We start from the raw sequence: 41865 nt of genomic DNA, 5'->3' as shown, positions 1-41865 counted from the left end.
CCGCGCCCGCGTCAGCCGCAAGGCCGTTGCTCGCCAGGTGGTCGGCCATGACCGTCTCCCACGGGACGCCGAGGGCCGTCAGGAGTGTGGCGCTCGCCCAGCCGGTGCGGTCCTTGCCGGCCGTGCAGTGGAAGACGACGGCGCGATCGTGGTCCTGTTGGACGCCCTCGAAGACCTCGGTGTACGCGGTCTTGCCGCCCGCGCCGGCGACCATGGCCTTCTCGGCGTCCCTCATGAACTGCACCGCCTCCTCGGGGGTCTTCGGCAGGACCTGGAGGGCCGACGAGCCCGCGAAGACATCGGCGACGTGGTACGCGGCGCCCGCGGGGACCTGGTCGGCGCCCTTCGTCCGCTCGCTCTCGGTGCGCAGGTCGAAGACCGTCCTCACGTGCAGGCGACGGAGCTTGGCCAGGTCGGCGGGGGTCAGCTTGTCCAGTGCGTCGGAGCGGTAGACCTCGCCCGTCTTGACCCACTGGCCGGTGGCGGTGCGGTAGCCGCCCGCGTCACGGAAGTTGACGGCTCCTTCCAGCTTGACCAGCCGGTCCGCCAGGTGCAGGCCGTGGGCGCGGTCGGGTGTGAGGTCGAACCACTGGCGGTCGGCGGCGGGCAGTCCCGTCACCACGGCCCGCCCCTCGGCGCCGCCCCGGGCGACGACCTTGCCGCCGGCCCGGATCTCGACCTTGCGCACGCCCCGGGCCTTCCACTCCACCGTGTACGAGCCGTCGGCGCCGGCGGTCACGCTCGCCTCGGTGAAGGGGACGGCCCGGCCCTGCTGGTGGCCCGACCAGGGCAGGTCCCAGCCGGAGGCGCTCGCGGCGGGGGCCGCGACCACGGAGACGGTGAGTGTGAGACGACGAGACGCCGAGGGACGGGACGGCGGCCTGTTGTGTTCGGATTCCGGCCGTTCTCCGACCACTTCTGCGCGACCTGACGCATACCGTCCGGGTTCGACCGAACCTGTCCACTACAGTGCGCGCCAAAGCCTGGGGGGAAACAGCATGGACACGAGCACAGCGACGCCTACGGCCCCGGACGCGGCGGCCCCTGCCGGCACCGGCCCGTCCGTACCCGCGGCGGCGCCGACGGCCGCCGTCACCTCCAGCGCCACCTCCACCGCGTTCTGGGGACGGACCGAACAGCAGGACTTCCGCAGCCGGGTCCGCGGCACCCTGCTCGGCTCCGCGATCGGCGACGCCCTCGGCGCGCCCGTCGCCGGCCTCTCCCTCGACGGCATCCGCGAGACGCACGGCTTGGCCGGCCTGACCGAACCGGCCCCGGCCTACGGCCGCCGGGGCACCGTCACCGCCTCGACGCAGCTCGCGCTCTTCACCGTCGACGGGCTGATCCGGGCCCACGTACGCCGCGACACCGGCGGCTGGCACCCGCCGACCGACGTCCACCGGGCCTACCTTCGTTGGGCCGCGACCCAGCACGACTGGGGCCCCGACGAGCGGCGCGAGGACAACGGCTGGCTCGCGCAGCAGGAGTGGCTCTACGCCCGCCGCGGCCCCGACCGCGCCTGCATGACCGGCTTCGCCGACGACAAGCTCGGCACGCCCGACCAGCCGAAGAACCCCACCGCCCGGGACGCCGCCGCGACCGCGCGCTCGGCCCCGTTCGGCCTGCTGGTCGGTTGGGAACCGGCCCTCGTCCTCCAACTCGCGGTCGAATGCGCGACCCAGAGCCACGGGCACCCCACCGCGTACCTGTCCGCCGGAGCCTTCGCCGTGATCGTCCACGGCCTGACCCGGGGTGATGCGCTGGACGTCGCCGTGCAGCGCGCCCTCGGCCTGCTCGGGGGCCGCCCCTCCCACCAGCCGGTCACCGACGCCCTGCGCCGCGCGGTCTCGGCCGCCACGCAGGGGGAGCCGAGCCCCAAGATGGTGGAGTCCCTCTCCCCGGGGGACGGCCGTGACGCCGACGACACGCTCGCCGTCGCCGTGTACTGCGCCCTGGTCGCCGAGGACGTCCCGCACGGGCTGCGGCTCGCCGTCAACCACGGCGGGGACTCGACCGTCACCGGCGCCCTGTGCGGGGCGCTGCTCGGCGCCCTGCACGGGGAGACGGCCCTGCCGGCCGCCTGGCTGGCCGACGTGGAGGGCCGCGCCACGATCCTGGAGCTGGCCGACGACTTCGCGCTGGAGATGACGCAGGGACCCGCCCTGCACGGCCCCTCCGCCTCCGCGCCGGGCTGGCTCTCGCGCTATCCGCGCGGCTGACGGGGTGTCGGTGGGGTGAAGTGGCTTTCCGATCATGAGCATGCCGCCTCCGCCCCCGCACTCCCCGGGTCCGTACGGACCCGCAGTACCCGAGCCCGCCCGGCGGCCGGCCCTATCCGCAACAGCAGGGGTACCCGGGCCCGCCCCACCCGCCGCAGCCGTACCCCGGCCAGGCGCCCTGGGGCCGCCGGTGGGACCGGCGCCGACGGGGCCGCTGCCGATGGGGCCGCCGCCGCGCAAGAGCCGGGCCGGGATCGTGATCGCCGTCGTCACGATCCCCCTGGGCGGGCTGTTCGTCGCGGGGTTCGTGGTGAACCGGGTCGCCCGGGCGGGAGCCGTCGTGAGCGGGGCCGGGTTCCCGGCCGCCGAGTACCGGCTGACGGTGCCGAAGACGATGCTGAGCGGCACGCACCGGCTGTCGCAGGACGCGTCCGGGACCAAGGACAAGGAGATCATCGACGGCGGCTACGACCCCAAGGTCCGCGACCCGAAGCCGGTGGTCGCCCAGTACGCCACCGCCGACTCCGCCACCGACCCCGGCGTCCTCGCCATCTCCGGCATGTACGGCCGGTTCAAGGACCCTGCGGACTCCCGGCGCAAGATGATCGCGGGCGCCCAGGAGGGCGACGGCGCCGGGCAGGCGGTCCCCCCGAGGGACATCACCCCGACCGGCTCGGACATCACCCTGACCTGCCAGGTGCTGACCTCCCTGCAGAACGGCACCAAGGTCCCCTTCCCCATGTGCGCCTGGGCGGACGCCAACACGGCCGCCACGGTCGCCGTGGTCACCGCCGCGACCGCCCTTCAAGACCCCGCCTCCATCGACCTCGACCGGATGGCCGAAACCACCCTCAAGGTCCGCGCGGAATCGCGTCAGCCGCTGCACTGATGCGGACGGGCCGCAGGCCCCGCCCCTGTCGGCGACGGGCCCGCCGGGGCGGTGCGGCGCCGGGCGGCGCGGCTCGTGCTCCGGGGTGTCGCGCGGGGGCGCGGGGGCCGTACGTTGGCCGCCCGACGTCTCGGAGGTGCCATCACCCATGCGGATCGCCACGACCATCTTCCTCACCGACCGCACCATCACCCCCACCCGCCTGGCCCGGGCCCTGGAGGAGCGCGGCTTCGCCGGCCTCTACCTCCCCGAGCACACGCACATCCCCGTCGCCCGCGACACCCCCGCGCCGATGGGCGGCGAACTGCCCGAGGAGTACGGGCGCACCCTCGACCCCTTCGTGGCGCTCGGTCAGGCCTGCGCGGTCACCGAGCGGCTGCACCTCGGCACCGGGATCACCCTGGTCGCGCAGCACGACCCGATCGTGCTCGCGAAGCAGGCCGCCACGCTGGACCACCTCTCCGGCGGCCGCCTCACCCTCGGCGTCGGCTACGGCTGGAACGTGGAGGAGGCCGCCGACCACGGTGTCGAGTGGCGGACCCGGCGCGAACTGGTCCGGGACCGCCTGGCCTTGATGCGGGCCCTGTGGTCCCCCGAACCCACCCCTTACGAGGGCGCCTTCGGCTCCGTCCGGGCCAGCCTGGCCCACCCCAAGCCGGTCCGCCCGGCCCGTGAACTGGGCCCCGGCGCTCTGCTGCACGGGCCGCGCACGCTCATCGGGGGCGCCGCCGGCCCGAAGCTCTTCGCGGCCGTCGCCGGGCAATCCGACGGCTGGCTGCCCATCGGCGGCGGCGGTCTCGGCGAGTCCCTCCCGGCGCTGCGCCGCGCGTGGGAGGAGGCGGGCCGCGACCCGAAGACCCTCCAGGTGGTCCCGTACGCCGTCCGCCCCAACCCGGGGAAGCTGGCCCACTACGCGGACCTCGGGATCGAGGAGGTCGTGCTGCAACTGCCGCCGGCCGCGGAGGCGGAGGTGCTCCGCACCCTGGACGACTTCGCCCGGTACCTCTGACGGTCCCGTCGGAGGTGACCGGCGCCCGGGCGGAAGTCAGCGGGCGGCCGGTGCCTCGCCCTGGGCGACCTCCACGTCGCGGTGCAGGAGGTCCAGCCCCACGCCGGTGGTGACGGTGGTTCCCGCCGCCAGGGCCACCAGCAGGCAGGCCGCCGCCGCTGCCGCGAGCGGTCGCGCCGTCGGGGGGTGCAGCAGTGCCCGGACGCGTTGCGGGACCGGGCCGCCGACGGCGCGGGCGGCGAAGGCCGGACGCACCGCGCCCGACGCTCCGTGCCCGGCCAGCGCGGCCCGGCCGATGGCCCGCGCGATGAGCCGGCGGTCGCCGGTTGCGGCCGCCGCGGCCTCGTCGGCGACCCGCTCCACGGTGAGGGCGATGGCGTCGCGCACGGCCCGCAGGGCGGGGTGGCAGCGCGCGGCGAGATCGGCGGCGGCGAGGAACCAGTGGTGGCGGCCGGTCAGGTGGGCGCGTTCGTGGGCGAGCAGGGCCTCGCGCTCGGGCCCGTCCAGGGCCCGGAGCATGCCGGAGGTCACCACGACGCGCCCCGGGTTCCCGGGCAGTGCGTAGGCGTCCGGGTCGGGCCGGTCCAGGATGCTGAGGTCACCGGCCTGGGTGGCCCAGCGCACCTGCTCGCGAGCGCGGCGGTAGTGGCGGAGTTGGCGGAGCACCGAGCGGGCGATCCCGTACGCGCAGAGCGACAGGGCGCCGACGGCCAGCGCGGCCGCGGGATCGGCGAGGGCGGGCGCGACGTCGAGCGGGTGGACCAGGTGGCCGAGGCGCGCTAGTGCCGACACGCCGAGCGCCCCGGTGAGCAGCAGGCCCCCGAGTGCGGCGAGCCGGCCGACCGCGAGGACGCACGCGGTGCCGGTCAGCGCCCACAGGGCGACCGACGGGCGCAGCCGGGGCGCGGCCCAGCGGGCGAGGGGCGGCGCGGCGAAGGGCAGCAGCAGGGAGGCGAGCAGGCCGGTGATCACTGCCCGCCGCCGTCCAGCAGTTCCCGTAGGACGCGCTCGTCGTCGGGGCTCAGCTCGGAGACGAACCGCGCGAGGACGGTCTCGCGGTCGCTGTCCTTGTCGAGCTCGTGGTGCATGCGCCGGGCCGTGAGGCCGTGGGCGTCCCGCACGGGGAAGTAGGCGTAGCCGCGGCCGGAGCGCTCCCGGGCGACGGTCCCCTTCTCGTGGAGGCGGGACAGGATGGTCGTCACCGTCGTGCGCGCCAGGTCCGCCGTCAGGGTCCTTTGCACCTGCGCGGCCGTCTGGGGTGCTTTCGCCGCCCACAGCGCGGCGAGGACACTCGCCTCCAGCTCCCCCGCCGGCCTGCGGTCGGCCGTCGACCCGCTCATCGCCCTCTCCCCGCCTCGCGATCGTCTACAGTGCCGTAGACCGTCTACGGGATTGTAGTCGACCGGATGTTCCCCCCGGCGCCCGGCTTCCGGCTGCGCGCATCCGTCACGAACCCAATGAGAGGCCCCCTCCATGGCCGTTGTCACCTCCTTGGCCGTCCCCGCCGCGAACGACCTCGCGGTCAACCTGCTCGACGCGCATTCCCTCCTGGCCACCTTCGGCATCGTCGGCATCGCGGTGGTGATGTTCGCGGAGACGGGGTTGCTGATCGGCTTCTTCCTGCCCGGTGACTCGCTGCTGTTCACGGCCGGTCTGTTGTGCGCCGGGAGCGCGGAGGGCGAGCCGCGCCTCTCGCTGCCCCTGGTACTGCTCGCCTCGGCGGTCGGGGCACTGGTCGGCGCCCAGGCCGGCTACCTGATCGGCCGGCGCGGCGGCGGAGCCCTCCTGGAACGCAGCCGTTCCAAGCGCCTCCACGAGGGCGCGGAGCGCGCGGAGGAGTTCCTCGCCAAGTACGGGCACGCCAAGGCGATCGTCCTGGCCCGTTTCGTGCCCGTGGTGCGTACGGTCCTCAACCCGCTCGCCGGGGCCCTGAAGGTGCCGGCCGGCGTCTTCACCCTGTGGCAGGTCGTCGGCGGTCTCGTCTGGACGGTCGGTCTGGTCCTCGCCGGGTACGCGCTCGGCTCCTCCATCCCGAACGTCGACCGGTACCTGCTGCCGATCGTCGCCCTGGTCGTCGCCGTGTCCCTGCTGCCCCTCGCCATCGAAGTGCTCCGTTCCCGGCGGGCCCGCAAGCACCAGAACGGAACCGCTTGATGACCCTCGCGTACGACGGCTCGCACATCGACGGCTCGGCCTACGTCGATGTCATCGACGCCGCCCACCGGGCGCCGGGCTGGCTCAACTCCCTGACAACCGCCTGGTCGGCCTACGGTCTCGCGCTCTTCGCCGTGCTGATGCTGGCCGGCTGGTGGCAGGCCCGCCGGGCGGGGACCCCGGCGGCGGTCACCGCCCTCGCGGTTCCCCTGATCACCCTGGCCGCCTTCGGGGTGGACGCCCTGCTCAAGCTCGCGGTCCGCGAGGACCGGCCGTGCCGGACCTTCGGGGTCGCCACCCTGGAAGCCTGTCCGGCGCCCGGCGACTGGTCGTTCCCCAGCAACCATTCCGCGCTCGCCGCCGCGGCCGCCGTGGCGCTGTTCTACGTGTCACGGCGGCTCGGCGGCGTCGCCCTGGCCGCGGCGGTCCTCATGGCCGCATCCAGGGTCTGGGTGGGCGTGCACTACCCCCACGACGTACTCGCCGGCTTCCTCGTCGGCGCCGTCGTGGCCGCCGCGGCGGCCGGCGCCGTCCGCCGCCACGCCCCGGCCCTCACCGCGCGCCTGGCCGCGGGCCCGCTCCGCCCGCTCCTGGCCGCGGCGTGACCCGCGGGCCGCACCGGGTCCCGTCGGCCTACGGGCTCGCGGGGTCGGCGTCCCCCGCCCGCGCGGCTACCGCCGCCTCCAGCAGGGTCCAGCCGTCGAGCTCCACCGGCCGGCGGTCCCCCGGCAGCCGGCCGCCGGCCGTCGCCACGTCGAGCAACGCCCGGACGGCGCCCGGCTCGTGCAGGTTCAGCGAGGCCCCCCGGACGTAGCCCACGTCCCCGGAGCCGACGTAGGCCCCACCCGGGACGAAGCGGTCCGGACCCGAGGCGAACACGATGCGCAGCGCGGCGCCCGTGCCGACCGGGTGCGGGGTCAACGTGAGGGTCTGACGGCAGCCCGCGGACCGGCCGCCGCCCGGCGCGCGGTGGCTGTGGCGGGTCCGCCACAGGTACACGCGCCCGTCGACGACCAATCGGCGGGAGTTCTTCTGCTTACGGGGCACGCGGGCGACGCTACGCGGCCGCGCGCCGGGGGGCACCTGTTATTCGGTGAGGTCCGCGACGGTGGGGGCGACCACGCCGAAGAGGTCCCCGATCGTCGTCAGCGCGGCCGTCCGGAGCGCGGCGGCGGGCACCACGGACCCGTCCGGGCCGGTCAGCGCCCGGGTGGCCGTGGCCTCGGCGACGACGGTGGGACGGTAGCCGCGGTGGAAGGCGCCCTCGGCCGTGAAGGTGACGCACATGTGCGTCATGAACCCGGCGAGCACCAGCTCCTTGCCGGCGCCCACCTCGCGCAGCGTCTTGTCCAGCCCGGTCTCGTGGAAGGCGTTGGGCACCCGCTTGACCACCACCGGCTCGCCCTCGATCGGGGCGACCTCGTCGCTGATCGCGCCGATCTCCGCGCGGATGTCGTACGGGCTGCCCTCACCGCCGTCGTTGACGACGTGCACGACGGGAATCCCGGCGGCGCGTGCCGCCCCCAAGAGCCGGGCCCCGGCGGCGAGGGCCTGCTCGGCTCCTTCGAGGGCCATCACACCGGTGCGGTAGGTGTTCTGGAAGTCGATCATCACGAGGGTGGTGTCGGCGAGGCGCGGCAGCCCGTCGTCGAGGCCGGTCAGGCCCCGAAGGCTGGTGGAAGCGGTCATGGCGAAGCTCCTTGGGTGTAGGGGTAGGCACCGGACCGGCGCGGGCGTGCCGGTCCGTCGGGAAGAGACGCGGTGGTCCGTCAGAGAGAGACGCGGAAGCGGCGGCGGTAGGCCGCCGGGGTGGCGCCGATCTGCTTGCGCAGCGCCCGGTGGAGGGTTTCCACCGAGCCCAGCCCGCTGGCGGCCGCGACCTGCTCCAGCGGCCGGTCGGTGCCCTCCAACAGGCGACGGGCGACCTCCACCCTGGCGGCCTCGACGTACGCGGCGGCGGTCGTGCCGGTCTCCTGGCGGAACACCCGCGCGAAGTGCCGCTCGCTGAGGCACATCCGTGCCGCGAGGGCCGCGGCGGACAGATCGCCGTCCACGTGTTCGGCGATGTAGGTCCGCAGTTCGTCGATGTCCCTGCGGGAGGCGGCCGGCCTGCTGAGCGGGACGGAGAACTGGCTCTGGCCGCCCTGCCGCTTGAGGTACATGACCAGTTGCCGCGCCACCGCCAGCGCCACCTCCTCCCCCAGGTCGTCGGCCACCAGGGCCAGCGCGAGATCCATGCACGCACTGATCCCGGCCCCGGTCCACACGTTCCCGCACCGCACGAAGATCGGGTCGGGGTCGACGGTCACCGCAGGGTGGTCGGCCGCCAGTTGGGCCGCGGTCGACCAGTGGGTGGTGACCGTCTTCCCGTCCAGCAGCCCTGCCGCGGCCAGCAGGTGCGCACCCACGCACACCGAGGCCACCCGCCGGGCGAGCGGCGCGACCCTCCCCAGCCACGCCACCACCTCCCGGTCGATCCGGGCGACCGGCCCGTCCGGGTGCGCGTCCACGGCGCCGGGCACCAGCAGCGTGTCCAGTGCCCCGTCCACCTCGTCGAACGCGAGGTCCGCGACCAGCCGCACCCCGGCCGACGTGGTCACCAGCCCCTCGGACGGCCCCGCGAGCTCCACCCGGTAGCCGGCCCGCCCCCCGGTCTCCCGGTTGGCGAGCGCGAACACCTCGGCCGGACCGGTGACGTCGAGGAGGTCGACATCGGGGAAGACCGCGATGACGACGCGGCGGGCGGTGGACATGACCCCATCGTCACCCGGCCCCCGGATGACGGCAATGACGCCGTTCTGTCACATCCGGCCACGCCGGCCGCCGGGGGCCGCCCCCACTCCGGCGTCCGGCCTCTAGGGCGGCGGAATGGGCCCCGGGGCGGTCACACCGACCGCTGGACGCCAAAAACGCCCGTCAGGCAAGGCCTGACGGGCGCCGAGGTAGTAGTCCGCGTCACGCTGGAAGCCGAGACCCGGGACGGCCCGACGCAGGTGGGGCCACAGGCCCGGCGCCACGCGGTACTCGCCCGCCACCATCCAGGGGTCGTCGACCGACACGAACAGGTGCCGTACCAGCAGGAACTGGTCCCGGGTCAGGGTGACGGACTCGACCATCTCCTCGTCGGCTCCGAAACCGGTCAGGTCCCAGACGAGGTTGTGCCCGTCGGCAAATGGGTAGTCGCTGCTCACCGCCTCACGCTAGGTCGCGCCGTTCGCGACCGCACCTGCTTTTAGGGCCGGCTCACGGGCTCGGGCCCGGGCCCTGGGACCCGACCGGGAGCGCCCGCCGCCTACCCGCCCGCCGGCCAGAACTGCGCCAGCGCCGCCTCCTTGTAAGGGGCCGGGCTGACGCTCAGGTCCCCCGCGAACGGCCGGTCGAGGACCATCACCAGCAGCAGGCTGAAGCCGATGAGCGCCGCCACCGCCGACACGAACAGCAGTTGCATCTTCAGGCTCCGCAGCCCGAACAGGAACGTGAGTGGCAGGATCACCAGCGCGCCCCCGTACACCAACACCTGCAACAGCGTCGGCAGTGAGGTTTCCGCCATGGTGACGCGGGCCCTGCGCTGCGCGGCGACGTCGTTGAGGCGGCTCGCGGCCTCCTGGTAGAAGGTCTCGCTGCGCGAACCGACGGGTTCGTAGGCCTGGAGCGCCGTGTACATGGCGTGCGTTTGCTCGGCGGTCGCGTCGAAGCTGGGTCTGCCGTCGCGCATCATCGGCCACTGGACGTCGACCACGGCGTGTACGTAGGCGCCGACCGCCCGGTCCACCTTGGCGCGGTCGGCCGCCGGGAACGCCTCGGCGCTGCGCACGACCAGGGCCAGGTCGGTTGCCTCGCCCGCGACCACGTTCTGGGTGTTCTCCAACTGCGTCCAGAGCGTGACGACGACGAACGCGAGGATGATTCCGTAGATCGCGCCGAACATGCCGAGGGCGACCCCGACCATCTCGTTGTGCTCACCGGCCGCCAGGTGCGGGAAGCGACGCCGGGCGGCGACGCTGCCGACCACCGCGAGGGCCGTGAAACCGCCGACGAGCAGGACGCCCAGGACGAACGTGCTGAGGTTGTTGAGTAACCAGAGGATCATGTCCGGCCCAACGACTGCGGCCGCCCGCGGCGACGGCCGCCGCGGGTGGGGCCGTCGTCTCAGCCGACCTTCGGGGGCTTCGGCAGTCCGGCCGTCAGCGCGGAGCCGGCGCCGGTGAGGGAGCTGTCGGTGGCCTTGGTCGCGCTGCCCGCCGCGGAGGCCGTGGCGCCCACCGCCGTCTTGGTGTCCTGGACCGCCTGTCCGGGGTGGTCGACGATGTCACCGAGGCGCTCGGCGACCGGGGGCGCCTGGGCGGCGGGCTCGTCGGCGTGGGCGAGGGCGGGGGTGAGGGCGAGTGCCGCGCCGCCGGTGAGGATCAGTGCGGCGAGGCCGCGCTTGATGGGGTTCATGCCCCGTCCAACGACCCCACGGCGCCGGGGGTCACCATCCGGCGTCGGGCGCGCTCTGACCGCTCAGTCCTCGACCACCAGGGCCGGCGTCGACTTCGTCAGGACCTCGCCCCGGAAGAAGGCGGGGCTGCGCCGTTCGGTTGCGAGCATGACGAGCAGGCCGAGGGCGAGCAGCCCCACGCCGATGACGAAGACGCTGCCGACGCCGAGGACGGTCGACCCGGAGCCGTAGGCCGGGTTCCACATGTCCACCAGGGTCTTGCAGAAGACGGAGGCCAGCAGCAGCCCGCCCAGGACCGGGAAGACGCCCTTGAAGAGCAGGTCGCGGGCGCAGTCGCGCAGCTCGCGCCGGAAGTACCAGGCGCAGGCGAAGGCGGTCAGCGAGTAGTAGAAGCAGATCATCAGGCCGAGCGCGAAGATCGTGTCGGTCAGGACGTTCTCGCTGACGAGGGACATCACGGTGTAGAAGACGCCGGTCGCGACGCCGGCCGTGACCGTCGCGCGGCCCGGGGTCTTGAAGCGCGGGTGGACCTTGGCGTAGGAGGCGGGGAGGGCCTCGTACGTGGACATGGCCAGGACCGTGCGGGCCACCGGGATGAAGGTGGTCTGGAGCGAGGCGGCGGCGGAGGCGAGGACGGCGACGAAGAGCAGGATGCCGAGCAGCGGGCCCATCACGGGACCGGCGAGCGCGGCGAAGACGTTGCCGGAGGTCTCGGGGTTGCCGAGGCCGAGGCCCTTGGTGCCGGAGCCGACTGCCGCCTGGGCGGCGATGCCGGTGGCCAGGTAGGAGCCGACGAGGACGACCATGGCGATCAGGGAGGCGCGGCCGGGGGTCTTGGCCGAGCCGATGGTCTCCTCGTTGGCGGTGAGGCAGGTGTCCCAGCCCCAGTACATGAAGATCGAGAGGGAGAGTCCGGCGGTGAAGGCGCCCATGGACTCGACCGCGAAGGGGTTCATCCACTGCCAGGAGAAGTGCACCCCCGTGTCGAAGGTGCCGGCGGCGGCCTTCCGGAAGGCCATCGCCACGAAGATCGCGAGGACCGCCAGTTGCAGGCCGACCAGCGTGTACTGCACGCCCTTGGTGGCGGTCATGCCGCGGTAGCTGATCGCGGTCGCGGCGGCGATGAGGGTGAGGCAGGTGGCGATGTGGACGGTCTTGTCGTGGTCCAGGGCGGCGATCGCGTCGTTGCCCGTGATCTGTCCGGCCAGGAGCCAGAAGTACGAGGTGGCGACGCCTGCCAGGTTGGAGAGCACGATGATCGTGGCGATCACCAGGCCCCAGCCGCACATCCAGCCGACGCGCGGTCCGAAGGCCTTCACGGTCCAGGTGAAGGAGGTGCCGCAGTCGGGGACGGCCTTGTTCAGCTCGCGGTACGCGAAGGCGACCAGCAGCATCGGGAGGAAGCCGGCGAGGAACACCGCCGGCATCCGGACGCCGACCTCGCCGGCCGTGGAGCCGAGCGTGGAGGTCAGGCAGTAGACGGGAGCGACGGTGGAGATGCCGATGACGGCGCTTCCGACGAGGCCGACGGACCCCTTGCCGAGCCCTTTGCCGCGGACGTCGCCGTCGGCGGCACCGCTCTCCGTCTCTGCGGCCGCCTGGGGCGGCCGAACGTCCAGCTGTGTCATGGGTCAGGACGTTAGAGGGTGCGGTTTCCACATCTGGAGGCTTCGACTCCGGATGGACCGGGGCCAAATGACCTTTGAATCCATCTCGACAAATGGAATTCGCCATGAAAATGAAAGGTTTACTCGGGCATCTATCCGTAGGTCGAGAGGGGTCGGACAAAGCCTTCCGTTATACGGAAACCGCAGTTGTGTCCGTTTTGTCGGCTCCTGAAGTTTCCCGTGTGACCCGTGCCTCACCCCGCCCACACGATCGACTGCACCTCGCTGTAGGCGTGCAGCGCGTACGAACCGACGTCCCGCCCCACCCCGGACCTCTTGAAGCCGCCGAACGGCGCCTCCATGTTCCGCCCGATGGTGTTGACGCCCACCCCGCCCGTCCGCAGCCGCCGCGCGATCCGGAACGCGCGCGCCGGGTCACCGGACCACACGTAGCTCAGCAGGCCGAAGTCGCTGTCGTTGGCCAGCGCCACCGCCTCGTCCTCACCGCCGTCGAAGGGCACGACCACCACCACCGGGCCGAAGATCTCCTCCCGCACCACCCGCATGTCGTTCGTACAGTCCACGAGCAGGGTCGGGGCCACGTAGAAACCCCGGCCCTCCCCCACCACCGGGCGCTCGCCGCCGTACGCGATCCGAGCGCCCTCCTTGCGACCCAGCTCGACGTACGACTCGACCCGGTCCCGGTGCGCCGCGGAGATCACCGGGCCGACCACCGTGCCCCGGACCGCCGGATCGCCCACCTTCATGAACGCCAGATAGCCGGTGAGCTTCTCCACCAGCGCCCCGTACACCGACCGGTGCACGATCACCCGCGTCGGGGCGGTGCAGATCTGGCCGCTGTAGAAGGAGAAGGTGGTGCCGATCCCCGACACCGCCGCGTCGAGACCGGCCTCGCCCACGTCGTCCATCACCACCGCCGCGCCCTTGCCGCCCAGCTCCATCAGCTGTCGCTTCATGGAGCGGCCGCACACCTCGGCGATCCGCTGCCCGACCCCGGTGGAGCCGGTGAACGACACCATGTCCACGTACGGGGAGTCCACCGCCGCCTCGCCGACCTCCACCGAGGCGCCCGAGACCACGTTGACGACGCCCGCCGGTACCCCCGCCTCGTCCAGCGCCTGCGCCATCTTGAACACCGACAGCGGGTCCTGCGGGGCCGGCTTGACCACCACCGTGTTCCCCATGGCCAGCGCCGGGGCCACCTTGCCCGCCGGGTTGGCCCACGGGTTGTTGTACGAGGTGATGCAGGTGACCACGCCGACGGGCTGGCGCACCTCCAGCGCGCCGAGCACGCTCGCCCCGCCCATCGGGCCGGCCTCGGTGACCTGCGGCGGCAGCCCCCGCTCCACCGGTTCCAGGGCGCCCTTCGCGTACCGGCGGAAGCGGGTCACCCCCACGCCCACCTGCATGCCGCGCGCGATGCCCGTGGGCGCGCCCGTCTCCGCCCGCGCGAGCGCCGCCCACGGCTCGTACTCCCGTTGGATGATGTCCGCGGCCCGGTCCAGGACGGCCGCGCGCGTCTCGGGGCTCGTTCGCGACCAGCTCCCGAAGGCATCGGCCGCCGCGCGGGTCGCCTCCTCCACCTGGGCGCGGGTGGCCTCGGGGGCCAGGGCGACCACCGACTCGTCGGCGGGGTTGACGACCTCGTAGTGGCCGCCCGCGGGTTCCACCCACTCGCCGCCGATGTACAGCCTCTGCGGAGCGTTCATCGAGTGCTCACCGTCCTCGTGTCGCGGCCCGATCGCAGCACGGTGCCCGGGGTCGCACCCGTCACCCGGTCGTCGCGGATCGTCTCCACGCCGTTGACGCGTACGGACACGATCCCGACCGCCCGCGCGTCCAGCCTCGGGCTGTTCCCGGGCAGGTCGTGGACGAGCGTCGCGGGGCCGGCCTCGATGCGCTCGGGGTCGAAGAGCACCAGGTCCGCGTGGAACCCCTCGGCGATCCGCCCGCGCCCGCGCAGGCCGAACAGGCGCGCCGGGTCGTCGGTGAGCATCCGTACCGCCTGCTCCAGCGGCACCAGCTTGCGGCCGCGCAGGCAGTCGCCGAGGAAGCGGGTCGTGTACGGAGCCCCGCACATCCGGTCCAGGTGGGCTCCCGCGTCGGAGCCGCCGAGCATCACGTCCTCGTGCCGCCAGGTCTCGGCGCGCAGCGCCCAGCTCGCCGGGTCGTTGTCGGTGGGCATGGGCCACAGGACGGTGCGCAGGTCGTCGTTGGCGCAGATCTCCACCAGGCAGTGGAAGGCGTCGAGGCCGCGTTCGGCGGCGATGTCGTTCACGACCCGGCCCGAGAGGCCCTCGTTCTCCTTGCTGTACGTGTCCCCTATGACGTAGCGGCCGAAGTTCGCGAGGCGGCGGAAGACCCCGGCCTCCCTGCTGTCGGCGCGGCGCAGCATCTCGGCGCGCACCTGCGGGTCGCGGAGCTTCGCGATCCGCTCGGGGACCGGCAGTCCGAGGACCTCTCCCCAGCCGGGGACGAGGTTCAGCGCGCAGAAGGTGCCGAGCGACATGTTCATGGGGGTGAGGATCGGCATGGTCAGCGCGACGATCCGGCCACCGGCCGCACGGGCCCGCTCGCTCGGCGTCAGCTGGCGCGGGACCCGCTCGGGCACGGAGGCGTCGATGGTGAGGACGTTCCAGTTCAGGGGGCGGCCGGCGGCCGCGCTCATCTCCACGAAGAGGTCGATCTCCTCGTCGGAGAACTGGTCGAGGCAGCCCGCGACGATCGCCTCCAACTGGGTGCCCTCGTGCTCGCCGACCGCCCGGGAGAGCGCGAGGAGTTCGGCCGGTCTCGCGTGCCGGGAGGCGACGGGGGCGCCGGAGCCGTCGGAGTGGGTGGAGGACTGGGTGGTCGACAGTCCCCAGGCGCCGGCCTCCATGGCGTCGTGGAGGAGTTCGAGCATCCGGCGCATCTGCCGCTCGGTGGGTTGTCCGCCGACGGCGTCCTCGCCCATGACGTACCGGCGCAGCGCGCAGTGGCCGACCATGAATCCGGCGTTGACGGCGATCCGCCCCTCCAGGGCGTCGAGGTACTCGCCGAAGGTGGACCAGCTCCAGTCGACGCCCTCTTCGAGTGCGGCGAGGGCCATCCCCTCCACCTTGCTCATCATGCGGCGCGTGTAATCGGCGTCCTCGGGGCGGTCCGGGTGGAGGGGCGCGAGGGTGAAGCCGCAGTTCCCGCCGGCGACGGTGGTCACGCCGTGGTTCATGGAAGGGGTGGCGTACGGGTCCCAGAACAACTGGGCGTCGTAGTGCGTGTGGGGGTCGATGAACCCGGGGGACAACACGAGCCCGGTGGCGTCCTCGTCGGTGCGGGCCGGCTCGGTGACGGTGCCGGGTTCGCCGATGACGACGATCCGCCCGTCCCGGATGCCGATGTCGGCGACGTACGCGGGCGCGCCCGTGCCGTCGACGACGGTCGCTCCCTTGATCAGGTGGTCGAGCATGACGCTGAGGCTCCTTCTTCCCTGACGTGGCGTTCCGGACCCGCCGGGGCGGGGCCGGGGGCGGACGGCGGGCGGGCCGTTCAGACGGCCTGGCGGAAGCGGGTCGTGCGGTGGACCGGGTCCGTGTCGATGTGCGGGATCACGTGCTCGCCGATGAGCTTGATGGTCGTCATCGTGTCCTCGTAGGACACGCCGGTCGGAAGGCCGAAGGACAACTGGTCGGCGCCGGCCTGCTCCCAGCGCTTGCACTGGGCGCGGACCTCGGACGGGTCGCCGCAGATCAGCAGTTCCTCGGCGATCAACAGCTCGATGATCTCCGCGTTGTACTCGGGCAGGGTCTCGGGCCACTGCGGGATGGCCTCGGGGCGCGGGAAGGTGTCGTGGTAGCGGAACACCAGCGACTGGAACCGGTTCATGTTCGCGTTGACGGCGATCTCGACGGCCTTGTCGTGGGTCTCGGCACAGATCGCGGTGGAGGTGACCATCACGTTGTCGTTGACGAAGGCCCCGATGGCCTTCGCCTCCCGGATCGCCGTCTTGTACTGCTCCAGCACCCACTCCATGTCGGAGACCTTCTGCACGCTGAAGCCGAGGACCCCCAGCCCCTTCCTCGCGGCCATCGCGTACGAGGACGGCGACCCGGCGGCGTACCACATGGCGGGGTGCGCCTTGCCGTACGGCTTGGGGAAGATCTTGCGCGGGGGCAGCGACCAGTGCTTGCCCTGGAACCCCTCGTACTCCTCCTGGAGGAACATCTTGGGGAACTCCGCGATGGTCTCCTCCCAGATCTCCTTGGTGTGGTTCATGTCGGTGATGCCGGGCAGGAACCCGAGGATCTCGTGGCTGCCCGCGCCGCGGCCGGTGCCGAACTCGAAGCGGCCCTTGGAGAGGTGGTCGAGCATGGCGACCTTCTCGGCCACCTTGACCGGGTGGTTCACCGGGGCGAGGGGGTTGAAGATGCCCGAGCCGAGGTGGATGCGTTCGGTGGCGTGGGCGAGGTAGGCGAGGAACACCTCGTTCGCGGAGAGGTGCGAGTACTCCTCCAGGAAGTGGTGCTCGGAGGCCCAGGCGTACTTGAAGCCGGACTTGTCGGCCTGGATGACGTACTCGGTCTCCTCGATCAGCGCCTTGTGCTCCGCCTCGGGGTCGACCCTGGACCGCGCCTCAGGCACGTATCCCTGCACGAAGAGCCCGAATTCCAAGGGGTTCACCGTCCTTAGTTTTCTGACGTTGCGTCAGATTCGATGCAGCCGACTGTTCCACCGCGCACCGGGAGCGTCAATACCTGACGCATCATCAGGAAACGTGGTTCCCGTGGTCAGAGGAGGCTCACCCCGGCCGTCCAACCGCCGTCGATGACGAACGGCTGGCCGGTGATGTACGAGGAGTCCTCGCCGGTGAGGAAGAGCGCGAGCCGCGCGACCTCGTCCGGCCGGCCCACCCGGCCCAGCGGGACCACCCGCTTGTACAGGTCCGCCATCGCCTCCCGGGCCTCGTCGGTCATCCCCGCCGGGTCCAGCAACCCCGGGTTGGCCATCGGGGTGTCCACGGCGCCCGGGCACATCGCGTTGACCCGGATGTTCTTCGCGGCCAGTTCCAGCGCGGCGACGCGGGTCAGCCCGAGGACGGCCGCCTTGGTCGCGGCGTACGCGCCCACGTACGCCATGCCCGTCAGTCCCGTATAGGAGGAGGTGTTGACGATCGTCCCGCCGCCCGCCGCCTCGATCTCGGGGGCGAGCGCCCTGATACCGAGGAAGGCGCCGACCTGGTTGACCCGCACGACCTGCTCGAACTCCTCCAGCGGGGTCGCGGTCAACTCGTTGAAGCGCAGGATGCCCGCGTTGTTGACCAAGCCGTCGATCCGCCCGAAGGCCTCCTTGGCGGCGGTGACGGCGGCGGCCCAGTCCTCCTCCCTGCGGACGTCCATCCGTACGTAGCGCGCCCGGTCCTCGCCGGTCCCCTCGCGGATCTCCTCGGCGACCGCGGCGCCCTGCTCGTCCAGCACGTCCCCGAGCAGCACACTCGCCCCCTCGGCGGCGAAGAGGCGGGCCTCCTGCTCGCCCTGGCCGCGCGCGGCGCCGGTGATGAGGACGACGCGTCCCTCCAGCTTGCCCATGCCGATGCTCCTAGTCGTTGAGGAGGGGGGCCACCTCGGCCCCGAAGGCGGCTATCTGGTCGATCAGTTCGGCGCGGTCGCGGCTGCGGAAACGCACCTGGATCTGATCCACGCCGAGGGCGGCGTACTCGCGCAGGGACGCGGCGAGCGCCTCCGCCTTGCCGGTGAGCGTGCGGCGGCCGGTGGCCCAGGCGGGCTCGCCGACGTAGAGCGCCTCGGTGATCGCACCGATCTCCGGCGGGTCCTCCACCCCGGCCGCCGCGCGCAGCTCCCTGATACGGGCGATCTGCGCGGGGAGGGCCGCGCGCGGGTCGCCCTGCGGGAGCCAGCCGTCGCCGCGCACGGCGGCCCGGCGCACGGCGGCGGGCGAGGAGCCTCCGACCCACACGGGAATCCGCGCCTGGGCGGGCCGGGGCCGCTGCCCGAGGTCCGCGAAGGGGAACCGCTCGCCCTCGAACCGTGGGTACTCGTCCGGGCCCAGGGCCGCGCGCAGGGCGTCCAGCGTCTCGTCGAGCACCGCCCCGCGGCGTGCGAAGTCGACGCCGAGCACCGCGAACTCCTCCGCCACGTGCCCGGCCCCCACCCCGAGGATCAGGCGCCCTCCCGAGAGGTGGTCGAGGGTGGCGTACTGCTTCGCGGTGACCAGCGGGTGTCGCAGTGCGACGATCGCGACGTGGCTCAGCAGCCGGACGTTCTCGGTGATCCCGGCGAGGTAGGACAGGGTCGCCACCGGGTCGTACCAGACGGTGCCCATCGCCCCGGCGAGGCGGCGCGGGACGGCCACGTGATCGCAGGTGGCGAGGTAACCGAACCCCGCCCGGTCGGCGGCCCGGGCGACCTCCGCGAGGTCGTCGGCGGTGGCCGCGGCCTCCCAGGGCTCTGCGTACAGGGTGCTCTGCGACTGGATCGGGAGCTGCATCCCGTACGCCAGCCGGCCTTCGGTGAACACGCGCGCCATATCGTGACCGCCTCGCCTTCGTGTGGGCCGTGCCGATGCGTCATACCGGCCCGACGCATCGTCGTAGCTGACGATCCGTCAGGCAAGGTGCGTGCACGAATCCCGGCGGCCCAACGGGGGCGGCGGACGCCGGCGAGGCCGGGTCTCGGGGACACCGCCCCCAAAACCCCACCCACACACAGGTACCGTCCCGACCCTTCCGACGTACCATGATCTGATGAGAACTCCCCGTCAGGCAGCGCGAATTGTCGTACTCTCCCCGACCGGATCGGTGTTCCTCTTCCGGGAGAACAACAGCGAAGTCGGCATCCACTGGCTCCCGCCCGGCGGAGGCATCGACCCCGGGGAGAGCCCCGAGGAGTGCGTGCGGCGGGAGCTGCGCGAAGAGACCGGGTGGACCGATCTGGAACCGCAGCGACTGCTCTGCACCTGGGAGCACGACTTCACCTACCGGGGCACACGGGTCCGCCAGCACGAGCACATCTACGTCACCACCGGCCCCCGCCGCGATCCCGTCCCGGAGTACCCCGAGGCCCACTGGCGCTGGCTCTCCCCGAGTGCGCTGGCCACGCTCGGGGAACCCCTGTGGCCGCCGCGACTGAACGAGCTGCTGGCCCGCGCCTCCGCCGGACCGGTCCACCTCGGCCTGATCGCCTGACCACCGGGAGCGGACGGGATCAGGCGAGGCCACACGGCGTCACCCGGGAACGGGCCGCCGCCGGCCCACCGCCCGCTCGTCCCCGCGCTCAGCCCGCCGTCGCGCGGGCGTACAGGGAAGCCGCGTACTCCCCCAGCACGGTGCTCGTGGAGACGTCGTCCGTATCGCCGCCCGTCAGGATGCCGACGATCTTCCCGTCACGGGCGATCCACGCGCTGCCGCTCGTCCCGCCCGGGAAGTCGGCGCAGTCGAAGCGCTGCTCGGTCGCCTTCTCCCGGACCGACACCGCCGTGCACGTGCGGGGCACCTTGCGGTCGGCCGGGTAGCCCGTCACCGTGACCTCTTCGCCGGTACGGCCCGACGTGTCCAGGACGGCGGCGCCCGTGAGGTCCTCGATGTCGCGGCCCGACGCGTCGGGGGCGAGGCGGGCGAAGGCGAGGTCGTAGTCGTCGTTCCCGTCGTCCGTCCAGCGCGTGTCCTCGTAGACCTCTTCGAGCTTCCACGTACCGTACGGCGCCTTCCCGTTCGCGTACGCGGGTGCGAAGACCGCGCCGCCCACGCCGTCCTTTCCCGCCACCAGGCAGTGTCCGGCGGTGACGATCAGGTTCCGGCCGGGGCTGTGCACGACGGTCGCGGTGCAGAAGTGATCACCGTCCAGACCACCCTCGAACAGCGCACCCGTGAAGGCGGACGGTCCGCCGGGACGCGGGGTCACCGGTGTCGAGCTCGGCCGCGGCGGCTTCGCCAGTTGGGGCTGCTTCGCCGATTGCGACCGCGACGGCGGCTTCGCGGAAGCCGTCCCCGAGGGTGCCGACTTCGGATGCGCCGACACCGTCCCGTCCGCGGCCGGCACCACCGTAGTCATGGCCGCGGACGCGCCCAGCGCCGCCACCCCGCACAGCACCGCGGTCACCACGGTCCGCTTGTCCACCCGAGCCACCCCTCGCCACGCTCCCCGCTTTGCTCTGGCGAAGCATGCCCTGGCACCCCCGCCGCCGCAAGGGCCGGACCCCGCCGAGACCCCGGGCTCCACCATCCCACTTCCGGGACGCGGGTGTTGCCACGAGCGGACCGTACGAACCTCACGCCCCTCCCACGGGGCGCGCCGGCTCATCCACCCGTATCCGTCACCGCCCGCACCGACCCGCCGCGACCCGACCTCACCCCGCCCACAACCCTTCCGGGGTCAGGCCGAGGAGGTCGATGGCGTTGCCCCGGACGATCCGCTCCACGACGTCGGGCGCGAGGTGCCCCATCTGCGCCTCGCCGACCTCGCGGGACTTGGGCCAGGTGGAGTCCGAGTGCGGGTAGTCCGTCTCGTAGAGGACGTTGCCCACGCCGATCGCGTCGAGGTTCCGCAGCCCGAACGCGTCGTCGAAGAAGCAGCCGAAGACGTGTTCCGCGAACAGTTCGGACGGCGGCCGGTGGACCTTGTCCGCCACGCCGCCCCAGCCGCGGTTCTCCTCCCACACCACGTCCGCGCGCTCCAGGATGTACGGGATCCACCCGATCTGGCCCTCCGCGTACATGATCCGCAGGTTCGGGAAGCGCTCGAACTTGCCGCTCATCAGCCAGTCGACCATCGAGAAGCAGCAGTTGGCGAAGGTGATGGTGGAGCCGACGGCCGGCGGGGCGTCCGCCGAGGTCGACGGCATCCGGGAGGAGGAGCCGATGTGCATGGCGATGACCGTGCCGGTCTCGTCGCAGGCCCGGAGGAAAGGGTCCCAGTCGTCGGTGTGGATGGAGGGGAGCCCCAGGTGCGGGGGTATCTCGGAGAAGGCGACGGCCCGCACCCCGCGCGCGGCGTTGCGGCGGACCTCCGCCGCGGCCAGTCCCGCGTCCCAGAGGGGCACGAGGGTGAGCGGGACGAGACGGCCCCGGGCGTCCGGGCCGCACCATTCCTCGACCATCCAGTCGTTGTACGCCCGCACGCCGAGCAGCCCCAGTTCGCGGTCGGCGGCTTCGGTGAAGGTCTGACCGCAAAAGCGCGGAAACGTCGGGAAGCAGAGGGCGGACTGGACGTGGTTGACGTCCATGTCGGCGAGTCGATCGGGAACCGAGAAGGAGCCCGGGCGCATCTGCTCGTAGGTGATGACTTCCAGTTTGATCTCGTCGCGGTCGTATCCCACGGACGTGTCGAGGCGGGTGAGCGGCCGGTGCAGGTCCTCGTACACCCACCAGTCGCCGATGGGCCCATCGTCGCCCTTGGCGCCCATGACGGGGGCGAACTTCCCGCCGAGGAAGGTCATCTCCTTCAACGGGGCGCGGACGACGCGGGGGCCGATGTCGCGGTACTTGGACGGGAGCCGGTCCTGCCAGACGTGAGGGGGCTCCACCGTGTGGTCGTCCACCGAGATGATCTTCGGGAAGGTCTCCATGACGACTACGGTAGCGTCGATCTGACGGATCGTCAGCTAGTTCCGCGTCGTCCGGGAAGGGATCACTCCGCTGCGGGCTGACGGGTGGACGCAAGACAGGGCAGACTGGCCCTTACACCGACGGAAGGCAGGGGGGACGACAGATGGACGGCATACCGGCCATCCCGCACCAGCGGAACCACCCCGAGGCGGCCCGGAACATCCCCAGCCCCGCCGGCGCACCCACCACCGCCGGCGCGCCCACGTCCGCCCCCACACCCCCCGGCGCGCCCACCGCCACCTTCCCCACCGCGGGCCCCACCGCCGAGCCCACCCCCGCCGAGCCCGTCGCCGGCAACCGCTTCGCCGTCCTCGGCACCGTCCGCGCCTGGCGCGGCTCCGAGTCACTGCCCTCCGGCAGCCCGCAGCAGCGCGCCCTGCTCGCCGCGCTGCTGCTCCGCGACGGCCGCACCGCCACCGCGCCCGAACTCATCGACGCCATCTGGGGCGAGGAGCCGCCGCAGCAGGCCCTCGCCACGATCCGTACGTACGCCTCGCGCCTGCGCAAGGTCCTCGACCCGGGGCTCCTCGTCACCGACGCCGGCGGTTACGCGATCCGCCTGCACCACGCCGCCGCCCTGGACCTCGGCGTCGCCCGCGCCCTCGCCGCCGACGCCGACAAGGCCCGCGCCGCCGGGGACCGCGTCCTCGCCCGTACGCTGCTCGCCCGCGCCCTGGACCTGTGGGACGGCGAACCCCTCGCCGGGGTCCCCGGCCCGCACGCCGACACCGAGCGCACCCGCCTCGCGGAATGGCGCCTCCAGCTCCTCGAAACCCGCCTCGACCTGGACCTGGAGGTCGGCCACCACGCCGAGGCCGTCTCCGAGCTCACCGCCCTCACCGCGGCCCACCCCCTGCGCGAACGGCTGCGCGAGCTGCTGATGCTCGCCCTGTACCGCAGCGGCCGCCAGGCCGAGGCCCTCGCCGTCTACGCCGACACCCGCCGCCTCCTCGCCGACGAACTCGGTGTCGATCCCCGTCCCGAACTCTCCGCGCTCCAGCAGCGCATCCTTCGCGCAGACGCCGAACTCGCCCGCGTCGAGGGCCCGACCCCGGCCGCCACGCCCGTGGCCGTCCGGCCGGCGCAACTGCCGGCGACCGTCCCCGACTTCACCGGCCGGACCCCCTTCGTCAACGAGCTCGGCGAGATCCTGGCCGGCGCCGAGGGCCAGGTGATGGCCGTATCCGCGCTCGCCGGCATCGGCGGCGTCGGCAAGACCACCCTCGCGGTACACGTCGCGCACGCCGCCCGCCCGCACTTCCCCGACGGGCAGCTCTACGTCGACCTCCAGGGAACCGAACCGCGACCCGCCGAGCCCGTCGCCGTCCTCGGGTCCTTCCTGCGCGCGCTGGGCATCCCCGACACCACCATCCCCGACACCGCCGCCGAACGGGCCGCGCTGTACCGCTCCACGCTCGACGGCCGCCGCGTGCTCGTCCTCCTCGACAACGCCCGCGACGCCGCCCAGGTGCGCCCGCTGCTGCCGGGCACCGAGGGCTGCGCCGCCCTCGTCACCAGCCGGGTCCGCATGTCGGGCCTCGCGGGGGCCCACCTCGTGGACCTGGACGTGATGAGCCCCGACGAGGCGCTCCAGTTGTTCACCCGCATCGTGGGCGAGGAACGCGTGCGCTCCGAGCGGCAGGCCGCCCTCGACGTGGTCGGAGCCTGCGGGTTCCTGCCGCTCGCCATCCGCATCGCCGCCTCCCGACTCGCCGCCCGCCGCACCTGGACCGTCTCCGTCCTCGCCGCGAAGCTCGCCGACGAGCGTCGCCGCCTGGACGAACTCCAGGCCGGCGACCTGGCCGTCAAGGCCACCTTCGAGCTGGGCTACGGCCAGTTGGAGCCCGCCCAGCAGCGGGCCTTCCGGCTCCTCGGGCTCGCGGACGGCCCCGACATCTCCCTCCCGGCCGCCGCCGCCCTGCTGGACCTGCCGGAGCACGACACCGAGGACCTCCTCGAAGCGTTGGTCGACTGCTCCCTGCTCGAATCGGCCGCGCCCGGCCGTTACCGCTTCCACGACCTCGTACGCCTCTACGCGCGTGCCTGCGCCGATCGCGACGAACAGCCACCGGCCGGCCGCACCGCCGCCCTCGACCGGCTCCTCGACTTCTACCTCGCCACCGCCGCCGGGGTGTACGCGCTGGAACGCCCCGGCGACCGGCTGCCCGCCCACATGTCCGCCACCCGCCATCCGGGACTGGCCTTCACCGAGGCGCGCACCGCGCTGGACTGGCTGTTCGCCGAGGCGGACCCGCTGCTCGCCTGCGTCCGGCAGGCCTCCGTCCGCGGCGCCGAGCGGCCGGACGTGCTGCGCCGGGCGGTGGACCTGCTGTGGGCGGCGAAGGACCTCACCGAGTCCGGGGCCAACTCGAAACAGTACGAGTCCGCCGCCCGCGCGCTCTGCGAGACGGCGCGCGGCGTCCGGGACCCGCACGCCGAGGGCCGGGCCCGCACCACGCTGACGATGGTCCACCTGGTGGCGGGACGCTTCGCGGAGGCCGACGACGAAGCGCGCCGGGCGATGGCCCTGGCCCGCGAGGCCGACGACCCGCTGCCCAGTTGCTGGGCCCCCAACGACCGCGGGATCATCGCGCTCTACCAGGGGCGGCACGCCGACGGCGAGCGGTTCCTGCTGGAGGCGATCGCGAACTTCCGCGCCGACGCCAACTTCGTCGGCGAGGCCAGCGCCCTGTGCAACCTGTCCCGCATCCACGTCGAACTGGGCCGTCTCACCAGTGCCATAGACCTCGCACAACAGGGCATCGCCATCTACGACCGGATGGGCCTGACCCTGCGCCTGGCCAACGGCCGCTACGCGCTGGGCATCGCGCTCACCCAGGCGGGCCGGCTCGGGGAGGCGCTGGAGCAGCTCGGCGAGGCGCTTTCGCTGTTCCACGAGAACCGGCAGCCGCTGTGGGAGGGCGTGACGCACTTCCGGCTCGCGGAAGCGCATCTGGCGGCCGACCGGCCGACGCTGGCCGCCTCGCACGCCGAGCAGGCCATCGCGCTGCGCGGTATCGGCGGCGAGTGGCGCCGGGCGACCGTGCTGACGGTGCTGGGGAAGGCCCTGGTGCGGCTGGGGCAGCGGGACCGGGCGCGGGTGTGCTGGCGGGACGCGGAGAGCGTGTTCGCGCAACTGGGTTCGGCGGAGCTGGCCGAAGTACGTACGTTACTTGCGTCACAACTGGCGGCCTGACCTGCGCGGTAGACCGATGAACGTGACGTTCATCGTTCGTTTATCGCCGCCCGCCATCATGAATACATCGGCTCGGCGGGTCGGGGGACTCGCGGGTCGACTGGAGGACTACCCGTTCGGCGGTCCACGGGGGAATCGCCGAACGGGCCCGACTCATCCATCAGGAGATCCGACGATGACGACGAACGAGAACGCCCTGCCGAACGACGGCGACATCAGACCGCTCGACAACCACGCGTCGGGCATCGAGATCAAGCCGCTGGACAACCATGCCTCGGGCGGTACGCCGCTGCTCGGGCAGGAAGACAAGACTCCGGACGCGGACATCGTGACGCTGGACAACCACGCGTCCGGACCGCTTCCGTAGCCGAGGCGAGCACAGCACGCACGGGGGAAACGTACGGGGGACGTACGGGGGACGTACGGGGGAAGCCCACGGGGATGCGTACGGGGGGATGCGTACGGGGGAGACCCGAGGGCTCGTACGGGGGACGGCGGCCGCGGTGGCCAGGGGGGACCACCGCGGCCGCCGCACGTCGTTGTGACGGCCCTGTGACCGGAGGCATGGCCTCCGTCACAGCCGCGCGCATCCGCTCCTGATCTCCTGGACCGATGCGCCCCGTCCCCTCCGCGAGCCCGCCCGCCCTGTGCGCCCTCGCCGCCACCGTGCTCCTCGCCGGATGCGGAACGCACAGCGCGGGCTCCGGCGCGGCCGGCGGCTCCGCCGCACCGAGCTGCGTCCCTTCCCCGACCGCGGACCGGCCCACCGGCGCGGACCACGACGGCGTGAGCCTCGTCAGCCGCGAGTGCGGCCCCTCCCCGGATGCGGACCGGGCCGCGTTCCGGGTCACCAACCCCGGCTCCGAGGCCCTCACCTACGAGATCACCTTCACCTACCTGAACGCCTCCGGCCAAGTCATGGACGCCGTCCGGCAGACCGTGGCGTCCGTGGGGCCGGGTCAGAGCGTCACGCGCGCCGTCGAACGGACGGCGGGCGCGACCGGGACCGGTGCCGGGACCGGGACCGGGACCGGGACGCAGGTGCGGATCACCAAGGTCCGGGCCGTCCCGGCCGCCGAGGCGCCCGCCCCGCCGGGCACCTGCCCGCCCTCCGGGGTCCGCGTCACGGCCGACGACGGCGACGCCGCCATGGGACTGCGCGTGGTGGGCCTCCACCTGACCAATTGCGGCGCCGCCGCATACCGGCTCGACGGGTATCCCGCCCTCCAACTTCTCGACGCGAGCCGCAAGCCGTTGACCGGCGTCGACGTCCTCCGGGGCACCGCCGAGATCGCCACGGGAATCGGCCGGGACGCGCCGGCCGCGCCCCTGACGCTGCGGCCGGGGGAGTCGGCCTCCGCCTCGCTCGCCTGGCGCAACACCACCGGTTCCGGCGACGCCGTGACCGCCCCGTACGCCAGGGTGACGGCGAAACCGGGGGCTCCGGCGGTGACCGTGACGCCCGAGCTCGACCTCGGCACCACGGGACGGCTCGGCGTCGGCGCCTGGGAGAAGGACCGGGCGCGCACCCCGTGAGGAGCTCCCGCCCGCACACCGTGAGAGTCCCCCGCACCGGGCGGGAACGCGTCTAGGGTGGAGGGATGTTCACCTCCCAGGGGCCGACCGTCCGCGAGCTGGCCGTGCAGGCTCTGTCCTCCGTCGAGCGCGGTTACGACCTGTTGGCGCCGAAGTTCGACGCGACGCCGTTCCGCACCCCGGACCGGATGCTCGACTCGGTCGAGGAGACCCTGGCGGAGCACGAGGGGTCCTTCGGCTCCGGGCTGGACCTGTGCTGCGGCACCGGCGCGGGCCTGCCGCTGCTGCGGCGGCTGTGCCGGGACCGGGTCACCGGCGTGGACGTCAGCGCCGGCATGCTGCGGCAGGCCGCGCGGGACCTCCCGGACGGGGTCGATCTCGTCCGGGCCGACGCGCTGGCCCTGCCGGGGTCGTTCGCGGACTCGTACGACCTGGCGGTGAGCTTCGGGGCCTTCGGGCACTTCCTCCCGGCCCAGCGGCCCACCCTGTTCGCCGGCGTCCGGCGGGCGCTGCGCCCCGGCGGCGTGTTCGCCTTCCCGATCGGGGCGCCCATCCCGCCGTCGTCACCGCTGTGGTGGGCGGTGGCCGGCTTCGACGCGGCGATGCGCGTCCGCAACGCGGTGTGGCGCCCGCCGTTCGTCATGTACTACCGCTCCTTCCCCTGGGGGCCGGTCCGGGCCGATCTGCGCGCGGCGGGGTTCACGGTGGGGACCGCCCCGTTGGAGCACTTCGGGCGCCGCCCCGACGGGACCCCGCGCTGGCGCCTGGTACTGGCCCGCAAGCCCGCCTGAGCCACGCGTGCCCCACCCGCCGCGCCGCTCTAGGCCCGGGTCCGCAGCTCCCCCTTGAGGACCTTGCCGCTCGCGTTGCGCGGCAGCTCGCTCACGAACTCCACCGTCCGCGGCACCTTGTAGTTGGCCATCTCGCGCCGGGACCAGGCGATCAGGTCGTCGGCGGTGAGGGTGGAGCCGGGGCGCCGGACCGCGTAGGCCTTGCCGACCTCGCCGAGGCGCGGGTCGGGGACGCCGACGACGGCGACGTCCGCGACGTCCGGGTGCAGGCCGAGGAGCTGCTCGATCTCCGCGGGGTAGGCGTTGAACCCGCCGACGATGAACATGTCCTTGATCCGGTCGGTGATGCGCAGGTTCCCGGCGGGGTCGAGGAGCCCGACGTCGCCCGTGCGCAGCCAGCCGTCCGGGGTGATGGCGCGCCGTGTCTCCTGGGGGTCCTCGAAGTACCCCCGCATGACGTGGTGGCCGCGTACCCACACCTCCCCCGGGGTGCCGGCGGCTGCCGGGGCGCCGTTCTCGTCGGCTATCCGTACCTCGGTGTCGGGGATGGCGCGCCCGGAAGTGGCGGCGATGACCTCGGGCGGGTCGCCGCGGCGGCACATGGTGACGATGCCGCCGGCCTCGGAGAGCCCGTACGCGGTCAGGACGGTGGCGATGCGCAGTTCGTCGCGCAGTCGCTCGACGAGCCGGAGCGGGACGACGGCCGCGCCGGTGACGACCAGGCGCAGGGCGGACAGGTCGTGGTGGTCGCGCTGGGGGTGGTCGAGGAGGGACTGGTGGAGGGTGGGCGGCCCGGGGAGGACGGAGATCCGTTCGGCGGCGACGTTCGCGAGGACGGTGTCGACGTCGAAGACGGGCTGGGGGATCATCGTCGCCCCGCGCATCAGGCAGGCGATGATCCCGGCCTTGTAGCCGAAGGTGTGGAAGAAGGGGTTCACGATCAGGTAGCGGTCGCCTTCGCGCAGTCCGGCGAGTTCGCTCCACACGTCGTAGCAGCGCAGCGTCTGGGCGTGGGTGATGACGGCGCCCTTGGGGCTGCCGGTGGTGCCGGAGGTGAAGATGATGTCGGAGGGCGCGTCGGGGCAGAGCGATTCGACGCGCTCGCGGACGGCCCCGGCCGGTACCCGGTCGCCGCCGGCCAGGAAGTCCTTCCAGGTGCGGAAGGCCTCGGGGGCGTCCTCGGCGAGCACGACGACCTGTTCCAGGTCGGGTAGGCCGGGCAACGGGCCGGTGCCGTCGCCTTCGGCGGTGGCGCGGCGCAGGGAGGCGACGTAGGAGGTACCGAGGAAGGTGCCGGTGACGAAGAGGAGCCGGGCCCGGCTGCGTCGGAGCACGTAAGCGGCCTCGGAGCCCTTGAACCGGGTGTTGAGCGGGACGAGCACCGCGCCGGCGGAGACGGCGCCGAGGGCGGAGACGATCCAGTCGAGGCTGTTGGGCGCCCAGACGGCGACCCGGTCGCCGGGTTCGATCCCGGCGGCGAGACAGGCCGCGGCGGCGCGTTCGACGCGTTCGCCGAGCCGTCCGTAGCTCACGCGGACGCGGCCGTCGGCGACGGCCTCGCGGTCGCCGTAGCGGCCGGCGGCGTCCCGCACGAGCCTTCCGATGGTGCCCCAGCGCAGGTCGCCCCGGGGGTCGGCGGCGCGGTCCGGGTGCTCTGCGGTGGGTCGGTCCCCGCCCTGTCGGTGCTGCTCGTGCCGCTCCTCGCCCATCGCGCGTCGCCCTCCCCGGTGCCAGTAGCTGACTATCCGTCAGATTAGCTGTAGCCTTCGCGGCTGTCAGCACTGGCGCGCACCCGGAGGTGGCGATGGCGGCAACGCTCAAGGACGCTACGGCAATCGTCGGCATCGGCCAGACCGCCTTTGCCAAACGGCTGCCGGGCAGCGAAAAGGAATTGGCCTGCCGCGCGATCCTCGCGGCGCTCGCGGACGCGGGCATAGCACCGGCGGAGGTCGATGCCTTCGCCTCGTACACGATGGAGGAGACCGACGAGGTCGAGGTCGCCAAGTCCATCGGCGCCGGCGACGTCACCTTCTTCTCCAAGGTCGGCTACGGCGGCGGCGGCTCCTGCGCCACGGTCGGCCACCTCGCCGCCGCCGTCGCCACCGGCCAGGCCTCCGTCGGCGTCGCCTGGCGCTCGCGCAAGCGCGGCTCGGGACCCCGCCCCTGGAGGAACACGACCGTGCAACTGCCCACCCCGGGGCAGTGGACCCGCCCGTTCGGACTGCTGCGCCCGGCCGACGAGATAGCCATGCTGGCCCGCCGCTACATGCACGAGTACGGGGCCACCCGCGACCACCTCTTCAACGTGGCGATGGCCTGCCGCAACCGGGCCAACGAGAACCCGGCGGCGGTGATGTACGAGCGCCCGCTGACCCGCGAGATGTACATGACCTCCCGCATGATCAGCGAGCCGCTCTGCCTCTTCGACAACTGCCTGGAGACGGACGGGGCGCTCGCCTGCGTCATCGTCTCCGCCGAGCGGGCGCGGGACTGCCGGCAAAAGCCGGTCTACGTCCACTCCGTCGCGCAGGGCCTGCCGGCGCAGCACCACGGGATGGTCAACTACTGGAACGACGACCCGCTGTCCGGCCCGGCGTGGACGGCCGCCCGTCACCTGTGGAAGCAGGCCGACTTCGGGCCCGAGGACGTGGACGTCGCGCAGATCTACGACGCCTTCACCCCGCTGATCCCGCTGTCCCTGGAGGGGTACGGCTTCTGCGGGCGCGGCGAGGGCGCCGCCTTCACCGAGGGCGGGGCGCTGGAGATGGGCGGCCGGCTGCCGATCAACACCGGCGGCGGCGGTCTGTCCGAGGCGTACGTGCACGGCTTCAACCTGATCAACGAGGGCGTCAAGCAACTGCGCGGCATCTCCACCGCCCAGGTGCCGGACGCCGCCACGTGCCTGGTGACGGCGGGCGAGGGTGTCCCGACGTCCGCGATCCTGCTGAGGAGCTGACACCGACCATGACCGCGCCCGCCGAAAGCCTCCTCCTCCCGGTCCCGGACGAGGACGGGGCCCCGTTCTGGGAGTACGCCGCGCGCGGTGAACTCCGCGTCCAGGCCTGCGCCGACTGCGGTCGGCTCCGCTTCCCCCCGCGGCCCTGCTGCCCGCGCTGCGGGTCGTTCGGCTCCCGGTGGCGGCCGATGAGCGGCCGGGGCCGGATCTGGTCGTTCGTACGGCCGCACCCGCCACTGCTGCCCGCCTACGCGGCGCAGGCCCCGTACAACGTCGTCCTCGTGGAGCTGGCGGAGGACCCGCTGATCCGACTGGCGGGGAACCTGGTCACCTCGGCCGACGCCCCGCTGGACTCGGTGGACCCGGCCCGGCTGCGGATCGGGGCGCGGGTGCAGGTGGTGTTCACCGAGACGGGCGGGATGAGCGTGCCGCGCTGGGTCCTGGAGCGGCCGTGACGGTACGGGTGGAGCGGGACGGGGCGAGCGGCGTCGCGGTCGTCACCCTGGACCGGGAGCACAGGCACAACGCGATCGACCTCGCGACGGCCGGTGCACTGGCCGCCGCATGGCAGGGGTTCCGGCACGACGACGACGTACGGGCGGTGGTGCTGACGGGCGCCGGCACGGCCGCGTTCTGCACGGGCGTCGACCGGGACGTCTCGGTAGCGCAACCCGCGTCCCCGTACTCCGTCGACGACCCGCTGATCGCCGTCGGCCCGAAGGCCAACGACCTGTGGAAGCCGGTGGTCGCGGCCGTCAACGGCATGGCGTGCGGCGGGGCGTTCTACCTGTTGGGCGAGTGCGAGTTCATCGTCGCGTCGTCGTCCGCGACGTTCTTCGACCCGCACACCACCTACGGGATGGTCAGCGCCTACGAGGCGGTCTACATGGCCCAGCGCATGCCGTTCGGGGAGGTGGCCCGGATGTCCCTGATGGGGACGGCGGAGCGGCTCTCGGCGCGGCGGGCGTACGAGACGGGGCTGGTCTCGGAGCTCGTCGAGCCCGGGGAGCTCGTGGCGGCGGCCCTGCGGTCGGCGCGGACACTGGCCGGTTTCCCGACCGCTGCCGTCCAGGGGACGGTACGGGCGTTGTGGTCGGCGAAGCAGGCTGCGCTGCGCCAAGCCCTGGACCAGGCGCCGGCCCTGATCGCCCTGGGCAACCTGCCTCCCGCGGACCAGGCCGCCCTCTTCACCGGCCGCCGCGCGGCACCGGAACCCCGGGTCCGCTAGGGCGGGTGGGCAAAAGGAGCGCCCGGCCCGGGGGCCCGGCGGCCGGCAAGGCGGCGGGGCGTACCGGTCAGCCCCGGACGACGGTCCCGAGTCGGCAGCCGGTGACCGCCGCGGCCTGCGTGGGGTCGCTGAGCGGGATCTCGATGGTGCGGGTCTCGCCCTGTTTGAGCGTGACCCGGCCGGAGGTGCGCTCGACGGTCCCGGACGCGCCGTCGAAGGTGATCGGGACCTCGACCGTGCGCTCGGTGCTCGCGAGGGAGGTGACCCTGACCGTGGCCTTTGAGGTGGCGGGGCCGGCGCAGGTGACCACCTCGGCGCGGGCGGGTGCGCCGGTGGCGGTGGGAGCGGGACTCGCCGTCGATCCGCTGCCCCTGGTGGTGTTGCGGTTGTAGGTGCTGGTTCGGTTGGAGCTGCTGCTGCTCTTGCTGCTCTTGGAGCTGGAGCTGGAGCAACCGCCCCCACCGCTGCCCTTGTGGCCGGACGAGAACCCCGTGAGCGCGAACACCACCGCCACGAGCACCGCGCCGAACCTGATGCGACGTCCGACCGCCATGGCCGTCTCCTCCCCCTGGACAACGGCGCGCCACGCTACCAGGCCCCCCGGACGCCCCACCCGACGTGCGGGCACCACGGGCCGCCCGTAGCGTCTGACCCAAGATCCCTACCCCGGAGGGCCGGGCATGATCCGCAACGTACTCGGCTCGATCCTCGGTCTGATCGGGGCCGCGGTCGCCGTCTGGAGTCCCTTCCGCGCCTGGTACGACGGCCGCCACGGGCGCGACTACCGCCTGGTGGAACTCTTCTCCCCGAGCGGGATCACCGGGGCCAAGGCCGCCCTGTTCACCGGGTTGCTGCTGCCGTTCTGCGCCGCGGCGCTCCTGGCACTCGTCGCGATCGTGCTGCGCTCGCGCGCCCTGATGGCACTCGCGGGGGTGGTGGTCCTCGGCTTCGCCGCGCTGTGGATGGTCCGTCAGGGCCAGGCCGTGGGCAGCATCTCGGTCGGCGGCGGGCGGGGCGTCGGCGCTGGTGTGGCCAGCGCGTTCGGCGCCGGCGCGCTGCTCCTCCTGGCGGCGGCCGTCATGCGCGGCCGCCCCCGCCGCCGCGTCCGCGACCGCGACCTCCCGCCCACCGACCAGGCCCCGACCTCCCCGACCCGCCACGACGCCGAACCCTGGCCCCCTCCGCCGCCGGACCGCGCCTAGCCCCTGTCGGGCGGCAGGGCCTAGCCTTCCGTCGTGAACGACAGCACTGACGGCGAGAGCGCCGACGGCGTACGGATAAGGATCAGGCCCGGCGGTCCCGCCGACGCGGCGGCGATCTTGGACATGCTCGACTCCGCGGTGGTCTGGATGAACGCGCGCGGCAACACCGAGCAGTGGGGCACGACGCCGTATTCGCGGCGGCCGGGCGGGCCGGAGCGGGTCGGGCGGTACACGACCGAGAACACGCCCTTCGTCGCGGAGTGGGACGGCGCTCCGGCGGGGGCCCTCGTCCTGGACTCCGGTCCCAGTCCGCAGCTGCCGATCGCGCCGGCCGGGGAACCCGAGCGGTACGTCCGCCTGTTGGTCGGGGACCGCCGCTACGCGGGCCTCGGGATCGGGGCCGCGCTGCTGGCCCGCGCCGTCGAGGAGACCCGGCGGGCCGGCGTCGGACTGCTGCGGGTGGACTGCTGGGCGGGCGGGGGCGGCGAACTGGTGGCGTACTACGAGCGCAACGGCTTCACGCCCGCCGCCGCCTTCGTGTCCGGCACCTGGCCGGGCCGGGTGCTGGAGCGGCGCGTCTAGGGCGTGTCGCCTTCGGGGGCCGCCGAACCGCGGTGGCGGAGGTCCGAGAGGGCGCCGGCGTATTTGACCGCCTGACCGGGCAGGTCCTGAACGCGGTCGGAGCGGCCCCCGCGACCGATCGGGCGGTACGGGACCTCCTCGCCGCCGACGCGGCGGCGCCGGCCGTGACGGCGGTGGTCGAGTCCCTCCTCGCCACGGGCCGGCTCGTCCGCCCGACCCCCGACACCCCGGCCCTCACCGACGCCGGACGCACGTGTCGCGCCGAGGCCGCCGTACGTGTCGACGCCTTCCGGGCGCTCGCGGCGCGGGGGGTCTCCACCGACGAGTACACCGCCGCCGTCGGTGTCCTCGCCCGCATGACCCGCAACCTCACTCCGGCCGCCTGACGAGGGGCCGACCACGGGCCGGACGAACAGCGGCCGGACATGGCGGCGGCCCCGGTCCCCCGAAGGGGGCGGGGCCGGCCGGCCGGGCTGGAGGGATCAGGCGGCGTCGACGACGCCCGAGGCCGCGATCTCGATCTTGCCCTTGGGGGCGCCGGACTGGGAGCCCAGGGCCTCGATCTGGTCGACGAGCTCCTGGCCCGAGACGACCTCGCCGAAGACGACGTGCTTGCCGTCGAGCCACGGGGTGACGACGGTGGTGATGAAGAACTGCGAGCCGTTGGTGTTGCGGCCGGCGTTCGCCATCGACAGCAGGTACGGGCGGTCGTGCTTCAGGTTGAAGTTCTCGTCCGCGAACTTCTCGCCGTAGATGCTCTTGCCGCCGGTGCCGTTGTGGTTGGTGAAGTCGCCACCCTGCAGCATGAACTGCGGGATGACGCGGTGGAAGCCGGAGCCGGCGTAGCCGAAGCCGTTCTGGCCGGTGGCCAGCTCGCGGAAGTTGCGCGCGGTCTGCGGGACGACATCGTCGAACAGGTTGAAGACGATGCGGCCGGCCGGGGCGCCGTTGATGGTGATGTCGAAGAAGACGTTGCTCATGGGGTCCATCCTGTCACTCCCGGTGCCGTGCGCTACCTGGAGGGGGGCGGGTCGCCTTACGCGCACCGCGTAAGGCGACTCCGTCGGACCCGCCGGGAGCTCACGCCCCGGTCCGGGTGCCCGTCCCCTTCGCCGCGTCCAGCGCGTACACGCAGCGGTCCTTGCTGCACGCGTACACCACCCCCGAGTCCGCCACCGGGGCGCCGGTGATCTCACCGCCCGTGGCCAGCTTCCAGCGCAGTTGGCCGCCCGCCGCGTCCAGGGTGTACAGGCAGTGGTCCGCCGAGCCGAAGTGCACGCGGCCGTCCGCGACCGCCGGCGAGCCGGTGATCTCCCCACCCGCCGCGAACCGCCACTTCGGGGTGCCGGTGACCGCGTCGAGCGTGTAGAGGGCGCTGCCCGCGCCCAGGTGGACGCTGCCGGCCGCCACCAGGACCGGGTCCGGCGAGGGCCGCGACTCCGTCGCGATGCGCCAGCGGTCCTTGCCGGTCACCGCGTCCAGGGCGTAGACGGTGCCCAGGTAGTCGACGAGGTACACGCCGCCGCCGGTCACCGCCGCGCCCGGTGCGAAGGCCGGGGGCGCCAGGAAGACCGCCGGGGCCTCGAAGTGCCAGCGCACCCGCCCCGAGGCCCGGTCGACGGACAGGACGCGGGTGCCGGCGGCGACGTAGACGTTGCCGTCGGGCGCCGGGGTGACCCGTACCGGCACGTTCCCGCAGGATGCCGCGTCGCCGACCGGGTACGACCAGGCCTCCAGGCCGGAGCGGGCGTCCAGGGCGCGCAGCCGGGCGTCCTGCCACACGTAGACGGTGCCGTCGTGCAGGACCGGCGCGGCCTCCGGGGTCTCGAAGTCCGACTGGGCGCCGCCGAGCTCCCACAGCTTCTGCCCGTTGGAGGCCTCCCAGCCCTGTACGCCGCCGCCGCGCGTAGCGGTGACGACCGTGCCCCGCTCGGCGCGCAGCGCGTACACCCAGGCATCGGTGGCCAGCCGCCACCGCTCGGAGCCGTCGGAGGCGTCGAGCGCGTACAGGGAGGGCCCGTCGGAGGCGTGGATGCGGCCGTCCGCGACGGCCATGGACCAGGCGACGTCCCGCGTCTTGAACTGCCGGCGGCCGCTGCCGACGTCGAGGGCGTGCACCTCGAAGGAGGTGACGTAGAGCAGGTCCCCGGCGACGGTCGGGGTGCCCCAGACCTCGTTGGACATGCGGAACCGCCAGGGCCGCCACCGGCCGCTGTCGGGTGAGGGGCCGGGGGGCGACGCGGCCGACTGGTGCGGCACCGCCGCCACGGCGTCGGCCGCGGACGCGCCGCCCGGCGGACGGACCCAGGCGGTGGCCACGTCGGCTCCGGCCCCGACGGGCGCGGCGGCCGTCGCGCGCGGCCCGGGCCCGATCGGCACCGGGGAGGCGCCGAGCCGGACGGGCTCGCCCGAGGGCACCGGGGAGGCGTCCGGCCGGTGCGCCGGGAGCGGCGGGGCGGCCTGGCCGGTGCGCGGGTCCACCCAGGACTCCGCCGGTTCGCGCCGACGGTGCGTGGCGGGGCCCGAGGCCGGGCCCTCGGCCCCGCGCGGCTTGCGGGCGGGAGCGGGGACCACGGCCGTACGCAGTCCGGCGCGCCGCGCCTCGATCATGGCGACGGCCTGAGGGGGCAGCCAGGCCGAGGCGGTGCCGCTGTCGTCGCCGCCGTCGAAGAGGTGCGGGGCCAATTGCGCCTGGAGGTCCGCCGGGGTGGGACGGCGGGTGGCGTCCATCTGCATGCAGGAGTCGATGAGGGGCCGCAGCTCGTCGGGGAGCCCCTCCAGGTTCGGGCCCTCGCGCAGCAGCATGAACACCGTCTCGACCGGGTTCGCCCCGTGGTAGGGCGGGTGTCCGGTGGCGGCGAAGACGAGGGTCGAACCGAGCGAGAAGACGTCGCTGGCGCCCTTGACGCTGCGCGAGTCCTTCGCCTGCTCGGGCGACATGTAGGCGGGGGTGCCGACGGCGACGTTCGTCATGGTCAGCCGGGTGTTGGAGACCCCGCTCGCGATGCCGAAGTCGATGACGCGCGGGCCGTCCTCGACGACGAGCACATTGGACGGCTTCAGGTCGCGGTGGACGAGGCCGGCGCCGTGGATGGACTGGAGGGCCTCCGCGATGCCCGCCGCGAGCCACCGGACGGCCTGCACGGGCATGGGCCCGCACTCGTTGACGATCTCCTCCAAGGAGGGGGCGGGTACGTACGCGGTCGCCAGCCACGGCACGGCGGCGCGCGGGTCGGCGTCGACCACGGCCGCGGTGTAGAAGCCGGAGACGGCGCGCGCGGCCTCCACCTCGCGGGTGAAGCGGACGCGGAAGAGCTGGTCCTCGGCCAGTTCGGTCCGCACCGTCTTGATCGCGACGCGTCGTCCCGATGCCGACCGCGCGAGGTAGACCAGCCCCATGCCGCCGGCGCCGAGCCGTCCCAGCACCTCGAAGGGGCCGATCCGTCTCGGGTCGTGCTGCGTCAGCTGCTCCACCACTCGCCTCCACACCTCCCCGTGCGGGCCGTCCGGGCCCACACCGGGCCCGCCCGCAGCGCGCGTCCACCGGCGCGCACGCCCGATTCTGTCAGGCCCGCGCCTGGTCCGGCCCCGGGTCAGGGCCGGGATTCGCCTCCGGCTTTCGTCCGCGGCTCGGAGAGCACCCCGAAGACCGCCCCCTGATTGTCGGCGACGACCGCGATGCGCCCGTACGGGGTGTCGACGGGATCGGCGGTGACCCGGCCGCCGAGGCGCCGCGCCGTGGCCACGGTCTGGTCGCAGTCGGGGACGGCGAAGTAGGCCAGGAAGTGCGCCGGCATGATCTCCGGGAACGCGTCGGTGATGAGGCTGCGCCCGAGGACGGCGGTGTCGGAACCGGGGGCACTGCCGGGCGGGGACCAGACGCGGTACTCGATTCCGGAGTCGGGGTCGTCCTGGTCCTCGGGGACGTAGCCGAAGACCTTGGCGTAGAACACGTCGACGGCGTCCCGAGCCCGGGTGTAGACCTCCGACCAGCGGTACGTGTACGGCTCGCCCTGGGCTTCGAAGCCGTGGTGGGTGCCGGGCTGCCAGAGGCCGAAGACGGCTCCGCCGGGGTCGGCGGCCATCGCGGCCGTGCCGTAGGGACCCACGGGCTGCGGGTCCATCACCATCTGGCCGCCGGCGGCGCGGATGCGGGCCGCGCAGGCGTACGCGTCCACGGTGTAGAGGTAGATCCCCCAGACGGTCGGCATGCGGCCGTCGGGTTTCGGGGCGAGGGCGGCGACGTTGCGACCGCGGCTGTAGGCCTGCGTGTAGTGCCCGTATGCGGCGCCCGCGCTGTCCCCGAAGGTCCACCCGAAGAGCTCACCGTAGAAGCGCTTTCCCGCCTCGACGTCCGGGAGCGAGGCGTCGACCCAGCAGGGGGAGCCTTCCGCGAATGCCGTCATGGGCCCGGTTCCTTCCCTTGTGCGGGGGTATGCCCCCCGCGTCCCGTACGGGGATGCGGCCCCTGCGTCCGCCACGGCCGTCCTGTGCCTCCCGGCCATGATGGGTCCGAAAACTTGTCCACAGCCTGTTGACAAGACTATTCGGGGGATTGCGCCACGATACGGGTCGGATCAGTGACGGTCCGCGACCGGTGGGAGAAGCGGTGCGGGTAGGGCCGGAACGAGCGCGGAGAACGGCCGAAAAGCATCGGTCCGACAGGTGCGGGGACGCTGTGGCCCAGGTCGGCGACCGGTTAACCCCATTTGCAGGCGGCCGAATAGCGCGCCGATCACCCCTCGGTAAGCTGACGGCATGACAGGACAAGTACGCACCGTCGACGGGCGTGTCGCCGGCCGGCGCGGCCAGGCGACGCGGCAGAAGCTGCTCGACTGCCTCGGCGAGATGCTCAGCTCCTCGCCGTACCGCGACGTCAAGGTGATCGACGTCGCACGCAAGGCCGGTACCTCCCCCGCGACCTTCTACCAGTACTTCCCGGACGTCGAAGGTGCCGTCCTGGAGATCGCCGAGGAAATGGCCGCCGAGGGAGCGCAGTTGACCGCGCTCGTCGAGGGCCGCAGCTGGGTCGGCAAGGCCGGCTGGGCCGCGGCCGAAGAACTGGTCGAGGGCTTCCTGGACTTCTGGCGCCGCAACGACGCGATCCTGCGGGTCGTCGACCTCGGCGCGGCCGAGGGCGACAAGCGGTTCTACAAGATCCGCATGAAGATCCTGAACTCCGTCACCAACTCCCTTACGGAGTCGATGAAGGAGCTCCAGGCCAAGGGCAAGGTCGACAAGGACCTGAGCCCGGCCGCGATGGCCGGTTCGCTGGTCGCGATGCTGGCCGCGGTCGCCTCGCACCAGAAGGGGTTCCAGACCTGGGGCGTCAAGCAGGCCGAACTCAAGCCGAACCTGGCGCTCCTCGTCCACCTGGGCATCACCGGCAAGAAGCCGACCAAGTAACGGCGGACCCGGACCCCCGCCAGGGGTCCAGGTCCGCCGCCAGGGGTCCGGGTCCGCCGCCGGGGGTCGCGGCGATGAGCCGTGGTCAGCGGCGATCCAGGCGGAACAGCCGGATCTCACGCTCGATGCGCGCCTGGTACGTCGCGTACGGCGGCCAGAACGCCAGGGCCTGCCGCCAGGCCTGCGCGCGCTCCTCCCCTTGGAGCAGCCGGGCCCGTACGGCGATGTCCCGGCCGCGCCAACTCACGTGCGCGTCGGGGTGTTTAAGCAGGTTGGCGGTCCAGGCCGGGTGGCCGGGGCGGCCGAAGTTGGAGCCGATCAGCAGCCAGCTCGCGCCCTCCTCCAACGGCATGCAGGCGAGCGGTGTGGTGCGCGGCTCGCCGGTTTTGGCGCCCTTGGCGGTCAGGATCACCCCGGGCAGCATCTGCGCGCTCAGGATGACCTTGCCGCGGGTGAGCTTGTGCACCGCCTTGTCCATGGCGGGGATGACGTGGGGCGCGATCTTGGCGAACAGGAGGGTCGAGGAGACCTTCTGCATCAGACGGACACCGACGGCTGTCATCGGACGGCCATCCTTTCCCGGATCGCCGGCCCCTCTTGGATCGCCGGGAAGAGTCCGGCGCGTTGCGCGGCGTGCGCCCGCAGCCGGTGGGCGGGGCCGAAGAGCAGTTCGTCGGCCGCCGCCCGCTTGAAGTAGAGGTGTGCGTCGTGTTCCCAGGTGAAGCCGATGCCGCCGTGCAGTTGGATGGCCTCCCCGGCCGTCAGCCGGAGCGCCTCCAGGGCCTGGGCGAGGGCGAGTCCGCCCTGATCGGGGTCCCAGGCCGCGTAGTACGCGGCGGAGCGGGCCGCCTGGACCTGTACGTAGAGGTCGGCGAGGCGGTGTTTGACCGCCTGGAAGGAACCGACCGCGCGACCGAACTGCTCGCGCTGCCGGACGTACTCCACCGTGCGGGCCAACGCCTGCCCGGCCGCGCCCACCGCCTCTGCGGCGAGGACGGTCGCGACGCCGCGGCCGGTGGCGGCGAGCGCCCCGGGCACGTCGGCGGCGTCGGCCGCGCCGAGCAGTTCCGCTTCGACGTCACGCAATTGGAGGCGGCCCTGTGGCCGGGTCTCGTCGAGGGTGGCCTGCCGGGCGCGTACGAGCCCGGGCGCGTCCTCCCGGACGAGGAACAGCAGGGTACGGCTGCGGGCGAAGCCACCGGTGTGGGCGGCGACGAGCAGCAGCCCGGCGCTGTGTCCGTCCAACACCTGGGCGGCCTCCCCGTACAGGCGCCAGCCGCCGTCTCCCCCGCCCCGGGCCTGCACCCCGCCGGCGCGCCCGCCCCCCGACCAGTCGCCCGGGGTGTTGTCCCCGGTCAGCGCGAGGGCGGTGGCCAGCGCCGGGCCGGGTACGGCGAGCGCGGCGGTCAGGGTCCCGGCGGCCAGCCGGGGCAGCACCGCCGAGCGCTGGGCGGGCGTCCCGAGGGCGCCGATCAGCGGGGCGACGAGCGCGGCGGTGGCCAGCAGCGGGGAGGGCAGCAGCACGCGCCCGGTCTCTTCGCAGGCCAGCGCCAGGTCGGCGGGCGCGCAGCCGACCCCGTCGTACTCCTCGGCGATGGCGATGCCGGGCAGGCCGAGCCGGCGGGCGAGCTGCCGCCACAGCTCGCCGTCGTATCCGGCGGCGGTGCGGACGGCGGCCTTGACCTCGTCCGGGCCGCAGCGTTTGCCCAGGATCTCGCGCAGGGTGCGGCGCATCTCGTCCTGCTCCGCGGTGAAGGCGGCATCCATCGTCGGGCTCCTCCCGGGGGCACATCCCAGCGGTGGCCGGGAGATCTGACGGGCCGTCATGTTAGGGCGGGATGCCGTGGATGCCCAGGGGCCGTCACCGTCGAAGTCGCGCGGGTTCGACCGGCGGCCGTTACGCGACCTAGCGCCTGACGATGCGTCAGATATACCGTCGCCCCATGCCTGGACCCCTCTCAGCCGCCTCCGCACCCCGCCGTAGGGTCGCGGTCGTCGGCGTCGCGCTCTCGGACTGCGGCCGGGTGGACGGCCCCACCCCCTACGCGCTGCACGCCCAAGCCGCCCGCCGGGCGCTCGCCGACTCGGGCCTGGACCGCTCCGTCATCGACGGCCTGGCCTCGGCCGGGCTCGGCACCCTGGCCCCCGTCGAGGTGGCCGAGTACCTGGGACTGCGCCCCACCTGGGTCGATTCCACCTCGGTGGGCGGCTCCACCTGGGAGGTCATGGCGGCGCACGCCGCCGACGCCATCGCCGCCGGCCACACCAACGCGGTCCTGCTGGTCTACGGCTCCACCGCCCGCGCCGACATCAAGGCCCGCCGGCGCACCTCGAACCTGTCCTTCGGGGCGCGGGGACCCCTCCAGTTCGAGGTCCCGTACGGCCACACCCTCGTCGCGAAGTACGCCATGGCGGCGCGCCGCCACATGCACGAGTACGGCACCACGGCGGAGCAGCTCGCCGCCGTGGCCGTCCAGGCCCGGGCGAACGCCGCGACCAACCCGGACGCGATGTACCGCGACCCGCTCACGGTGGACGACGTCCTGTCCGCCGAGATGATCGCGGACCCCTTCACGAAGCTGCACTGCTGCATCCGCTCGGACGGCGGCTGCGCCGTCCTCCTCGCGGCGGAGGACTACGTACCGGACACCGCGAAGGCGCCCGTCTGGGTCCTGGGCTCGGGGACCTCCGTCTCGCACACCACCATGTCGGAGTGGGAGGACTTCACCGTCTCCCCGGCGGCGGTCTCGGGCCGGCTGGCCTTCGAGCGGGCCGGGCTGACCCCGGCCGACGTGGACCTGGCGGAGATCTACGACGCCTTCACCTACATGACGCTGGTGACGTTGGAGGACCTCGGCTTCTGCGCGAAGGGCGAGGGCGGGGCGTTCGTGGAGAAGGGCCGGCTGCTGCGGGACGGAGAGTTGCCCGTCAACACCGACGGCGGCGGCCTCTCGGCCTGCCACCCCGGTATGCGGGGGCTGTTCCTCCTGGTGGAAGCGGTCCGTCAGCTCCGCGGGGAGTCCGGCCCGGGCC

At 73.4% G+C, this 41865-nt stretch carries 42 protein-coding genes; 18 read left to right on the top strand and 24 right to left on the bottom strand.

What is annotated here, in order from left to right; all coding sequences use genetic code 11:
* The coding region (locus E6R62_RS32645; RefSeq protein WP_240802029.1) for a tyrosine-protein phosphatase at positions 1-832 on the bottom strand (832 nt) is incomplete at its 3' end.
* Between the two features lie 166 nt (positions 833-998).
* On the opposite strand from E6R62_RS32645, the gene E6R62_RS32640 reads away from it, so the two are divergent.
* The 3 genes from E6R62_RS32640 to E6R62_RS32630 all read left to right on the top strand — a co-directional run bounded on the left by E6R62_RS32640 (position 999) and on the right by E6R62_RS32630 (position 4117).
* Positions 999-2219: an ADP-ribosylglycohydrolase family protein gene (locus tag E6R62_RS32640; RefSeq protein ID WP_136217095.1), complete on the top strand. Its 1221-nt coding sequence runs from the start codon at positions 999-1001 to the stop codon at positions 2217-2219.
* A 190-nt stretch (positions 2220-2409) separates the two neighbouring features.
* Positions 2410-3108 (top strand): hypothetical protein, encoded by a 699-nt coding sequence (locus E6R62_RS32635; RefSeq protein ID WP_168714252.1) that lies wholly within the window; start codon positions 2410-2412, stop codon positions 3106-3108.
* Between the two features lie 148 nt (positions 3109-3256).
* Positions 3257-4117: a TIGR03619 family F420-dependent LLM class oxidoreductase gene (locus E6R62_RS32630; protein WP_136217093.1), complete on the top strand. Its 861-nt coding sequence runs from the start codon at positions 3257-3259 to the stop codon at positions 4115-4117.
* A gap of 36 nt (positions 4118-4153) precedes the next feature.
* On the opposite strand, the gene E6R62_RS32625 is transcribed toward E6R62_RS32630, so the two are convergent.
* Together E6R62_RS32625 and E6R62_RS32620 are read right to left on the bottom strand one after the other, a co-directional pair.
* Complete coding sequence (locus E6R62_RS32625) at positions 4154-5089, bottom strand: M56 family metallopeptidase (RefSeq protein WP_136217092.1); 936 nt, start codon at positions 5087-5089, stop codon at positions 4154-4156.
* Positions 5086-5457 (bottom strand): BlaI/MecI/CopY family transcriptional regulator, encoded by a 372-nt coding sequence (locus E6R62_RS32620; RefSeq protein ID WP_136217091.1) that lies wholly within the window; start codon positions 5455-5457, stop codon positions 5086-5088. Before E6R62_RS32620 ends, E6R62_RS32625 begins: the two co-directional genes overlap by 4 nt.
* A 133-nt stretch (positions 5458-5590) precedes the next feature.
* Between E6R62_RS32620 and E6R62_RS32615 the strand changes: the two genes are divergently transcribed.
* Positions 5591-6271: a DedA family protein gene (locus tag E6R62_RS32615; protein ID WP_136217090.1), complete on the top strand. Its 681-nt coding sequence runs from the start codon at positions 5591-5593 to the stop codon at positions 6269-6271.
* Positions 6271-6876 (top strand): phosphatase PAP2 family protein, encoded by a 606-nt coding sequence (locus E6R62_RS32610; protein ID WP_136217089.1) that lies wholly within the window; start codon positions 6271-6273, stop codon positions 6874-6876. The genes E6R62_RS32615 and E6R62_RS32610 overlap by 1 nt, the downstream gene beginning before the upstream one ends.
* 28 nt (positions 6877-6904) lie before the next feature.
* On the opposite strand, the gene E6R62_RS32605 is transcribed toward E6R62_RS32610, so the two are convergent.
* From E6R62_RS32605 to E6R62_RS32550, 12 genes are all read right to left on the bottom strand, one after another.
* Positions 6905-7318, bottom strand: a complete 414-nt coding sequence (locus E6R62_RS32605; protein WP_206308917.1) for a hypothetical protein — start codon at positions 7316-7318, stop codon at positions 6905-6907.
* Positions 7319-7357: 39 nt separating this feature from the next.
* A complete protein-coding gene (locus E6R62_RS32600; RefSeq protein ID WP_136217088.1) occupies positions 7358-7960 on the bottom strand; it encodes an isochorismatase family protein in 603 nt (200 codons plus the stop codon).
* Positions 7961-8040: 80 nt separating this feature from the next.
* On the bottom strand, positions 8041-9024 hold the full coding sequence (locus E6R62_RS32595; RefSeq protein WP_136217087.1) for a GlxA family transcriptional regulator: 984 nt from the start codon (positions 9022-9024) through the stop codon (positions 8041-8043).
* A gap of 102 nt (positions 9025-9126) precedes the next feature.
* The gene (locus E6R62_RS32590) at positions 9127-9462 is read right to left on the bottom strand and encodes a hypothetical protein (protein WP_136217086.1); all 336 of its coding nucleotides are present in this window, start codon (positions 9460-9462) and stop codon (positions 9127-9129) included.
* Between the two features lie 101 nt (positions 9463-9563).
* The gene (locus E6R62_RS32585) at positions 9564-10361 is read right to left on the bottom strand and encodes a DUF4239 domain-containing protein (RefSeq protein WP_136217085.1); all 798 of its coding nucleotides are present in this window, start codon (positions 10359-10361) and stop codon (positions 9564-9566) included.
* A 59-nt stretch (positions 10362-10420) separates the two neighbouring features.
* Positions 10421-10711, bottom strand: a complete 291-nt coding sequence (locus tag E6R62_RS32580) for a hypothetical protein (protein ID WP_136217084.1) — start codon at positions 10709-10711, stop codon at positions 10421-10423.
* Between the two features lie 63 nt (positions 10712-10774).
* Complete coding sequence (locus E6R62_RS32575; RefSeq protein WP_136217083.1) at positions 10775-12340, bottom strand: APC family permease; 1566 nt, start codon at positions 12338-12340, stop codon at positions 10775-10777.
* Positions 12341-12573: 233 nt separating this feature from the next.
* On the bottom strand, positions 12574-14049 hold the full coding sequence (locus tag E6R62_RS32570) for an aldehyde dehydrogenase family protein (protein WP_136217082.1): 1476 nt from the start codon (positions 14047-14049) through the stop codon (positions 12574-12576).
* Positions 14046-15869: an amidohydrolase family protein gene (locus E6R62_RS32565; RefSeq protein WP_368773880.1), complete on the bottom strand. Its 1824-nt coding sequence runs from the start codon at positions 15867-15869 to the stop codon at positions 14046-14048. The genes E6R62_RS32570 and E6R62_RS32565 overlap by 4 nt, the downstream gene beginning before the upstream one ends.
* The gene (locus E6R62_RS32560; protein ID WP_136217101.1) at positions 15866-16987 is read right to left on the bottom strand and encodes an LLM class flavin-dependent oxidoreductase; all 1122 of its coding nucleotides are present in this window, start codon (positions 16985-16987) and stop codon (positions 15866-15868) included. The genes E6R62_RS32565 and E6R62_RS32560 overlap by 4 nt, the downstream gene beginning before the upstream one ends.
* A 116-nt stretch (positions 16988-17103) precedes the next feature.
* Entirely contained in the window at positions 17104-17901 is a 798-nt protein-coding gene (locus E6R62_RS32555; RefSeq protein ID WP_136217080.1) for an SDR family NAD(P)-dependent oxidoreductase, read from the bottom strand.
* A 10-nt stretch (positions 17902-17911) separates the two neighbouring features.
* Positions 17912-18859, bottom strand: coding sequence for a TIGR03619 family F420-dependent LLM class oxidoreductase (locus tag E6R62_RS32550; protein WP_240802028.1), 948 nt, complete (start codon positions 18857-18859; stop codon positions 17912-17914).
* 217 nt (positions 18860-19076) lie between these two features.
* Between E6R62_RS32550 and E6R62_RS32545 the strand changes: the two genes are divergently transcribed.
* Positions 19077-19517, top strand: coding sequence for an NUDIX hydrolase (locus tag E6R62_RS32545; RefSeq protein WP_136217079.1), 441 nt, complete (start codon positions 19077-19079; stop codon positions 19515-19517).
* A gap of 88 nt (positions 19518-19605) precedes the next feature.
* Here E6R62_RS32545 and E6R62_RS32540 read toward each other — a convergent pair whose 3' ends face one another.
* Positions 19606-20448, bottom strand: coding sequence for a serine protease (locus E6R62_RS32540; protein WP_240802027.1), 843 nt, complete (start codon positions 20446-20448; stop codon positions 19606-19608).
* A gap of 229 nt (positions 20449-20677) precedes the next feature.
* Positions 20678-21895 (bottom strand): amidohydrolase family protein, encoded by a 1218-nt coding sequence (locus tag E6R62_RS32535; protein WP_136217078.1) that lies wholly within the window; start codon positions 21893-21895, stop codon positions 20678-20680.
* Between the two features lie 143 nt (positions 21896-22038).
* Here E6R62_RS32535 and E6R62_RS32530 point away from each other — a divergent pair, with 143 nt between their 5' ends.
* From E6R62_RS32530 to E6R62_RS32515, 4 genes are all read left to right on the top strand, one after another.
* On the top strand, positions 22039-25131 hold the full coding sequence (locus E6R62_RS32530) for a BTAD domain-containing putative transcriptional regulator (protein ID WP_240802026.1): 3093 nt from the start codon (positions 22039-22041) through the stop codon (positions 25129-25131).
* Positions 25132-25306: 175 nt separating this feature from the next.
* On the top strand, positions 25307-25498 hold the full coding sequence (locus E6R62_RS32525) for a hypothetical protein (protein WP_136217077.1): 192 nt from the start codon (positions 25307-25309) through the stop codon (positions 25496-25498).
* A gap of 245 nt (positions 25499-25743) precedes the next feature.
* Positions 25744-26667, top strand: coding sequence for a DUF4232 domain-containing protein (locus tag E6R62_RS32520; RefSeq protein WP_136217076.1), 924 nt, complete (start codon positions 25744-25746; stop codon positions 26665-26667).
* A 65-nt stretch (positions 26668-26732) separates the two neighbouring features.
* Positions 26733-27458, top strand: a complete 726-nt coding sequence (locus E6R62_RS32515; RefSeq protein WP_136217075.1) for a class I SAM-dependent methyltransferase — start codon at positions 26733-26735, stop codon at positions 27456-27458.
* A gap of 29 nt (positions 27459-27487) precedes the next feature.
* Here E6R62_RS32515 and E6R62_RS32510 read toward each other — a convergent pair whose 3' ends face one another.
* The gene (locus tag E6R62_RS32510; RefSeq protein WP_136217074.1) at positions 27488-29167 is read right to left on the bottom strand and encodes a FadD3 family acyl-CoA ligase; all 1680 of its coding nucleotides are present in this window, start codon (positions 29165-29167) and stop codon (positions 27488-27490) included.
* A gap of 95 nt (positions 29168-29262) precedes the next feature.
* Here E6R62_RS32510 and E6R62_RS32505 point away from each other — a divergent pair, with 95 nt between their 5' ends.
* Genes E6R62_RS32505 through E6R62_RS32495 form a run of 3 tightly spaced genes read left to right on the top strand, consistent with a single transcriptional unit; the run spans position 29263 to position 31642 of the window.
* Entirely contained in the window at positions 29263-30414 is a 1152-nt protein-coding gene (locus E6R62_RS32505; protein WP_136217073.1) for a lipid-transfer protein, read from the top strand.
* An 8-nt stretch (positions 30415-30422) separates the two neighbouring features.
* Positions 30423-30869, top strand: coding sequence for a Zn-ribbon domain-containing OB-fold protein (locus tag E6R62_RS32500; RefSeq protein WP_136217072.1), 447 nt, complete (start codon positions 30423-30425; stop codon positions 30867-30869).
* A complete protein-coding gene (locus E6R62_RS32495; protein WP_136217071.1) occupies positions 30866-31642 on the top strand; it encodes an enoyl-CoA hydratase/isomerase family protein in 777 nt (258 codons plus the stop codon). The genes E6R62_RS32500 and E6R62_RS32495 overlap by 4 nt, the downstream gene beginning before the upstream one ends.
* 67 nt (positions 31643-31709) lie before the next feature.
* Here E6R62_RS32495 and E6R62_RS32490 read toward each other — a convergent pair whose 3' ends face one another.
* Complete coding sequence (locus tag E6R62_RS32490) at positions 31710-32195, bottom strand: hypothetical protein (protein ID WP_136217070.1); 486 nt, start codon at positions 32193-32195, stop codon at positions 31710-31712.
* Between the two features lie 127 nt (positions 32196-32322).
* On the opposite strand from E6R62_RS32490, the gene E6R62_RS32485 reads away from it, so the two are divergent.
* The 3 genes from E6R62_RS32485 (at position 32323) to E6R62_RS32475 (ending at position 33812) form a co-directional block, all read left to right on the top strand.
* Positions 32323-32844: a hypothetical protein gene (locus tag E6R62_RS32485; protein WP_206308916.1), complete on the top strand. Its 522-nt coding sequence runs from the start codon at positions 32323-32325 to the stop codon at positions 32842-32844.
* Between the two features lie 123 nt (positions 32845-32967).
* Positions 32968-33426 (top strand): GNAT family N-acetyltransferase, encoded by a 459-nt coding sequence (locus E6R62_RS32480; RefSeq protein ID WP_136217097.1) that lies wholly within the window; start codon positions 32968-32970, stop codon positions 33424-33426.
* Positions 33427-33458: 32 nt separating this feature from the next.
* Positions 33459-33812, top strand: a complete 354-nt coding sequence (locus E6R62_RS32475; protein ID WP_136217069.1) for a MarR family transcriptional regulator — start codon at positions 33459-33461, stop codon at positions 33810-33812.
* Positions 33813-33908: 96 nt separating this feature from the next.
* Here the strand turns inward: E6R62_RS32475 and E6R62_RS32470 are convergent, their stop codons facing one another.
* From E6R62_RS32470 to E6R62_RS32460, 3 genes are all read right to left on the bottom strand, one after another.
* Complete coding sequence (locus E6R62_RS32470) at positions 33909-34406, bottom strand: peptidylprolyl isomerase (RefSeq protein WP_136217068.1); 498 nt, start codon at positions 34404-34406, stop codon at positions 33909-33911.
* A gap of 100 nt (positions 34407-34506) precedes the next feature.
* Positions 34507-36903 (bottom strand): PQQ-binding-like beta-propeller repeat protein, encoded by a 2397-nt coding sequence (locus E6R62_RS32465; RefSeq protein ID WP_206308915.1) that lies wholly within the window; start codon positions 36901-36903, stop codon positions 34507-34509.
* 116 nt (positions 36904-37019) lie between these two features.
* A complete protein-coding gene (locus tag E6R62_RS32460) occupies positions 37020-37832 on the bottom strand; it encodes a VOC family protein (protein WP_136217066.1) in 813 nt (270 codons plus the stop codon).
* A gap of 352 nt (positions 37833-38184) precedes the next feature.
* Here E6R62_RS32460 and E6R62_RS32455 point away from each other — a divergent pair, with 352 nt between their 5' ends.
* A complete protein-coding gene (locus tag E6R62_RS32455; RefSeq protein ID WP_136217065.1) occupies positions 38185-38832 on the top strand; it encodes a TetR family transcriptional regulator in 648 nt (215 codons plus the stop codon).
* Between the two features lie 85 nt (positions 38833-38917).
* Here E6R62_RS32455 and E6R62_RS32450 read toward each other — a convergent pair whose 3' ends face one another.
* Positions 38918-39394, bottom strand: a complete 477-nt coding sequence (locus E6R62_RS32450) for a nitroreductase family deazaflavin-dependent oxidoreductase (protein WP_136217064.1) — start codon at positions 39392-39394, stop codon at positions 38918-38920.
* Entirely contained in the window at positions 39391-40599 is a 1209-nt protein-coding gene (locus E6R62_RS32445; protein ID WP_136217063.1) for an acyl-CoA dehydrogenase family protein, read from the bottom strand. The genes E6R62_RS32450 and E6R62_RS32445 overlap by 4 nt, the downstream gene beginning before the upstream one ends.
* 176 nt (positions 40600-40775) lie before the next feature.
* On the opposite strand from E6R62_RS32445, the gene E6R62_RS32440 reads away from it, so the two are divergent.
* A partial coding sequence (locus E6R62_RS32440; protein WP_136217062.1) for an acetyl-CoA acetyltransferase occupies positions 40776-41865 on the top strand: 1090 nt, incomplete at its 3' end.

The sequence above is a fragment of the Streptomyces sp. A1136 genome, assembly GCF_004795055.1.
Taxonomy (GTDB): domain Bacteria; phylum Actinomycetota; class Actinomycetes; order Streptomycetales; family Streptomycetaceae; genus Streptomyces.
Note: the sequence above shows the minus strand (reverse complement) of the source record. Positions and strands in the feature narration are given on the sequence as shown.

Excerpts from the sequence above, each read along its gene's own strand:
- E6R62_RS32640 (WP_136217095.1), top strand. The coding sequence starts at position 999 with ATGGACACGAGCACAGCGACGCCTACGGCCCCGGACGCGGCGGCCCCT.
- E6R62_RS32630 (WP_136217093.1), top strand. The coding sequence starts at position 3,257 with ATGCGGATCGCCACGACCATCTTCCTCACCGACCGCACCATCACCCCC.
- E6R62_RS32620 (WP_136217091.1), bottom strand. The coding sequence starts at position 5,457 with ATGAGCGGGTCGACGGCCGACCGCAGGCCGGCGGGGGAGCTGGAGGCG.
- E6R62_RS32615 (WP_136217090.1), top strand. The coding sequence starts at position 5,591 with ATGGCCGTTGTCACCTCCTTGGCCGTCCCCGCCGCGAACGACCTCGCG.
- E6R62_RS32610 (WP_136217089.1), top strand. The coding sequence starts at position 6,271 with ATGACCCTCGCGTACGACGGCTCGCACATCGACGGCTCGGCCTACGTC.
- E6R62_RS32600 (WP_136217088.1), bottom strand. The coding sequence starts at position 7,960 with ATGACCGCTTCCACCAGCCTTCGGGGCCTGACCGGCCTCGACGACGGG.
- E6R62_RS32595 (WP_136217087.1), bottom strand. The coding sequence starts at position 9,024 with ATGTCCACCGCCCGCCGCGTCGTCATCGCGGTCTTCCCCGATGTCGAC.
- E6R62_RS32585 (WP_136217085.1), bottom strand. The coding sequence starts at position 10,361 with ATGATCCTCTGGTTACTCAACAACCTCAGCACGTTCGTCCTGGGCGTC.
- E6R62_RS32580 (WP_136217084.1), bottom strand. The coding sequence starts at position 10,711 with ATGAACCCCATCAAGCGCGGCCTCGCCGCACTGATCCTCACCGGCGGC.
- E6R62_RS32575 (WP_136217083.1), bottom strand. The coding sequence starts at position 12,340 with ATGACACAGCTGGACGTTCGGCCGCCCCAGGCGGCCGCAGAGACGGAG.
- E6R62_RS32570 (WP_136217082.1), bottom strand. The coding sequence starts at position 14,049 with ATGAACGCTCCGCAGAGGCTGTACATCGGCGGCGAGTGGGTGGAACCC.
- E6R62_RS32555 (WP_136217080.1), bottom strand. The coding sequence starts at position 17,901 with ATGGGCAAGCTGGAGGGACGCGTCGTCCTCATCACCGGCGCCGCGCGC.
- E6R62_RS32550 (WP_240802028.1), bottom strand. The coding sequence starts at position 18,859 with ATGGCGCGCGTGTTCACCGAAGGCCGGCTGGCGTACGGGATGCAGCTC.
- E6R62_RS32545 (WP_136217079.1), top strand. The coding sequence starts at position 19,077 with ATGAGAACTCCCCGTCAGGCAGCGCGAATTGTCGTACTCTCCCCGACC.
- E6R62_RS32535 (WP_136217078.1), bottom strand. The coding sequence starts at position 21,895 with ATGGAGACCTTCCCGAAGATCATCTCGGTGGACGACCACACGGTGGAG.
- E6R62_RS32530 (WP_240802026.1), top strand. The coding sequence starts at position 22,039 with ATGGACGGCATACCGGCCATCCCGCACCAGCGGAACCACCCCGAGGCG.
- E6R62_RS32525 (WP_136217077.1), top strand. The coding sequence starts at position 25,307 with ATGACGACGAACGAGAACGCCCTGCCGAACGACGGCGACATCAGACCG.
- E6R62_RS32520 (WP_136217076.1), top strand. The coding sequence starts at position 25,744 with ATGCGCCCCGTCCCCTCCGCGAGCCCGCCCGCCCTGTGCGCCCTCGCC.
- E6R62_RS32515 (WP_136217075.1), top strand. The coding sequence starts at position 26,733 with ATGTTCACCTCCCAGGGGCCGACCGTCCGCGAGCTGGCCGTGCAGGCT.
- E6R62_RS32510 (WP_136217074.1), bottom strand. The coding sequence starts at position 29,167 with ATGGGCGAGGAGCGGCACGAGCAGCACCGACAGGGCGGGGACCGACCC.
- E6R62_RS32505 (WP_136217073.1), top strand. The coding sequence starts at position 29,263 with ATGGCGGCAACGCTCAAGGACGCTACGGCAATCGTCGGCATCGGCCAG.
- E6R62_RS32500 (WP_136217072.1), top strand. The coding sequence starts at position 30,423 with ATGACCGCGCCCGCCGAAAGCCTCCTCCTCCCGGTCCCGGACGAGGAC.
- E6R62_RS32490 (WP_136217070.1), bottom strand. The coding sequence starts at position 32,195 with ATGGCGGTCGGACGTCGCATCAGGTTCGGCGCGGTGCTCGTGGCGGTG.
- E6R62_RS32485 (WP_206308916.1), top strand. The coding sequence starts at position 32,323 with ATGATCCGCAACGTACTCGGCTCGATCCTCGGTCTGATCGGGGCCGCG.
- E6R62_RS32480 (WP_136217097.1), top strand. The coding sequence starts at position 32,968 with ATGCTCGACTCCGCGGTGGTCTGGATGAACGCGCGCGGCAACACCGAG.
- E6R62_RS32470 (WP_136217068.1), bottom strand. The coding sequence starts at position 34,406 with ATGAGCAACGTCTTCTTCGACATCACCATCAACGGCGCCCCGGCCGGC.
- E6R62_RS32460 (WP_136217066.1), bottom strand. The coding sequence starts at position 37,832 with ATGACGGCATTCGCGGAAGGCTCCCCCTGCTGGGTCGACGCCTCGCTC.
- E6R62_RS32455 (WP_136217065.1), top strand. The coding sequence starts at position 38,185 with ATGACAGGACAAGTACGCACCGTCGACGGGCGTGTCGCCGGCCGGCGC.
- E6R62_RS32450 (WP_136217064.1), bottom strand. The coding sequence starts at position 39,394 with ATGACAGCCGTCGGTGTCCGTCTGATGCAGAAGGTCTCCTCGACCCTC.
- E6R62_RS32445 (WP_136217063.1), bottom strand. The coding sequence starts at position 40,599 with ATGGATGCCGCCTTCACCGCGGAGCAGGACGAGATGCGCCGCACCCTG.